This window comes from Streptomyces sp. NPDC058674, from assembly GCF_042716505.1.
Classification (GTDB): Bacteria; Actinomycetota; Actinomycetes; order Streptomycetales; family Streptomycetaceae; genus Streptomyces.
Window position 1 is genome coordinate 1 of sequence record NZ_JBHXSC010000040.1, and the last position, 57,671, is coordinate 57,671.

The window sequence follows — 57,671 nt, forward strand, 5'->3', positions numbered from 1 at the left end:
GCCCCCGACGGGCTCCGCGGCCGGCGCCGCGGCGGCCACCCGGGCGGCCGCCGAGCGGATGGCGGCCGCCGCGCCGCCCAAGCCCGCCGCCCCGGCCCCGACGTCCGCCGCGCACAAGGCCGTTCCCGTGGCGCCCCGGCCCGCCGCCGCGGCGCCGCAGCCCGCGCCGCCCGCCAGGGGGCCCGGTGCCCCGCACACTCCGACCCCCGGCTCGGCCGCGCACAAGGCGGTCCCGGCGGCGCCGGCGCCCCAGCCGGCGCCCGTGGCGAAGAGGCGTACGTACACCGTCAAGCCGGGCGACTCGCTCTCGGAGATCGCCCGCCGGGAACTGGGCAACGAGGGCCGCTGGCGCGAGCTCTACGCCATGAACCAGAGCGTCGTCGGCTCCAACCCCGACCTCATCCGCCCGGGCACGGTCCTCACCCTGCCCGGCTGACCCGGCCGGCGCGCAGACACGGCGCTGGGGCCCGCATCCGACCGGATGCGGGCCCCAGCGCCGTACGGGTGACGGGTGACGGATGTCAGAGCTGCTTGTCCTCCGCAGCCGGATCCGACCCCGACGCGCGCTCCTTCTCCGCCAGCTCGTCGTCGAAGCTCGTCGGCGCGTCCTCCTGCGCCGGCAGCTCCGTGGCCGCCGGCGGCTCGACGAGCCAGTCCGGGTTCGACTGCTGGTCCCACCACTTCCACGCCGCATAGGCGACGCCCGCGAGGACACCGGCCACGGCGACACCGCGCAGCGCCCGGCCGCGGCGGGCCCGGCGCTCGTGGCGCCGCACCAGCCGCTGCACTTCCTTGGCGGAGACCTGGCCGCGCAGCGCGGCCAGCGCCGCGGTCGACCGCGACGCGGCCTCCTCGGCCACCGGAGTGGCGGCCGCGAGCGCGCTCTCGAACTTCGGCTGCGTGTAGTCGGCGGCCTGCCGCGCAGCCCGGCGCGTCTGCTTCACCGCCTGCGTCGCGGCCCGGTCGACGTTCGGCGGCACATGGGTGCGTGCCTGGCGAAGCCGGGGGTGCACGTGGGTGTCGTAGGTCGTACGAGCCTGTCGCGCGGCCTCGTTGGCCGCGTAAGAGACCTTCGGCGCCAGTCGCTCATTCGCCTCATGCGCGTAGTGCACCGCGGCATCCTTGGCGGTTTCTGCGTACGGCGCCACCACTTCCGACGCGTGCCGCACAGTCTCCCTGGCGCTCTCGGCGGCCAGGCGCACGCTGTCCTTGCGGGTCACGGGATTCCTCCTCCTCGGTGGCGGACACGGTTCACCTTTCCACCCTTTGTCGGATCATGCCTGTCCGCTCGCCGCCGGGCATGCGTGACAGGGCATACGGGTGCAGGATTTTCTCTGCGGCAGAGTGCTCCGTGCGACTATCTGGACCGACAGTGATGACTATGGAAGGCAGATCCGTGGCCGAGAAGCTCTACGCCACCCTGAAGACGACCCACGGGGACATCGAGATCGAGCTGCTGGCGAACTTCGCGCCGAAGACCGTGCGGAACTTCGTCGAGCTCGCCACGGGCGGCCGCGAGTGGACCCGTCCCACCGACGGGCAGAAGACCACGGACCCGCTGTACGACGGCACCGTCTTCCACCGCGTCATCAGCGGCTTCATGATCCAGGGCGGGGACCCCCTCGGCAACGGCACCGGCGGGCCGGGCTACCAGTTCGCCGACGAGTTCCACCCCGACCTGGCCTTCACCAAGCCCTACCTGCTCGCCATGGCCAACGCCGGCCCGGCCACCAACGGCTCGCAGTTCTTCGTCACCGTCGCCCCCACGGCCTGGCTGACGCGCAAGCACACCATCTTCGGCGAGGTCACCGACAAGGCCTCCCAGGCGGTCGTGAACGCCATCGCGGCCCTTCCCACCAACCCGCGCACCGAGCGCCCCCTGGAAGACGTGATCATCCAGTCCGTCGTCGTCGAGAAGCGCTGACCGCCGCCGGCCCCGTCCGCCCCCGGGAACCTTTCCGCCCCGCCCGTCCGTCCTGGATACACGTACCGGATACGGCGGGGCGCCCCTCCTTCCCGCCGCCGACCGAGGGGACCGATGGACACCGACCGTCTGCCGGGCTGCTACCGCCACCCGGACCGCGACACCGGGATCAGCTGCACCCGCTGCGAGCGCCCGATCTGCCCGGAGTGCATGATCAGCGCCTCGGTCGGCTTCCAGTGCCCCGACTGCGTGCGCGGGGGCTCCGGCACGGGGCACCGGCCGGGTGCCGACGCGCCGCGCACCCTCGCCGGCGGGGTGGTCGCCGCCGACCCCCGGCTGGTCACGAAGGTCCTCATCGGCGTCAACGCCGCGGTGTTCCTGTTCTGCCTGGCCGTGCCGTCGGCCGTCCTGCCGCTGGAGCTGCTCGGCCGGTACGCGGTGTACCTCGGGGCGCCCGCCGAGGGGATCTCGACGGGCGAGTACCACCGCCTGATGACCTCGGTGTTCCTGCACGTCGAGTGGTGGCACGTGATCGGCAACATGATCGGCCTGTGGGTCGTCGGGGGGCCGCTGGAAGCGGCGCTGGGCCGGGCCCGCTACCTCGCCGTGTACCTGCTGTCCGGTCTGGGCGGCAGCGCGCTCGTCTACCTGCTGACCCCGCCGAACGTCCCGACCATCGGCGCGTCGGGAGCCGTCTTCGGCCTGCTCGGCGCCACGGTCGTGCTGGCGCGCCGGCTGCGGTACGAGATGCGGCCCGTGCTGGTGATGGTCGCGCTGATGGTGGTGCTGAGCTTCGTGTCGTTCGGCTCCGTCAGCGTGTCCTGGCAGGCCCATCTCGGCGGCCTGGTCACGGGGGCGCTGGTGGCCGCGGGCATGCTCGCGCCCGCCTCGGGCAGGAACCGCACACTGGTCCAGTGGGGGACCTGTGTGGCGGTGTTCCTGCTGGCCGCGGCGGTGGTATTGATCCGGACGGCCGAACTCACCTGATCACACCGGCGTCAACTCTCCACAGAGTTATCCACAGATCTTCTGTCTTTTCCTCAGGTGTGGATGACGCTGTGGATAACTCATGGGGAGAGCTTCCCTCAGGGACCGGTTGGTGCTACTTCCACTGCGTGGACACGCCGAATCCCGCCGCGATGAAGCCGAAACCGACCACGATGTTCCAGTTGCCGAGCGACTCGATCGGCAGCTGGGTCTCGGTCACGTAGAAGACGACGATCCACGCGAGTCCGATCACGAAGAGGGCCAGCATGACCGGGGCGACCCAGCTGTGATTGGTCAGCCTGATGGCCTGCGGCTGCCGCGACGGCGGCGGCGTGTAGTCGTCCTTCTTGCGGATACGTGACTTCGGCACGAGGGGCTCTCCTGTCGATGCGCTGGGGACCTTGCCTGCCCCGGGCGTCCGTTAGCGTAGTGGACCTGTGGCGTTGAAGGAGAAGGGTACGTTGAGCAATTCCGACGACTCCTCCGCGGGTCCCCGTCGCCGTGCCAGACCGGTCCGGCTGCTGACGGCCGCCGTCTTCGCCCTGGCGGGCCTGATCTTCGTCACCAGTTTCAACACCTCCAAGGGTACGAACATCCGGACGGACGCCTCGCTCCTGAAGCTGTCGGACCTCATCCGGGAGCGCAGCAGGGGCAATGCGGAGCTGGAGCAGAGCACCGGGGCGGTGCGCCTGCGGGTGGACTCCCTCGCCGAGCGCGACGACGGCAGCACCAGGGCCGAGGACGCCCGGCTGGCCGCCCTGCGCAAGGCCTCCGGCACCGAGGACCTCTCCGGCAGGGGCCTGAGCGTCACCCTCAACGACGCCCCGCCGAACGCCACCGCCCGCATCCCCAACGTGCCCGAGCCCCAGCCCAACGACCTGGTGATCCACCAGCAGGACCTCCAGGCCGTGGTGAACGCCCTCTGGCAGGGCGGTGCCGAGGGCATCCAGGTCATGGACCAGCGGCTCATCTCCACCAGCGCCGTGCGCTGCGTGGGCAACACCCTGATCCTCCAGGGCCGGGTCTACTCGCCCCCGTACAAGATCTCGGCGGTCGGCGACCCGAACGCGCTGCGCAAGGCCCTCGGCGCCTCCCCCGCCGTGCAGAACTACCAGCTGTACGTGAACGCGTACGGGCTGGGCTGGAAAGTGGACGAGCACAAGGCGCTGACACTTCCCGGGTACTCCGGCACAGTGGACCTCCACTATGCGAAGCCGGTGGAACCGACCCCCTGAGCGGGTGCGTCCCGACGCCGTACTGCGGCTGGTGGTACGGACGCTGAGCGAGCTGTGCCTGACGGCGGGCACGCTGATCGTGCTGTTCGTCGCGTACGTCCTGCTGTGGACCGGAGTCAGGGCCGACCGGGCCATGGACGGCGAGGTGGCCCGGCTGCGCGCGCACTGGGCCGCGGCCGGGGCCGCGCCGGCGGCCCGGGCCCCGTCCGCCCCGTCCGCCGCACCCGCGCAACCCGCACCGCCGCCCGCGCCGCCCCCCGCACCGCCCGCCGGGCGCGCCTTCGCCGAGATGTACGTCCCGCGCTTCGGTCCGGACTGGCGGAAGCCGGTCCTGGAGGGCACCGGCACGGAGCTGCTCAAGAGGGGCCTGGGCCACTACCCGGGCACTGCCGGCCCCGGCGGGAGGGGCAACTTCGCGGTCGCGGGCCACCGGCGCACCTACGGGGACCCCTTCAAGGACTTCCCCGCGCTGCGCCCGGGGGACGCCGTGATCCTCAAGGACGCGACCACCTGGTACACCTACACGATCCGCGGCGGCCCCGTGCGCACCCTGCCGACCGACGTCGCCGTCGTCGACCCGGTGCCCCGGAAGTCGCCCTTCACCGTCCCCGGCCGGTACCTGACGCTGACGACCTGCGACCCGGAGTGGGGCCACAGCCACCGGCTGGTCGTATGGGCCGAACTGACCGGCGAGCGGACGGCGGGACCGGCCGGGTCCGGGGGTTTGCCGAGGTGACCCACCCGGCCCGGCCACTGCCTCTAGTCTGGTCGGGTACCGCCCCTGCGGTGCGGGGAACGATCGTGGACGAAAAGGAAACGGACGGCATGTACGGCTGGATCTGGCGGCATCTGCCGGGCAACGCGTGGGTGCGCGCGCTGATCTCGCTCGTACTGGTCCTCGCGGTGGTGTTCGTGCTGTTCCAGTACGTCTTCCCGTGGGCCGAGCCGCTCCTGCCGTTCAACGATGTGACGGTGGACGAGGGATCGGGAGCGACTCCGTGAGCGCGCGCATTCTGGTGGTAGACAACTACGACAGCTTTGTCTTCAACCTGGTCCAGTACCTCTACCAGCTCGGTGCCGAGTGCGAGGTGCTGCGCAACGACGAGGTCGCGCTCTCGCACGCGCAGGACGGCTTCGACGGCGTGCTGCTGTCCCCCGGGCCGGGGACGCCGGAGGAGGCCGGGATCTGCGTCGACATGGTGCGGCACTGCGCCGCGAGCGCCGTCCCGGTCTTCGGCGTCTGCCTGGGCATGCAGTCGATGGCGGTCGCCTACGGGGGTGTCGTGGGCCGGGCCCCGGAGCTGCTCCACGGCAAGACCTCGCCCGTGGTGCACGAGGGCCTGGGGGTGTTCGAGGGGCTGCCGTCGCCCTTCACCGCGACCCGCTACCACTCGCTGGCCGCCGAGCCCCTGACCCTCCCGGACGCGCTGGAGGTCACGGCGCGCACGCAGGACGGGATCATCATGGGCCTGCGCCACCGGGAGCACGACGTCGAGGGAGTGCAGTTCCACCCCGAGTCGGTGCTGACCGAGTGGGGGCACCGGATGCTCGCGAACTGGCTGGTGCGCTGCGGTGACGCGGGAGCCGTGGAGCGTTCGGTGGGGCTGGCCCCGGTGGTGGGCAAGGCCGTCGCGTGACCACGCTCGCGCCGTCCGCGCCCACGGAGGGCCGGGCCGCGCGGCGCAGGGCGGCTCAGGAGGCCGCCAAGCGGTCCGCCCGGCGGACACGGCGGCGCGGCGGCCGGCGGCGCAGGCGGCCCGCGTCCGGCGGACCGCTGGTCGTCGCGAGCCGGCTGGGCGGCGAGCTGTTCATCACGCTGGGCCTGGTGATGCTGCTGTTCGTCGCCTACCAGCTCTGGTACACGAACCTCCTGGCGCAGCGGACGGCCGACGGGGCGGCGGGCTCGCTGCGGCAGACCTGGGAGCGGGCCCCGGCCGGCGGGGCCGCCACCCCGCCAGTGTCGGCGTTCGAGCCGGGGCAGGGCTTCGCGATCCTGCACATCCCGAAGCTGGACGTGAAGGTGCCGGTGGCCGAGGGGATCAGCAAGCCGAGGGTCCTCGACCGCGGGATGGTCGGCCACTACGGCGAGGGCGCCCTCAAGACGGCGATGCCGTCGGACCCGCAGGGGAACTTCGCGGTGGCGGGGCACCGGAACACGCACGGCGAGCCGTTCCGCTACATCAACCGGCTGGTGCCGGGGGACCCGGTCGTGGTCGAGACCCGGGACGCGTACTACACGTACGAGATGACCTCGGCGCTGCCGCAGACGCCGCCGACGAACGTGTCCGTGATCAAGCCGGTGCCCGAGGGCTCGGGCTTCACCTCCCCGGGCCGCTACATCACGCTCACCACCTGCACGCCCGAGTTCACCAGCACCTACCGGATGATCGTATGGGGCAGGATGACCGGTGAACGCCCCCGCAGCGAGGGACCGCCGCCCGCGCTGACCGGCTCGTAGCCGCCCGCCCGTACGTCGAAGGACGAATCCGCAGTGTCTCCTTCCCGCCACCGCCGCCGCGCCGAACCGGCCGCCGCCGCACCGGCTTCGGGCCGCGGCGTGCTCGCCGGGTTCCTGAGCCTGCTGGGCGAGGTCCTGATCACGGTGGGCCTGGTGCTGGCCCTGTTCGTGGCCTACTCCCTGTGGTGGACGAACGTGCTCGCGGACCGGCAGGCCTCGGCCCGGGGCGACGAGGTCCGCCGGCAGTGGCTGGCGCCCCCCTCCCCCTCGGAACCCTCGCGACCGGCGGAGCCCGGCGCGCTCGACACCCAGGGGGGCGTCGGCTTCCTGCACGTCCCGGCGATGGGGAACGGCGAGGTGCTGGTCAAGCGCGGCACGTCGCCGGAGGTCCTGAACGACGGAGTGGCGGGCTACTACACCGAGCCGCTGAAGTCGGCGCTGCCGTCGGACCCCGCCGGGAACTTCTCGCTGGCCGCGCACCGGGACGGGCACGGGGCGAAGTTCCACCACATCGACAAGGTGCGGAAGGGCGACGCGATCGTCTTCGAGACGCGCGACACCTGGTACGTCTACAAGGTCTTCGCGGAGCTGCGCCAGACCTCGAAGTACAACGTGGACGTGATCAGCCCGGTGCCGAGGGAGTCGGGCAGGACGGCCCCCGGCCGGTACATCACGCTGACGACCTGCACGCCCGTCTACACGTCGAAGTACCGCTACGTGGTGTGGGGCGAGCTGGTCCGCACGGAGAAGGCGGACGCCGACCGCACCCCCCCGGCCGAGCTGCGCTGAGGACCCGCAGGCCCCCCGCGGGCCCCGCCCGGAGCCCCCGTACGCCTCGGGGAGCCCCGGAGGCGCCCGAGGCGCCGTAGGGAGCCCAGGAGAGCCCCGACGAGCCGCTGGGGGCCTCCGGAGACCGCGGGGCGGACGCGTCGGCACGGCCGGTGCGGACGGCCGGTACGACGGGTGCGGACGGCCGGTACGACGGGTGCGGACGGCCGGTACGACGGGTGCGGACGGCCGGTACGACGGAGGTCCGGCGCCTCCGCGGGGAGGGGCCGGACCTCTGCCGTACCGGCCGGGGCCGGGGGTCGGCGCTAGCGCCGGCCGCCGCCGCCCGTGAGGCCGCCGAAGAGGCCGTTCCCGCCGTTGTCGTTCCCGCCGTTGTTGCCGCCGTCCTGCTGTCCCGGCAGGGTGCGGACGTTGACCGCCGTGCCGGCGGGGAGCGCGGTGCCCGCCACCGGCTCCGAGAAGATCACCACCGCCTTGTCGTCCGGCGGGCCGGACAGGACCGCGCCGAAGGCCAGGCCGACCCGCTTCAGCTCGTCCTTCGCCTGCCCGACGGTCCGGTTCGCCAGGCTGGGCACCGGCACGGTCTGCGGCGCCGCCTTCGAGACGGTGATGTTGACCGTCCTGCCGACCTCGACCTGCTCACCGGCGAGCGGCGACTGCGAGATGACCGTCTTGGGGGTCGCCCCGGGCAGGTCGCTCTCGGTCGTGCTGCCGAGCTTGAGGTTGGCGTCCTGGAGCGCCTTGACGGCCTGCTCCCTCGTCTTGCCCGTGAGGTCCGGGACCGCGGCCTTGGAGATCTCCTTGGCCACGGTCAGCGTGATCACGTCGTTCTTCTTGGCCTGGGCGCCGGCCTTCGGGTTCTGTTCGAGGACGACACCGGGCGTGCTGTCCGCCTCCTTGAGCTTGCGCTCGACCTGGAAGCCCTTGGCCTTGAGGACCTTCTCGGCCTCGTCGTACTGCGACCTGAGCACGTCGGGCACCGACACCGGGGGGGCGCCCGAGGAGACCTTCACCTTGACCGGGGAGTCCTTGGCGACCTTGGTGCCGGCCTCGGGGTTCTGCGAGCAGATGTTGCCCGCGGGCTGCGTCTCGCAGGGCACGTCGGCCCCGTCCTTCTCCACCCTGACGCCGACGTTGGAACCGCCCTGCTGCGCCTTCTCCAGGGTCTGGCCGACGAACTCGGGCACGACGGGCCGGTTGTCGGCGCCCCCGCCGACGAGGGCCTGGCCGATGAGGATCGCGCCGACGAGGACGAGGATGCCGGCCGCCACGAGCAGGATCGTGGAGGCCTGGCTCTTCTTCTGGCGGCGGTGCGGGCCCTGGTCGTAGCCGTGGCCCTGGTCGCCGTACCCGTACCCGCCGTCGCCGCCGCCCGGGGGCATGGGCGCCATCATCGAGGTCTGGCCGGAGTCGGCGGAGCGCAGCGCGGTGGTGGGCTGGTCGTAGCCCTGTCCGTAGCCGTGGCCCTGGTCGGGGTAGCCGTAGCCGGCCGCTCCCATGGACGCGGTGGCGGCGACGGGCTGGCCGTCGAGGCAGGCCTCGATGTCGGCGCGCATCTCGTCGGCGGACTGGTAGCGGTAGTCGGGGTCCTTGACCAGTGCCTTCAACACGATCGCGTCCATCTCGGGCGTGATCTCGGAGTCGAAGTTCGACGGCGGCTGGGGCTCTTCCCGTACGTGCTGGTAGGCGACGGCGACGGGGGAGTCGCCGATGAACGGGGGCCGGACGCTGAGCAGTTCGTAGAGCAGGCAGCCGGCGGAGTACAGGTCGGAACGCGCGTCGACCTGCTCGCCCTTGGCCTGCTCCGGCGAGAGGTACTGGGCCGTGCCGATGACCGCGGCGGTCTGGGTCATGGTCATGCCGGAGTCGCCCATGGCGCGGGCGATGCCGAAGTCCATGACCTTGACCTGGCCGGTGCGGGTCAGCATCACGTTCGCGGGCTTGATGTCGCGGTGGACGATGCCGGCCCGGTGGGAGTACTCCAGGGCCTGGAGGATGCCGATGCACATCTCGAGCGTGCGCTCGGGCAGCAGCTTGCGCCCGGAGTGGAGGAGCTCGCGCAGGGTGGACCCGTCGACGTACTCCATCACGATGTACGGGATGGAGATGTTGTCGACGTAGTCTTCGCCGGTGTCGTAGACGGCGACGATCGCCGGGTGGTTCAGCGACGCGGCCGACTGGGCCTCGCGCCGGAACCGGGCCTGGAACGAGGGGTCCCGGGCGAGGTCGGCACGCAGGGTCTTGACGGCGACGGTACGGCCGAGCCGGGTGTCGTGGGCGAGGTAGACCTCGGCCATGCCACCACGGCCGAGCACGTGGCTCAGCTCGTACCGGCCGCCGAGGCGCCGCGGCTCTTCCATAACGTTCCAGCCCTCTCCGTCAGTCCCGACCGCACCTGTGTGTGGTCCGGCGGTGTGCTGTTCGCGCAAAGGCTACCGGCCGATCGCCGGTGATCGGTTCGTGGCCACAGGCTGATACAGGACCGGTACCGTACGCTCCGATCCCGCCCCGATCAGTGACGCGGATCACTGCGCGGTGGTGCGCCATCCCCGGCCCGCAGCCGTCTCATCCCTGGTTCTTCAGCACGGCGTCCATGACGGCCTTGGCCACCGGGGCGGCGAGGCCGCCGCCGCTGATGTCCTCGCGGTCCGCTCCGCTGTCCTCGATGACGACGGCCACGGCGACGGGCGAGGAGCCGTCCGGGTTCTCGGCGTAGGAGATGAACCAGGCGTAGGGGCGCTTCTTGTTGCCCTCGCCGTGCTGGGCGGTGCCGGTCTTGCCGCCGACGACGGTGCCCTTGATCCGCGCCGGGGTGCCGGTGCCGGACTCGACGACGTTGACCATCATCTGCTGGACCTTCTGCGCGTTGGCGGCGGAGAGGGGCCGGCTCATCTCCTGCGGCTCGTGCTTCTCGATCAGGTCGAGGTTGGGGGCGGTGAGCTGGTCCACCATGTACGGCTTCATCAGCTTGCCGTCGTTGGCGATGGCAGCGGTCACCATGGCCATCTGCAGCGGGGTGGCGGCGGTGTTGAACTGCCCGATGGAGCTCTGGGCGTTGCCGTCCTTGCCCATCTTCTTGTCGTAGACGCTGGCGAAGGCGCGGACCGGGATGTCGATCTTGTCGTTGTTGAAGCCGAACTTCTCCGCCGTGTCCACCATCTTGTCGCGGGTGACCTTGTCGCCCAGGTTCGCGAAGACGGAGTTGCAGGAGACGCGCATCGCCTCGTTGAGGCTCGCCTTCTCGCAGCCGGACGCGTGGTTGACCATCGGCGTCCTGGTGCCGGGCAGGAAGTACGGCTCCGGGGTGTCCGTCGGCGCGTTGATGTCGGTGACGACGCCGTTCTCCAGGGCCGCCGCGGCGGTGACCACCTTGAAGGTGGAGCCCGGCGGGTAGGTCTCGCGCAGGGCGCGGTTGACGAGGTTCTTGTTCTCGTTGTCCTTGAGGGCGACCCAGGCCTTCTCGTCGTCCTTGGAGTTCCCGGCGAAGCTGGACGGGTCGTAGGACGGGGTGGAGACCAGCGCCAGGATGGCGCCGGTGCGCGGGTCGATCGCGGCGACCGCGCCCTTGTTGCCGCCGAGCTTGTCGAACGCGGCCTTCTGCGCTGCGGGGTTCAGCGTCGTGATGACGTTGCCGCCCTGCTTCTTCTCCCCCGTGAACATGCCGACGGTGCGGTCGAAGAAGAGCCGGTCGTCGTTGCCGGTGAGGATGCCGTCCTCGAGGGATTCGAGCTGGGTGGCGCCGAAGGCCTGCGAGGCGTAGCCCGTGACGGGGGCCCACAGGGGTCCGTCGAGGTAGGTCCGCTTGTACTTGAAGTCGCTGCCGTTGGTGGTCACCGAACCGGTGATGGGCTGGCCCTTGACGATGATGTTGCCGCGCTCGGTGGCGTACTGGGCGATCTGGACCCGGCGGTTCTCCTTGCGCGTGCTGAGCTCCTCGGCCTGCACGTACTGAAGCCAGTTGGTCCGGATCAGCAGCGCGAGGACGAGCAGCCCGCAGAACAGCGAGATGCGGCGCAGGGGCTTGTTCATGACGGGCGGACCACCTGGGTCATCTCGGAGTCGGGGGACGGAGCGGGGGCCGGGGCGGGGCGGCGTGCGGTGTCGCTGATCCGGATGAGGATTCCGATGAGGGCCCAGTTCGCGAGGACGGAGGAACCGCCGGACGCGAGGAAGGGCATGGTCATGCCGGTCAGGGGGATGAGGCCCATGACTCCGCCGGCGACGACGAAGATCTGGATGGCGAAGGCGCCGGACAGGCCGATCGCGAAGAGCTTGCCGAAGGGGTCGCGCGCGGCGAGGGCGGTGCGCACGCCCCGCTCGATGATGAGCCCGTAGATCAGGAGGAAGGCCATCACGCCGGCCAGGCCGAGCTCTTCCCCGACGGTGGAGAAGATGAAGTCGGAGTTGGCGGCGAAGAGGATCAGGTCGGAGTGGCCCTGGCCGAGGCCGGTGCCGAGGACCCCGCCGGAGCCGAAGCTCATCAGCGACTGGCCGACCTGCTCGCAGGCGCCCGAGGTGGCGTAGCAGGCGAAGGGGTCCAGCCAGGCGGTGACGCGGACCTTGACGTGGCTGGCGAAGGAGGCGACGACGACGGCGCCGCCGACCGACATGAGCAGGCCGATGACGATCCAGCTGGTCCGTTCGGTGGCCACGTAGAGCATGATCACGAACATGCCGAAGAAGAGCAGCGAGGTGCCGAGGTCGTTCTCGAAGATGAGGACGAGGAGGCTGACCGCCCAGATCATCAGGATCGGGCCGAGGTCGCGGCCGCGCGGCAGGTAGAGGCCCATGAAGCGCCGGCTGGCCAGGGCGAGCGCGTCGCGCTTCACCATCAGGTAGCCGGCGAAGAAGATCGCGATGACGATCTTCGCGAACTCGCCGGGCTGGATGGAGAACCCGCCGACGCTGATCCAGATCTTCGCGCCGAAGACGTCGGCGCCCAGGCCCGGGATGACGGGCAGGATCAGCAGGACCAGGGCGCCGGCCATGGAGATGTACGTGAACCGCTGCAGGACGCGGTGGTCCTTGAGCAGCAGCAGGACGGCGGCGAACAGCGCGATGCCGACGGCGGTGTACAGCAGCTGGTTGGGCGCCGAGGCCGAGAAGCCGCCGTACTGCACCTTGGCGAGGTTCTGGAGCCGCGCGGACTGGTCCAGGCGCCAGATGAAGACGAGACCGAGCCCGTTGAGCAGGGTCGCGAGCGGCAGCAGCAGCGGGTCGGAGTACTTGGCGTAGCGGCGCACGACGAAGTGCGCCACCCCGGCGAGCGCGCCGAGCCCCAGACCGTAGGCCAGCATGCCGGGCGGCAGCTCGCCGTGGATCGCGAGGCCCACGTTGGCGTAGGCGAAGATCGGGATGACCACGGCGAAGCCGAGCAGCATCAGCTCGGTGTTCCGCCGGCTCGGCAGCTCGATGGCGCCGATGGTGGTCGTGTTGGTGACAACGCTCATGGTGTGGCAGGCCCCCTGCGCCCGCTGGTTCCTACTGCTTTCCGCACAGGCTGGCCAGCTGCTGCTCCGCGGGAGTCAGGCTGGAGGCGGGTGTCTGGTTCTGCGCCTCGGCGTTGCGGCGCTCTTCGTCCTTCTTGCAGGCGGACACCTGGAGACCGAGGTCGTCGATCTTCTCGCGCGCGCCGTCCAGGCTGCTCTCGCTGATGGTGGCCTGAACCAGCTTGAGCTTGTAGGGCGGCAGGTACTTCAGTTCGATGTCGGGCCGGTCGATCTCCACTTCGGAGAGCTCCACCGGTCCCAGCTTCTGGCTGATGCCCTTGAAGAGCGCGACGTGGCCGCCCTTGACGCCGATGTAGTACTGGGTCTGGGTCCAGCGCCACCCGGCGTAGAGGCCGCCGCCGACGACTCCGGCGACGAGCAGCAGGGTCAGCGTACGGGTGGTCCACTTGCGCCCTTTGCTGCGGCGCCTGCGGGGCTTGTCGTACGTGTCCTCGTACCCGGCGTCGGAGTCGTAGCCGTCGGCCTCGCCGAAGCTGCCGTATCCGCCGCCCGGGGCCTGGCCCTGGTCCGCGTACCCGTAGCCGGGGGCCTCGCCGCTGCCGGGGGGCCCGAAGGCGCCCGGCGGCGGCGGGGCCTGGCGGCCGAGCCCGGAGGCGCGGCCGGCCGGGGTCTGCATGGCGTTGCCGCCGTCGAAGTGGTGCTGGTTCTCGGCGACCGCGCCGACGACGACCGGGGTGTCGCTCACCTGGGCGGCGAGGGTGTCCCCGCTGTCGGTGTCCAGGACGTCGGCGACGATGCAGGTGATGTTGTCCGGTCCGCCGCCCCGGAGGGCGAGCTGGATCAGCGACTGCACCGTCTCGCGGGGGCCGTGGTAGTCGGCGAGGGTCTCCTCCAGGGTCTGGTGGGAGACCACGCCGGAGAGCCCGTCGGAGCAGATCAGGTAGCGGTCGCCGGCCCGGACCTCGCGGATGGACAGGTCGGGTTCGACGATGTCGCCGCTGCCGAGCGCCCGCATCAGGAGGGAGCGCTGGGGGTGGGTGGTGGCCTCCTCCTCGGTGATCCGGCCCTCGTCGACGAGACGCTGCACCCAGGTGTGGTCCTGGGTGATCTGCGTGAGGACCCCGTCGCGCAGCAGGTAGGCGCGGGAGTCGCCGACGTGGACCAGGCCGAGGCGCTGACCCGTCCACAGGAGGGCGGTCAGGGTGGTGCCCATGCCCTCCAGCTGCGGGTCCTCCTCGACCATGGCGCGCAGCTGGTCGTTGGCCCGCTGCACGGCGGACGCGAGGGAGGTGATGATGTCGGAGCCCGGGACGTCGTCGTCGAGCTGCACGAGGGTGGAGATCACCTCGGAGCTCGCGACCTCGCCGGCGGCCTGGCCTCCCATGCCGTCGGCGATCGCGAGGAGCCGGGGCCCGGCGTAGCCGGAGTCCTCGTTCCCCTCCCGGATCATGCCCTTGTGCGATCCGGCGGCGAACCGCAGGGACAGACTCATGCGCACCTGCCCTGTCGGCTCCGGGTACAACCGGTCTCGAGCCACACTGCCCACCCTCCGGTCGGGAACGCGCTCGCGTCCGTGTCCACGCTGGGACGGATCGCCGCGGCGCGCTCGCTCCGCTCGCTCATTCTCGTACTACTTCCGCAGCTCGATGACGGTCTTGCCGATGCGGATCGGGGCGCCCGGCGGAATGGGCGTCGGGGTGGTCAGCCGGGTCCGGTCGAGATACGTGCCGTTGGTGGACCCGAGATCCTCGACGATCCACTGGCCGTCACGGTCGGGGTAGATCCTGGCATGGCGGCTGGACGCGTAGTCGTCGTCCAGCACGATGGTGGAGTCGTGCGCCCGGCCCAGCGTGATCGTCTGGCCCGCGAGGGCCACCGTGGTCCCCGTGAGGGTGCCCTCGGACACGACGAGCTTGGTCGGCGCACCGCGGCGCTGGCGCTGCTGCGGTGGTGCGGCCTGCCGGCCGCCGGCCTGCTGCGGCGCTCCGGCAGCGGCGCCGCCGCGGCGGGAGCCGCGCTGGGTCACCCGCGTGCCGAAGAGATCGCTGCGGATGACCTGAACGGCCACGATGACGAACAGCCACAGAACGGCTAGGAAACCCAGCCGCATGACCGTCAGGGTCAGCTCTGACATTGCCCCCGCTTCACCCTTCGGCTTGCCGGTAAATGATGGTCGTGCTGCCCACGACGATCCGCGAGCCGTCGCGGAGCGTAGCGCGGGTGGTGTGCTGCCCGTCCACCACGATGCCGTTGGTGGACCCCAGATCCTGGATCGTCGAGGGCGTTCCGGTCCGGATCTCACAGTGCCGGCGCGATACGCCGGGGTCGTCGATCCGCACGTCGGCCTCGGTGCTCCGGCCGAGTACGAGGGTGGGGCGCGAGATCTGGTGGCGGGTGCCGTTGATCTCGATCCAGTGGCGCCGCTGGGCACCGGCAGGGGGCGCGGGCGCCGCTCCGCCGGCTGCGGGCCGTCGTCCCGCGGCTCCGCCGGGAGGCGGGCCCGCGGGCATGGGCGGGGCGGCGACCGGGGGGTACCCGTAGCCGCCCTGCTGCTGGTTCTGGGGCGCTGCCTGGCCGTTCTGGGGGGCCTGCGGCTGCGAGGTGCTGGAGGCCAGGGTGCGACTGCGGACCCGGTACAGACCGGTGTCGAGGTCGTCGGCCTTCTCCAGCTGGACCTTGATGGGGCCCATGAAGCTGTAGCGCTGCTGCTTGGCGTAGTCGCGGACCAGGCCCGCGAGCTCGTCGCCGAGCTGGCCGGAGTAGGGGCTCAGGCGGTCGTAGTCCCCGGCGCTGAGCTCCACGATGAAGTCGTTGGGGACGACGGTCCGCTCGCGGTTCCAGATGGTGGCGTTGTTGTCGCACTCCCGCTGGAGGGCGCCGGCGATCTCCACCGGCTGGACCTCGGACTTGAAGACTTTGGCGAAGGTGCCGTTCACCAGACCTTCGAGTCGCTGCTCGAACCGCTTCAGGACTCCCATGGGGCACCTCCTCCGTCGTTGTCGCCCTGTACTGCTTACTGATCGTATCCACGCGTGGCGGATTCGGGTGGTTCCCCATCGGTCCTGCGTGGACGAGTGTTGGTCCTCACAAGCGATCGTAGGGGCGCGCCAGGGACAGTGTCCCGCACCCGGGGCGGAGAGCGGGAGGGGCCGTCTCCGCCGGGGCCCCGGGGGCGGGGGAAAGCGATGTGAACCCACCCCGTTCCCCGTGCTAATCTTTCGACGTCGCCAGGGGAACGGCCCGAAAGGGAAGATCCACTGGAGTGCTGCTCGGGCGAGTGGCGGAACGGCAGACGCGCTGGCTTCAGGTGCCAGTGTCCTTCGGGACGTGGGGGTTCAAATCCCCCCTCGCCCACATCGACGAAACGGTCGTCATCGCGCAAGCGGTGGCGGCCGTTTCGGCATGTCGGCGTCGGCGGCATGTCGGCGTCATGCCGGCGTCGGCGTCCTCCCCCCGCTCCCCGCCCGCGGCGCGCACGGGCCGGGTGTGACGCGTATCCCTTCGGCCGACGGGCCGCCCGGTTCGTGGACGGGTCCGGGTCGGGCAGCCGGGAGGGGGCGGCGGAGGTCAGTCGCGCTCCGGGCGGACCAGCAGGCCCCGTTCCATCGCGGTCACCACGGCGTGGGTGCGGTCGCTCACGTCCAGTTTCGCGAAGACCCGCAGCAGGTGGGTCTTGACGGTGGCCTCGGCGATCACGAGCCGCCTGCCGATGTCCGCGTTGGACAGACCGTCCGCCACGGCGCTCAGCACGTCGAGCTCGCGGGTGGTCAGCGCCACCGGGGCGGGCCGGCGCATCTTGGCCACGAGCCGCTCCGCGACCCGCGGGGCCAGCACCGTCTCGCCGCGCGCCGCCGCGCGGACGGCGGCCACGAGCTGCTCGCGGGTGGTGTCCTTGAGCAGGTAGCCGACGGCGCCCGCCTCGACGGCCCGCTCGATCTCCACGTCGGTGTCGTACGTGGTGAGGATGAGCACCCGGGTGGGGGCCGGCCCGGCGGCGATCTCGGCGGTGGCCGCGACCCCGTCCATGACCGGCATCCGCAGGTCGACGAGGGCCACGTCGGGGCGCAGGGAGTCGACGAGCGCGACGGCCTCCCGTCCGTTGTCGGCCTCGCCGACGATGGCGATGGACGGTTCCGGGGCGAGGAGGGCGACGACGCCGGCCCGCATCACCGTGTGGTCGTCCACCACGATGATGCGGATCGGGCCGTCGCTCCCGGCGGGGCCTCCCGCGCCGGACCCGGTGCCGTCCGCGGCCCCGTCGGGTGTCGTCTTCATCTCAGGGCTGTCCGTTCGTGTGGATCGTGGCGAGGATGCGGGTGCCGTCCCCGGGCGAGCTGGTCACCGTGAGGTCGCCGTCGAGCTCGGCCAGCCGCTTGCGCATGCCGTCGAGGCCGAAGCCGCGGGAGTCCGCGACGACGAAGCCGTTGCCGTCGTCGGTGATCTCCAGCTCGATGGCGTGCGGGTGCTGGGTGAGGACCACGCCGACCGTGGTGGCGGCGGCGTGCTTGCGGACGTTGGCCAGCGACTCCTGGGTGCAGCGCAGCAGGGCGATGCGGGTCTGCTGGTCGCACGCGACGTCCGCCGGCAGGTCGGCCTCGACGGTCAGGCCGGTGTCCTGCGTGAACCGGTCCAGGGTCCGCCGCAGGGTCACCGCGACCGAGCCGGGGGCCAGGCCGCTCTGCGGGGCGGAGCCCACCAGTACCCGGGCCTCGGCGAAGTTCTCGCGGGCGGTCTGCTCGATGGAGAAGAGCTGCCGGCCGGTGCGGTCGGGGTCCGAGGCGACGGTCGAGCGGGCCGCCTCGGCCAGCACGATGATGGAGGCGAAGCCCTGGGCGAGGGTGTCGTGGATCTCCCGGGCCATCCGCTCCCGCTCGTCCGCGGCGCCCTGCCGGCGGTGCGCCTCGGCGAGCCGGGCCTGGGCGCTCTCCAGTTCGGCGCCCAGCATCCCGGCGCGGGCGTCGCCGTCGGCCACGAGCCGCAGGATCAGCAGGCCGGTCAGGACGGACGCGGCGTATCCGATGAAGATGAAGACGACGTTCCCGGTCAGGGACTCGTCGCCGCGCAGGGTGCTGCCGACCACGGTGGCCGCGGCGGCCGCGCCGCTGAGGACGATGGAGGCGCGGGGGCTGGTGGCGAAGAGCCAGAACTGCGGGAGGGCGACGATGAACAGGGCGGCGCCGCCTCCCGGGAGGCCTCCCATGGCCCCCAGGCCGAGGGCGAGCAGGGCCAGGTACGCCTGGGGCCGCAGGACGGGATTGTCCGGGAACCGCCGTACGGCCGCGTAGCAGGAGGCGAGGACCGCCAGGAGGGCCAGGGCGGCCCACTTGGGTGCTCCGGAGTCGTTCTCCACCCCGATGACGGAGGGGATCAGGCCGAGGAGCACCCAGGCCGCGGTGTACCAGCCGTGGAACTTCTGGACGGTCAACCGGTCGGTGGTCTGCGGCCGTTCGCTCATGTCCGTCAGCCTACGTTCGCCGGCTGACGTTCCGTTGAAGCCGCGGTCCGCACCTGGCGCATTCCGCGCGACGGCCACCAGTTCCACTCGCCGAGCAGCAGCATCAGGGAGGGGAGGATCAGGATGCGGATCACGAAGGCGTCGAGCAGGACGGCCGCGGCGAGGGCGAAGCCGATCTGCTTCATCTCGATCAGGTGCAGTGCGGCGAAGCTGGCGAAGACGGTGACCATGACGACGGCGGCGCTGGTGACGACGCCGGCGGAGCTGCCGATGCCGTCCAGGACGGCCTGCCGGGTCGGGGTGCCGTTCATGGCGGCCTCGCGGATCCGGCTGATCACGAAGACCTGGTAGTCCATCGAGAGCCCGAAGAGGATCACGAAGAGGAAGAGCGGGACGCGGGCTCCGATGGAGCCGGTGGAGTCGAAGGCGAGGAGCCCCTCGGCCCATTCGTTCTGGAAGACGAGCACCAGCAGGCCCAGCGAGGCGAAGGCCGAGAGCAGGTTGAGGACGATCCCGATCAGGCCGAGGACGAGGGAGCGGAAGGCCCAGACGGTCATGGCGAAGGTGACGAACAGCAGCGCGCCGATGATCAGCGGGAGCTTCTGCTTCTGGTGGGCGGGGTAGTCGGCGTTGCGGGCGACGTCGCCGGTCACGGCGCTCTCGGTGCCGGTGAGTCCGCCGAGGGCGGCGGGGATGAGCTCCGTGCGCAGGTTCCGCAGGGAGGTGTGGGCCTCGGCGCTGCCGACGGGGTGGGCGACCGCCATGTCGAGCATGGTGATCCGGCCGTCGGGGGAGGTGCGCAGGACGGGCTTGCCGCTGATCGCGGGGTCCTCGGCGGTGGCGCGGTCGGAGAGCCGGGTGAGTGCGGCGGCCACTTCGTCGCGGCGGTCGGCGTCCGCCTTCACGAGGACCTGGTGCATGGAGTGGAGCTGGGGGTAGGCGGCCATCGCCCGGTCGTAGGTCTGCATGGCGGCGATGGAGCGGGAGTGGGTGTCGCGGCCCATCTCGGTGAGGTTCAGGTTCAGGACCGGCAGGGCGAGGGCGACCATCGCGAGGGTGGCGACGGCCAGGGTGGCGACGGGGTGCCTGGTGGTGGGGCGCAGCACGGCGGCGGTGATCCGGCCGGTGCCGGTCTTGTGCTCCTTGACGCGCAGGGTGCGGCCCTTGGCGGCGGCGCGGGCCTCCTTGCGGGCACGGCGGCGGTCGGCGCGCTCGCCGAGCTTGGCCAGCAGGGCGGGGAGCACGGTGAGCGAGCTGAGGACGGCGACCAGGGTGACGACGATGGCGCCGGTGGCGATGGAGGAGAAGATCACGTCGTCGGCGAGGAACAGGGTGGCGCTGGAGACGGCGACGGCCAGTCCGGAGACGACGACCGCGCGTCCGGAGGTGGCGGCGGCCAGCTCGACGACGGCCTGCGGGGTGAGGCGGCCGCCGGCCCGGGCCCGCTCCTCGCGTTCCCGCTTGAGGTAGAAGAGCGTGTAGTCCACGCCCACGGCCAGGCCGATCAGCAGGATGACGTTGGTGCCGACGCCGGCGTCGGGGAAGACGTGCGAGGCGAGCATCGACAGGCCGACGGCGGCGATGATCGAGGAGAGCGCCAGCAGCAGCGGGACGAGCGCCATGGCGATGGAGCTGAAGACGACCAGCAGGGTCAGGAGGGTGACGGGCAGGGCGATGACCTCGGTGCGCGCCAGGTCGTCGTCGCGGAGCCCGTCGACGCCCTTGCTGATCGAGGGGGAGCCGACCTCCTCCACCCACAGCCCCGGGTAGGCCTCTTGGACGGCCGCGGTCTGTGCCAGGAGCGCGTCCACGTGCTTCTTGGCGTCGAACTCGGCGCCCTTCATGGTGACGTCCACGCGGAGCGCGGAGCCGTCGGCGGCGGGCACCGGGTCCCCCACCGCGGCGACTTCGGGGAGCGCGGCCATCCGGGCGCCGACGTCGCGGGCGGCGGCCTCGGCCAGGGGCCGGTCGAACGCGGCGGCGCCGGGCCTGGCGTGGATGAGCACCCGCTCCGTGGGCTTCTGCTGGAGGCCGCCCTCGGCGGCGAGGGCCTCGGCCCGGCCGGCCTCGCCGATCCGGAAGTCTTCGCTGGCGGCGGGGTTGGAACCGATCGCGATCCCCGCACCGAGGCAGAGGACGACGAAGAGGAGCCAGCCGGTGATGGCCCGCCAGGGGTTGCGGGCGCTCCATCGAGCCATGCGTACAGTGGGGTTCGTCATGACGTACATGCTGGTCGGAGCAGGTGTGCCGGCGACAGGCTCGACCGGTTGAACTCTGCGTCCACCGACTGGTGGACGCCGGGCACGGCCCGAAGCGGAAGTGGGGCGCCGGCCTCGGCGCACGTGCAGCGGCCCCCGGGACGAGCGTAACCGCTCGCGCCGGGGGCCGGAAGGCGCCGGGGCAGGGGGGTGCCCGGGCGCCGCTCGCAGGGGGCTGCCGCGGCGGGTGGCCGCCCGCGCGGATCAGGGGAAGTCGAGGGTCTGCGGATCAGGGGAAGCTGAGGGTCCGGTAGACCGTCACATTGCCGACGAGCTCCTGGCAGAGCTGGGCCGCGACGGCCAGCCGGGCGGGGCAGTCGGGCGCGTCGGTGTCCATCAGGATGCCCAGCGCGGTGCCGCTGTGCCCGACCACGACGCCCAGTCCGCCGACCTCCTCGCAGATGCCGGTCATCGGCTCCAGCGACCACTTGTGGCGCAGCACCTGGTTCATCCGGGCGCTCGCCGTGGCGACCCTGCCCACCTCCGGCAGGTCGCAGGAGGCCACCGCGTCGGTGACCCGGTCCAGGAGCCGTGCGTACTCGCGCTTGTCGGCGCCGGTGAACGGCTTGGGGATGTCGTTGAAGGCGACGGTGTCCACGGCGCCGCCCTCGTCCACGCCGACCACGGCCATGGACGGCAGGGAGCCGAGCCGGGCGCGCAGGCGGACGCTGCGGTGGTGGAAGGCCACCACCGACGGGTAGAGCACCCCGTCGGTCGGCTCGATCCTTGCCAGGTAGCGCTCGATGCGGCGGGGCGGCATCGGGATGCCCAGCGCGTTGGCGACGGCCCGCGCGGTCGCCACGAGGTCGGCCGACGAGCTGGCCAGGCCCTTGCCCTCGGGCAGGGTGCTGTCGATCCGCAGCAGGCCGGCGGCGGGCAGCCCCTCGTCCTGCAGGATCATGCCGGTCAGCCGCAGCGCCTTCTTCTTGTGCGGCGGCCACACCGTCAGCTCCGGTTCCTCCGGGCGGATCTCGAAGCGGACCATGGACCAGCGGGCCACCGGCAGCGTCACGAGGAAGTTGCCGTCCTCCTCGGGGAGGACGCCCTGGAGCAGTTCGCCGAAGGTGCCGAAGGCCGTGCTGACGCCGCTGGCGGCGACCTTGCGGTATCCGGTGGCGGGGGGCGCCGCCGGGCTGACCGGCGCGGCCGTCTGGATCGTGGTCATCCGGTGGTCCTCCTCACCACGTCGGCGGTCTCCGCGGCCCGGGTGCCGGGGAAGTAGTGCCCGCCCTCTTCGAGTTGGTGCAGCGTGACGCGGTCGGAGACCGAGCGCCAGGCCCCGTACGCCTCGTGGGCGGCGGGCGTCCAGGCGTCGTCGCGGGCCACCACCACCTCCACGGGGGCGCCGATCCGGTGCGCCGCGGGGGCGTCGAGGATCCGCAGCAGGTGCCGGGCGGCGGTGGCCGCGTCGTGCCGGTAGGCGCGGTCGACGGCCGCGGCCCGCTCGGGCGCGAAGGCGTCCAGCTCGACGTACGCGTGGTCGGCGCGCAGCCGGTCCAGGATCTCCTCCCGGGGGGCCCGGGCCACCTCGGCGAGCTCCGCGCGCAGCGCGTCGGCGCCGGGCAGCAGCTGCCCGCCCAGGAAGACCCGCTCCGCGGGCCGGCCGGCCTCCTGGAGCAGTCGGGCGGTCTCCAGGGCCGCGGCCGCTCCGGAGCAGTGGCCCCAGAGCAGTACGGGGGTGTCGACGCGGGCGAGGATCTCGTCGCGGGCCCGTGCGGCGAGGACCGCCACGTCCTGGAGCGGCTCGTCCTCGGCCGCGAAGTCGTGGCCGGGCAGTTCGGCGCCGAGGACCGCGATGCCCTCGCCCTCCAGGGCGGTCGCCAGGGCGCGGAAGTTCAGGGCGCTGCCGCCCGCGTACGGCAGGCACACCAGGGTGTGGTGCGGGTTGCGGACCGCGAGCAGCGGGTGCAGCAGCGGGGGCGCGGCGTCCCGGGGCTCGCCGCGCCGGCGGCCGTCGAGGAGGGCCGCCAGGTCGCTCAGCACGGGGTGGGCGACCAGTTCCCCCAGGGACAGCGCCCGGTCGAGCCGGACGGCGACCCGGACCGCGGCGAGCGAACTGGCGCCCAGCGCGAAGAAGTCGTCGTGGCGGCCGATGCGCTCCAGCGGGACCCCGAGGACCTCGGCCCACAGCATGGCCAGCCGGCGCTCGGTGGCGGTGGCCGGGCCGGTGTGGCCGTCGCCGCCGTGGCCGAGGGTGCTCGCCAGCTCGGCCAGCGCCTTCTTGTCGGCCTTGCCGTTGGCCGTGCGGGGGAGGCGGCGCAGCGGGTGCAGGTAGCTGGGCACCATGTAGTCGGGGAGCACGGCGGCCAGGTGGCCGCGGACCCGCTCGACGCGGGGGCCGTCGGCGCCGGCGGTGAAGAAGGCCACGAGGTGCCGGTGGGCGCCGGCGTCGCCGACGATGACGACGGCCGCCTCGCGGACTCCGGCCACGGCGAGCAGCTGGTGCTCGATCTCGCCGAGCTCGATGCGGAAGCCGCGGATCTTGACCTGTTCGTCGTGCCGGCCCAGGTACTCCATCCGGCCGTCCGGCAGCCAGCGGCCGAAGTCGCCGGTGCGGTACATCCGGGTGCCGGAGCGGAACGGGTCGGACACGAAGACCTGCTGGGTGCGCTCCTCGTCGTTGACGTAGCCCCGGCCGACGCAGACGCCGGAGAAGGCGATCTCGCCCGCCGAGCCGAGCGGCACCAGGGCGAGGTTCTCGTCGAGGACGTAGGTGTTGACGTTGGGCAGCGAGCGGCCCAGGGGCACGGGACGGCCCGGCTCGGGGGCCCGGTCGAGGACCTCGTGCATCGTGTCGTCGCAGACTTCCGTCGCGCCGTAGGCGTTGACCAGGGTGATGTCCGGGCACAGCGCGAACCAGCGGCGGACCAGGGCGGGGGCGAGGACCTCGCCGGTCACCGACAGGGTGCGCAGGGCGCCCAGGCCGCGGGGGCGGTGCTCCAGGTGCCGGACGAGGACGTCCAGGTAGGCCGGGACGGTCTGGGCGACGGTGACGCGTCCCTCGACGATCTCGTCGAGGAAGCCGTCCACGTCCAGCAGGACGTCGGTCGACACGATGCGGGTGGATCCGCCGGTCAGCAGCGGCGCGGCGAACTGCCAGAGGGAGATGTCGAAGCTCTGCGGGGCGCTCTGGGCGACGACCTCGGCGCTGCCGGTGTCCCCGCCGTCGGCCAGCCCCATGTCGGCGGTCTTCGCCAGGAGGTGGTTGAGCAGGCCCGCGTGCTCGCACAGGGCGCCCTTGGGGTCGCCGGTGGAACCGGAGGTGAAGTAGACGTACGCGGCGTCGCCGGGGCGCACGCGGACGCCGGCCGGCCCGTCCGGCAGTCCCGCCGCGAGGACCTCCGGTACGCAGAGCACGGTGGGGGGCGCCGGCGTGCTGTCGGCGGCCTTGTCCGCGAGGGGGAGGGCGGCGGGGTCGGCGAGGACGAAGCCGGCTCCGGCGGCCGCCAGTTGGGCCGTGATCCGGTCCACGGGGAGGTCGGGGCCCATGGGGAGGTAGACCGCGCCCGCCTTGAGGACGCCGAGCGCGGCGGCGATCCAGTCGAGCGAGCGGTCCATGACGACGGCGACGACGTCCCCCGGCCCGGACCCGGCGGCGAGCAGCGCGTGCGCCACGCGGTTGGCGTGGCCGTCGAGCCGGCCGTAGGTCCACGCGCGGGCGCCGTGCCGGGCGGCGACGGCGCCGGGGTGGCGGCGGGCGCGCGCCTCGAAGAGGTCGGTGAGGACGGCGTCGGGCAGCTCGGCGCGGGGGCCGGCGAGACCGTACAGCTGGGTCTCTATCTCGCGGGGGGAGAGGAGGACCTGCCGGTCGTGGCGGGCGTGCGGGTCCTCGGTGAGCAGGCGCAGGGCGGTGAGGTGGTAGCCGGCGAGGCGCTCCGCGTAGGCGGTGTCGAGGGCGCGGGGGTCGTGGCGCAGGCGCAGCCGCGGCCGGGGGCCGGCCAGGTCCCAGGAGACGCGGAGCACCTCGCCGGGGCCGAGCGGGGCGGGGTCGGCCCCGGCCGGGTCGAGGACCGCCTCGGGCCGGAAGCCGGGGGTGGCGGCGGCGGCGTCGAGGGCGGCGTCGGCGGCGCCGGCGAGCTCCGTCCAGCTCGACGGAGCCACGGCGAGGCGCAGCTCGCGGACGCCGGGGCCGCCGGGGCCGCCGGTGGCGGCGGCGAGGCCGGTGCGCAGCTCCCGCTGGGCGGCGACCGTGGCGAGCACTCGGGCGTGGGCGGCGGCGAGCAGCGAGGCCGGGCGGAGGCCGAGCGCGGCGGCGGTCCGCGCGGCGGCCGCCGCCAGGCCGGCCGGGACGGGCAGCTCGTACGCACCGTCCCCCGCGGCACCGGCCGGACCGCCTGCGGGGGCCGCGGCGGCCCAGCGGGGAATCCGGGTGGGCCCGGGGTCACCGGCCGCGGCATCGCCCGGCGCGGTGGGGGCGGCGGGGGTCGGGCCGGGGTCGGTGGCCGCCGCGCCGTCCGGGGCGGCCGGGCGGCCGGTGACCGGTGCGGGGGCCGTGGGGAGGCCGTTCGTGTGGGCGCCCGCCGGTGGGGCGCAGGGGCCCTGGGCGGTTGTGGTGGCGGGGTGTGCGGGGGTCGGTGTGCCTGCCGGCGGGGCGGTGGGCGCCGCTGTACGGCCGGGGGGCGCCGGGACGGTTGCCGTGGCCGGGCGTGACGGCGGGTGGGGGGTGTGCAGGCGGGAGGGGGGCGGGGACGGGGGGGCGCCTTTCATCGGGGGGTCTCCTCCACGGTGATGTCGATCAGGGCGGTGGCCGCCGAGGCCCGGCGGGCAGCGGTCGCGGGGTCGGGGCCGGCGGCGACCACGCAGGCCAGGCGGTCCTGGAAGGAGTGCGTCACCCGCACCTCGCGGCCGACCGCGGTGGTCGCGGCCGCGGCCGCCACCCCCGGCGAGGCGGCCGCGTCGGCCAGGCCGGCGACGGCCGTGACCCGGCCCTCGGCGCCGACCCGGACGAAGCGGACGGCGGCGTGTCCGGCGGCCGGTCCCGGCTCGGCGGCCGGCTGTCCGGCGGCGCGCGCGATGACGGCGTCAACCAGGTCCACCCCGGTCGCGGCGCGGACCGCGACCGGGATCATGCCGCCGGCCAGGCGCGGGTTGACCTCGATGACCACCGGGCCGCCGGGTCCCATCCGCAGCTCGGTGTGGGCGGCCCCGTACCCGAGGCCCAGGGAGGACACCGCCTCCACGGCGGTGGCGCCGAGTGCGGCGGCGGTGGCGGCGGGGACGGGGGCGGGGACGTCGTGGCCGGTCTCGACGAAGTACGGCTCCGGTCCGACGTGCTTGGCCACCACCGCGACCACGGCGCCGTCGAAGGTCTCCACCGAGTACTCGGGGCCGCGTACGGCCTCCTCCACCAGGACGGTGGCCGAGCCGTCGGCCAGCAGGCGGGCGGCCCACGCGGAGGCCTCCCCCCGGTCCGCGCACAGCCGGACCCCGGCCGAGCCGGAGCCGCTGACGGGCTTGAGGACGACGGGGAACCCGATCCGGGCGGCGGCCTCGGCGGCCTCCCGGGCCCCGGTGACCGCCGCGAACCGCGGCACCGGTACCCCGGCGGCGGCGTGCACGGCCCGCTGGGTGTCCTTGGACCGGCAGCGCGCGACCGCGTCGCCGTCGGGCCCCGGCAGCCCCAGCTTGGCCGCCATCCGGGCCGCCAGGGCGACGAAGTACTCGGAGCTGGACGCGATGGCCGCCGGAGCGAGCCGGGTGCAGGCCTCCAGGACGGCCTGCGGGTCGGAGGTGTCCAGCACCACCGTGTCGACGCCGTCCGCGGCGGCGTACGGGTACCGGGCGGGGTCCCGGCTCAGCAGGACGGGCCGCATCCCCCGGGCGCGGGCGGCGCTGCAGAAGTCCCGCCCGGTGCCGGTGGTGTTGCTCTCCAGGAAGGCGAACGGGGCGCCGTACTCGGTCATCGTGTCCCTCCCGTTCCGTAGCGTGCCACGGTGGACTCCACCGCGGTGTCCAGGAGCCGCGCTGCGTCGCGCAGGCCTGCCCGGTGGCCCGTCAGCCAGTCGGCGTGTGCCGCGAGCCGGACCCTCAGGGTGCTGGTGACGGCGGCGCTCTGGCCGGGTCCGCCGCCCCGGTTCAGGCCGGCGACGACCTCGGCGGGCGAGGGCAGCGCGCCGCCGAGGTCGGCCACCCCCTCCGGGGTCTCGATCTTGGTGAGTTCGTGCTCGCCGGAGGCGATGGCGTCCCGTACGGCCCGGCCCACCACGTGGTGCGCGGTGCGGAACGGCACTCCCTCGCCCACCAGTCGGTTGGCGATGACGGTGGCGGTGGTGAAGCCCTCACGGGCCCGCTGCTCCATCCGGTCCGTGACCGGGCGCGCCCCGGAGACCAGGACCTGGCCCAGCAGCACGGACTCCCGGACGGCGGTCAGCGCCGGCCAGGCCACGGCGACGGCCTCGGTGCCGACCTCGATGGAGTTGGTGAACGGCGTGGACTTGGCCGCGGACGCCGAGGCGGTCCAGGCGCCGATCGCCCAGGCGGCCTTGGCCTTGACGTGCTCCAGCAGGAACGCGTTGCGCTTCTGCGGCATCGCGGAGCTGCCCCCGACGAGCCGCTCCGGGAACTCCACGAATCCGAACTCCTGCGTGCTCCACAGCTGGAGGTCGGTGGCCAGCCGGCTCAGTGTGACGGCCGCCGACGCCACCACGGCCAGGGCGCGCAGCAGGGTGTCGCGGGCCGCCACCGCGTCGACGGCGTGCAGGGTGGGGCCGCGGAAGCCCAGCAGGCCGGCGGTGCGGGCCGGGTCGATGGGCAGGTCGGTGCCGGCGACGGCTCCGGCGCCCAGCGGGCAGCGGTCGAGGTCGTCGAGGGTGCCGCGGAGGGCGGCGATGTCGCGGTCCAGGGCGGTGGCGATCCCGGCCAGGTAGTAGCCGTAGCTGATCGGCATCGCCGGCTGGAAGTGCGTGTAGACCGGCATCACGGCGTCGGCGTGCCGGCGGGCCCGGGAGAGCAGCCCGGCCTGCAGGCGCAGCACCTCGCCGAGCAGGTCGGCGAGTTCGGTGCGCAGCCGCATCGCGGTGACGGTGGCCTTGATGTCGTTGCGGGACCGGGCGGTGTGCACCTTGCCGCCGACGTCGGAGCCGAGCTGCTCCACGAGGTAGCCCTCGTACATGAGGTACAGGCCGCGCGGGGCCGGGCGGTCGGCCAGCCCGGCGAAGCCGTCGGCGCGCAGCCGCCGGATGCGGTCCAGGAGGGCCGCCGCGGCGGGCCCCGGCAGCAGGCCGCTCTCGCGGAGCATGACGACGTGCGCGAGGTCGACGGTGCTGGTGGCCTCCAGCTCCTGGCGGACGGCCTCGGGGCCGGGCTCGCCGTACACGACGCGCCGGGTGCGGGCGCCCAGCCCCCGTTCGAGGCGGCCCGTGCCGGTGCTGCCGGTGCCGCTCACGCACCCACCCCCGCCGGCTGCGCGGCGGCGGTGGCGGCTTCCGGGGCGGGCCGGGCGACGGCGCCCGGGACCTCCTCGTAGGCCCGGCGGTCCCAGGCGAAGCGGGTCCAGCGGTCGCCCGTCGTGTCGGGGCCGGTCGCCGGGGCGGGAGTGGCGGGCCGCTCGGCCAGCGGATGGCCCTGGGCGGCCAGCCAGGTGTCGTCGTAGACGGTCGCCTGGTAGCGGTAGCCCTCGTCCGGGAGCATCACGACGCCGGTGCGGTCGGGGTTCCGGTCGGCCCACCAGCGGGCGACGAGGTAGGCGGCGCCGCTGGTCGGCCCCTGGAAGAGGGCGTGGCGGGCGTGCAGGGCGCGGGTGGAGGCGTAGGCCTCGCCGGCGGTGAGCCAGTGCACCTCGTCGAAGACCTCGTGGTCCAGGTTGGCGGGCCACAGGCTGTTGCCCAGGCCGCGCAGTTCGCGCGGGCCGTCGGGCTGTCCGAACAGGACGCTGTGGTGGCTGTCGACCCCGATGGCCTCGGTGTGCGGGGTGCTCTCGCGCAGGGCGCGCACGGTGCCGCACATGGAGCCGCCGGAGCCGACCGGGCCGATCAGGGCGTCGACGGTCCCCAGGGTCCGGGAGAGCTGCTCGGCGACCAGCCGGTACGCGCCCGGGTTGCCGGGGTTGCCGTACTGCTCCGGGCAGAAGGAGTCGGGCAGTTCGGCGCGGATCTCGGCGAGCCGGCGCAGCCGCGCCTCCTGGAAGCCGCCGACCTCCGCCGGCTCGTGGCAGATCTCCAGGCGGGCCCCGAGGTCCGTCAGCCGGCGGTACAGGTTGGCATCGATCGCGGGGTCGCTGACGAGGATCAGCTTGCGGCGCATCAGGGCGGCCTGCATGGCGAGGGCGAGGCCGAAGGTGCCGGAGGTGGTCTCGACGATCACGGTGTCGGGGCCCAGATCGCCCCGCTCCTCGGCCTGCTTGAGGATGTGGTGGGCCGGGAGCAGTTTCATCAGGGTGAAGGCCGCGCCGTAGAGGTTCGGGCCGAGCCGGATGACGCGCGGCATCATCGTCGCTTCGGCTATCGAGGGGAAGGCGGAGGTCACCGTCATGGAATCTCCCGGGGCAGAGGTCGGCGTCGCGGATGGCTGCCACTGTGCTGAAGCGCTCTGACGGAGCACTGACAGCGGGTCCCGCGGTACGTCAGCGCGCCGTCAGCGCGAGGCACGACCATCGCGCCGTCGAAGACGTGCGGACGCCGTGGCGGAGCCGCGGGGACAGGGGTGGCGGAGATGGTGTGGACACAGGTGGTCGAGGCGAGGCCGTTCGCGGCGCAGCGGGTGGTGTGCTTCCCGCACGCGGGCGGGTCGCCGTACTTCTTCCGCACCTGGGCCCGGGGGCTCGGCGCGTACGAGGTCCACGCCGTCTGCTACCCGGGGCGCGCGGAGCGCTTCTCGGAGGACTGCGCGGAGCACCTGGTGCCGATGGCGCGGGAGATCGCCGCCGCTCTGCTGGCGTCGGGCGACGAGCGGCCGACCGCGTTCTTCGGGCACAGCATGGGCGCGATCGTCGCGTACGAGGTGGTCCGGGCGCTGGAGGAGGCCGGCTCGGGGGTGGGGCACCTGTTCGCGTCGGGGGCCCGGGCGCCGCACCTGATGGCGGGGGACCCGGTGGCCGCGGCCGCGTGGGACGCGGAGTCGATCGGCCGGACCCTGGTCGAGCTGGGCGGCACCGATCCGGAACTGCTGGAGAACCGGGCCTTCGTGGACCTGGTGATGCCCTACATCGGGGCGGACTTCCGGATGCTGGCCGCCTACGAGGGGCAGCCGCGGCCCCCGCTGGGCTGCCCGGTCACCGCGGTCGTCGGGGAGTCGGACCCCCGGGTGACCGTCGCACAGAGCGCCGCCTGGCGGGAGTCGACCCGGGGCCCGGCGCGGGCGCTGACCGTGCCCGGCGAGCACTTCTACCTCGCCGGGCAGCCGCCGTTCGGGATCATCGAAGAGGCGCTCCGGGCCCGCCAGGGGTGACCGGTCCGTGCGCGCGGTACATCTCCGCGAGCCGGAAGGCCAGGTCGAGGGACTGGGTGTGGTTGAGGCGGGGGTCGCAGGCCGTCTCGTAGCGGTGCGGCAGGTCCTCGGGCCGGACGGTGTTGCCGCCTCCCGTGCACTCGGTGACGTCGTCGCCGGTCAGCTCGACGTGGATGCCGCCGGGATGGGTGCCCAGCGAGCGGTGGACCTCGACGAAGCCCCGCACCTCGTCGAGCACGGTGTCGAAGGAGCGGGTCTTGTGGCCGCTGGGCGCGGTGACGGTGTTGCCGTGCATGGGGTCGCTGACCCAGCAGGGCAGCGCTCCCTCGGCGGCGACCTTCTCCACCAGGGTGGGCAGCACGTCGCGTATCCGGTCGGCGCCGGCCCGGACGACAAAGGTCAGGCGGCCGGGCTCGCGGTCCGGGTCGAGCCGGTCGAGGAGGGTCAGGACGGCATCGGCCGTGGTGGCGGGCCCGAGCTTCACGGCGATCGGGTTGTCGATCCGTGAGAAGAACTCCACGTGGGCGCCGTCCGGATCGCGGGTCCGCTCGCCGATCCACAGCAGGTGCCCGCCGGCGGCGTAGGTGCGGCCGGTGTCCGGTTCGGTGCGGGTCAGGGCTGCCTCGTAGTCGAGGAGCAGCCCCTCGTGGCCGACGAAGAACTCGGCGGTGCCCAGTTCGCGGGTGTCCACGCCGCACGCGTGCATGAAGGCCAGCGTGCGGTCGATCTCGTCGGCCAGGGCCTCGTAGCGCTCGCCGGTGCCGGAGCCGGCGACGAAGCCCCGGTTCCAGGCGTGCACCTGGTGCAGGTCGGCGAAGCCGCCGGTGGTCAGGGCGCGGACCAGGTTCAGGGTGCGGGCCGACGCCTCGTACATGTCGCGCAGCCGCCGCGGGTCGGGGGTGCGGGAGGCGGCGGTGAACTCCAGGCCGTTGACGGCGTCGCCGCGGTAGGAGGGCAGGGTCACGCCCGAGCGCTCCTCGTACGGGCTGGAGCGGGGTTTGGCGTACTGGCCGGCCATCCGCCCCACCTTGACCACCGGCAGCGCGGTGGCGTGGGAGAGCACGACGGCCATCTGGAGGAGCGTCTTCAGCGTGCCGCGGATGGAGTCGGCGGTGACCTGGGCGAACGTCTCCGCGCAGTCGCCGCCCTGGAGCAGGATGGCCTCGCCGCGGGCGACCGCGGCCATCCGCAGGCGCAGCTGGTCGCACTCGGATCCGAGGACCAGCGCAGGCGCGGCGGCCAGCTGCCCGGTGACGGTGCGCAGGGCGCCGGGGTCGGGCCAGTCGGGTTGCTGTGCGGCCGGGAGATTCCGCCAGGACGCACTGTTCTCGTTTTCTCTCATGGCTTCAGTTACCCATTGCCTCCGAGCAATGGTCAAGCATTTTGGAAATGGACCGCATCGGGGCTCCGGAATTGGTCTGGCGGTGGTTCGGGAAAAGTTGCTTCACTTATTCCAGACGGAAAACCGAATGGGTGGGGGAGTTCACTTTGTTGGATATGGGAGTTTCATTCGACGGGGGCGCTGCGGCCGTCCCGGTGCGGGTCGTCGCGCAGGAGCTGGCGCCGCACGCCCCGCTGGACCTGTACGGGGCGCTGCGCGCCGTGCTCCCGGCCGAGGACGTGTTCCTCCTCGAGAGCCTGGAGGGGGCGCCGGCGGACCGCCGCTCCGCGGTCGTCGGCTTCGGCCGGCTCGCCGAGGTCCGGGTCCACGCGGACCGGGTCGAGGTGGACGGCGGCACGCCGGAGCTCAAGCGGGCGCTGGCCGGCGCGGTCGAGGCGGCCGGACTGGTCACGGACGGGCCGGCCGCCGGCTGCCCGGTGGCCCACCACCCGCTCCCCGACGGGCCGTACGTCCTGCGCTTCACCCGGTCCGAGCAGGTCTGGGACGCGCTCGCCCGGGCCCAGGGGCTCTTCTCGGTGACCACCGAACTGCCCGGGGACGGGTACGCCTTCGGGTTCCTGACCTCGCTGGCGTACGAGTCGTCCTGGCACATGGAGGAGCTGCCGGAGCGGGCCGGCGGGGACGGCGGGCGCCCGGACATCGCGCTCACCCTCTTCCGGGACACCGTCTGGTACGACGTCGCGGACGGCCGGGTGCGCCGGCTGCGCGCCGACAGCCCGGCCTTCGACGGTCTGCCCGGCCTGCCCGAACCGGACGGTCTGCCGGGCTTCCCGGGCGGACCCGGCGTCCCGGGCGGCCCGGGGCCGGCGGTGTCCGCGGCCGCCGCCGGCGTCCCGCGGGCGCCCGTCCCGCGCTCGGTGCGCGACAGCGTCGACCGGGAGACGTTCCTGGGCTGGGCGGAGCGCTGCCTGGAGCACATCGGCGTCGGCGACGCCTACCAGATCCAGATCGGCCACCGCGTCGACGTCGAGACCGACCTGACGCCGGTCGACGTCTACCGCCGGCTGCGCGCGCGCAACCCGTCGCCGTACATGTACCTGGTGCCGCAGGCGGGCCGGACCCTGATCGGGGCCAGCCCGGAGCTGTTCTTCCGCATCGAGGACGGCGGGATCGTGATGCGGCCGATCGCCGGGACGGCCCGCCGGGGCCCCGACGAGGAGGTGAACCAGCGCCGCGTCAAGGAGATGCGCGAGAGCGTGAAGGAGCAGGCCGAGCACATCATGCTGGTCGACCTGTGCCGCAACGACATCGGCCGGGTCTCGGTGCCCAGCACCCAGCCGGTGGAGCGGCTGATGGAGGTGGAGACGTACTCCCACGTGTTCCACCTGGTGTCGAGCGTCTCCGGGCGGCTGGCCCCGGGGGTCGGCGTCTGGGACGCGGTCCGGGCCACCTTCCCGGCCGGGACCATGGCGGGGGCGCCCAAGGTCCGCGCGATGGAGATCATCGACGGCCTGGAGCGGGAGCGCCGCGGCGCCTACGCCGGCGCGGTCGGCCTGGTCGACGTCCGCGGGTGGAGCGAACTGGCGCTGTGCATCCGCACGGTCGAGTACGACGGCCGCACGTACTCGACGCAGAGCTCGGCGGGCATGGTGGCCCAGTCCGAGCCGGAGTCCGAGTGGCAGGAGACGCTGGCGAAGATGGGGGCCGCCTACTGGGCGCTCACCGGTGAGGAGCTGCTGTCGTGAAGGTGCTGCTGATCGACGCGTACGACAGTTTCGTCCACATCATCGACCAGTACCTGCGGGTGCTGGGGGCCGACACCCAGGTCGTCCGGTCGCGGACCCGGTCCCCGGAGGAGCTGGCGGCGCTGCAGCCCGACGCGGTGGTGCTCGGGCCCGGGCCCGGACATCCGGCGCAGTCCGGGCACGTGGAGCTGGTGCACGCGTTCGCGGGCCGGGTCCCGCTGCTGGGGGTGTGCCTGGGCCACCAGGCCATCGGGCTGGCCTACGGCGGCCGGATCGAGGTCGCGGGACAGGTGATGCACGGGCGGACCAGCACCGTCCGGCACGACGGCGAGGGCCTCTTCGCGGGGCTGGGGAACAGCCTGGAGGCCACCCGCTACCACTCGCTGCTGGTGGCCGACCCGCTGCCGGAGCCGCTGGTGACCACGGCGGTGGCCGCCGACCACGGCTACGTGATGGGGCTGCGCCACCGCACCCTGCCGGTGGAGGGGGTGCAGTTCCACCCGGAGTCCATCATGACCACCGGGGGGCTGGCCATGATGGAGAACTTCCTGGCGATGCGGGCCGGGGCGCTCACGTCCCCCTGAGCACCGCGGCCAGCTCCCGCACGGCCTGCTGCGCACCGGACCTCGGCAGGTGGGCGTGGCCGACCACCAGGGCGGGCGCCCCCTCGCCGGGGCGCGCGTGGTGGGCGGCCGCCCCGCTGAGCAGCACGGAGCGGCGCAGCGCCCCGGCCACCAGCGCCGCCTCGTCGGTGTGCCGGGGCAGGGTCACGTACGCGTGCAGCCCCGCGGCCCGACCCGTCACGGCGGCCCCCGGCAGGTGCCGGTGCACGGCTTCCCGCAGCGCGTCGTGGCGGGCGCGGCACAGGGCGCCCAGCCGGCGCAGGTGCCGGTCGTAGGCGCCGCCGCGCAGGAACTCGGCGAACGCCAGCTGGGTCAGCACGTCGGTGCCGAGGTCCTGGCGGGCCCGGACCCGCTGGAGCCGGTCCAGCAGCGCGACGGGAGCCGCCAGCCAGCCCAGGCGCAGCCCGGGGGCCATCGACTTGCTGGCGGTGCCCGCGTAGACGACGTGGTCGGGGGCGAGCCGCTGGAGCGCCAGCGGCCGGCCGGTCCCCCGCTCGTACCACAGGCCGCGGTCGTAGTCGTCCTCGATGATCAGGCCGTCCGCCTCGTGGGCCCACCGCACCAGGGCCTCGCGGCGCCGTGCGGAGAGCGTGGCGCCGGTGGGGAACTGGTGCGCCGGGGTGACCAGGACGGCCCGGGCGCCGGAGGCGGCGAGCGCGCCCACGTCGAGGCCCTCCCCGTCCACCGGCAGCGGTACGGGCCGCAGGCCGCTCTCGTGGACGAAGCGGCGCTGGCCCGGGTGGCCGGGGTTCTCGATGGCGAGGGCGGTGATGCCCAGCTGCGGCAGCACGGCGGTCAGCAGGCCCAGGGCCTGGGCGAACCCCGCGGTCACCATCACCTGGCCGGGCGTGCTGCGCACCCCGCACATCCGCCCCAGGTAGCGGGCGAGTTCGAGGCGCAGCCGGGGGTCGCCCGCGAGCGGCGGGTAGTCGAGTGCGGACGGATCGGCGGTGTTCAGGGCCCGCTGGTAGGCGGCCAGCCATTCGCGGCGCGGGAAGGCGGGGACGTTGCCCCCGCCGGGGCGCAGGTCCCAGCGGACGGCGGGGTCCCGGCCGTCCCGGCCGCCGGCGTGCCCGTCGTCCAGCAGGGAGGCGACGGGGGGCGCCGCCGCGGGGTCGAGGTGGCGCACGACCTGGGTGCCGGCGCCCTGCACCGCTTCCAGGTAGCCCTCGGCGACCAGCTGTCCGTACGCCTCCACCACGACGCTGCGGGAGACGCCGAGGTCGTCGGCGAGCCGGCGGCTGGAGGGCAGCCGGGTGCCGGGGTGGAGTATTCCCTCGGTCACCTCCTTCTTGATGAATCGCTGGATCTGCGAGGTCAGCGGAATTTCGGATTCCCTGACGAGCGTGACCGCGGCGTGCAGAGCCACTGGCTTTCTCCTTCGGTGTCTTCCGAATTGGACTGTGCGCGGCTCGCGGCAGTGGTCTGGAAAGCGGTCCCGGTATTTCCCACACTGGGTGGCGGACTGATTCCCGTTGCTTTTCATCCTGCTCGAGGAGATTTTCGTGACTGCCTGGCCGGAATTGCTGGAAGCGTTGCTGGACCGCCGGGACCTCTCCGCGCGGGAGACCGAGTGGGCGATGGACCGGGTGATGTCCGGCGAGGCCGGACCGGTCCGGCTGGCCGGGCTGATGACGGCCCTCCGGGCCAAGGGGGAGACGGCGCAGGAGGTGGAGGGGCTGGTGCGCGGGATGCGCCGCCACGCGGTGCCGCTGTCGGTGCCCGGCCCCGCGCTCGACATCGTCGGTACGGGCGGCGACGGCTCGCACAGTGTGAACGTCTCCACCATGTCGGCGGTGGTCGCGGCGGGGGCCGGAGCCCTGGTCGTCAAGCACGGCAACCGCTCCGCCTCGTCCGCCTGCGGTTCGGCCGACGTGCTGGAGGAGCTCGGGGTGGCGCTGGACCTGCCGGCGGCCGAGGTCGCGGACGTCGCGGTCGAGACCGGCATCACCTTCGCCTTCGCCCAGCTGTTCCACCCGGCCATGCGGTACGCCGCCGGGCCCCGCCGCGAACTGGGCGTCCGCACCGTCTTCAACGCCCTGGGCCCGCTGACCAATCCGGCCGATCCGTCCGCGCAGGCGGTCGGGGTCGCCGACGCGCGGCTGGCGCCGCTGATCGCGGAGGTGCTGGACCGGCGCGGGGTGTCCGCGCTGGTCTTCCGCGGCGACGACGGGATGGACGAGCTGACGGTCACCACCACCTCCACGGTGTGGTCGACCACCGGGTCCGGCGTGCGCGCGGAGACCTTCGACCCGCGGGACATCGGAATCCCCTACGCGCCGGCCGGCGCGCTGCGCGGCGGCGACCGGGTGCACAACGCGCGGGTGGCCCGCGAGGTGCTGGCCGGGGCCCGCGGGCCGGTGCGCGACGCGGTCCTGCTGTCGGCGGCCGCCGGGCTCGCGGCCCTGTCCCCCGACGGGCGGCCGGTCGCGGCCCGGCTGGCCGACGGCGTGGCGCGGGCCGCGGAGGCCGTGGACTGCGGCGCGGCGGCCGCCGTGCTGGAGCGCTGGGCGGCCGTCACGGGAAGGCGCTGCCGGGAGAGCCGGGCAGCCGCGGGAACCGGACGTCTCGCGGCCGCGGCGCGTTGATCCTGCGGCCCGCCGCCACCAGTGCGGCCACCGCCTCCCGGTGGTGGCCGCTGGTGACGAGGGACTCGCCCACGAGGATCGCGTCGGCGCCGAGCTCCGCGTACTCGACCGCGCAGCGCGGGCCGCGGACCCCGGACGCGGCGATCCGCACGATGTTCTCCGGGATGTCCGGCGCGATCCGGGCGAAGGCCCCCTTGTCCATCTCCAGGGTCTTCAGGTTGCGCGCGTTGACCCCGATCACCCAGGCCCCGGCGTCCAGCGCGCGGCGGGCCTCGGCCGGGTCGTGCACCTCCACCAGCGGGGTCAGGCCGATCTCCGCGGCCTGCGCCACCAGGTCGGCCAGCAGGGGCTGTTCGAGTGCCGCGACGATCAGCAGCACCAGGCTCGCGCCGTGCACCCGTGCCTCCCACACCTGGTAGGGGTCGACGACGAAGTCCTTGCGCAGCAGGGGCACCGCCACCCGGGCCCGTACGGAGTCCAGGTCGGCGAGCGAACCGTCGAAGCGGAGCTCTTCCGTCAGCACGCTGACCGCCGCCGCGCCGCCGGCCTCGTAGGCGGCCGCCAGCGCTGCCGGATCCTCGATCTCCGAGAGCCGGCCGCGGGCCGGGCTGGCCCGCTTGACCTCCGCGATCACCTTCAGGCCGTCCGTGCCGCGCAGCAGCTCGGCGCAGTCCGGCACCGGTGTGACCTCCGACGCGAGGTCGCGCAGCTCGCACTCCGGGAGCCGGCGCCGCCGCTCGGCCAGGCCGCCCCGCACGCCGTCGATGATGTCCTCGAGCGCGTTCATGCTTTCCGTCCATTTCCCGCCCGGGCACCGCCGGGCACGGCGGGGCACCACGTGCGCCATCGGATCAGACCCTAGGGAGGGGGCCGGTGGACGGCCACGTCCTTAAGGGTGCGGTGAATGTCGCCGGGGGACGCGAAGGGGCCCGGCGCACCGCGTGCCGAGCCCCTTCCCGCCGAACCGGCCCGGCGTCACGTCATGGAGACGACGATCTTCCGGTCCCCGGTGTACGCCTCGCGCCCGTGCAGCACGGACATGTTGTCCACGATCATGATGTCGCCGACCTGCCACGGCTCCACGAGCCTGTTCTCGCGCTGCGCCTTGCGCACGTGGGCCAGGTCGTCGTCGGACAGCGGGGTGCCGTCGCCGTAGGTGATCCAGTGGGGCAGCTCGTCCACGTCGTCGATGAGGGACAGCAGGGTCTCGGCCTCGTCGTCCGGCAGGTTGGACGGGTGCCACTGGTCGGCCTGGTTGAACCAGGTGTCGGCGCCCGTGCGCGGGTTGTGCCGCACGCCCGGGCGGTGCTGGGCCACCCGCAGGCCGCCGTCGGCGGTCCAGGCGTAATCGGCCCCCGAGTCCTCCAGGAACCGCTCGACCACCGCCTTGTCGTCCGTCTCGAAGGTGGCCTGCCAGGACTTGCCGAGCCCGAAGCCCCCGTGCAGGTGCTGCCGGTAGACGACCCCGGAGGCGAACCGGTCCCGGACGTCGTCCGGCAGCGACGCCAGCAGCGCGCCGCCGTCGCAGACCGGGGTGGCGCCGCCGGTCTCGGGCGCGGTCAGGCAGCCGAAGAACAGCCGGGCGGGCCAGGACCGGGCGTACGACATCTCGTTGTGGAGGGAGATGTCGAACCGGGCGGGGTACTCGGTCGAGGTGAACACCCCGTCGGATACGGCCGCCCTCGGGGTGTTGCCGCCGCGGTAGCTGTCGATGAGCGAGTCGCCGAAGCGGGTCACGGCGGTGTGGAAGGCGTCCGCGTCGGTGAGTCCGAGGCCCCGTACGAGGACGGCGCCGTGCTCCGCCAGGAGCTCCTCGGCCCGCGCGCGGACCTCTTCGGAGGGGGTGTCGGCGTACAGGACGGCCAGGGTGGTGCCGCCGGCCGTGCGTGTCTCGTGTCGCATGTCAGGGGGTCTCCTTGCCGGTCGGGCGCGGTGTCGGGGGCTCCGGCGCCGGCTGCGCCGCCGCCCGCGCGGTGAACGCCACGGGCAGCGAGCTGTACGCGCGGACGAAGTTGGAGTAGAGGCGCTGGGGCGGGCCGAGCAGGGTGATGTCGTCGACCATGTCGCGCACCGCTTCGACCATGGCCTTCACGTGCACCCGGCCCAGGAACGCGCCGAGGCAGAAGTGCGGGCCGTGCCCGAAGACGACGTGCTTGTTGGGGGTGCGGCCGGCGTCGAAGAGCTGCGGGTCGGCGAAGGCCCGCTCGTCGAAGTTGGCCGAGGTGTTCCAGAGGGTGACGACGTCTCCCGCCCTGATGACCTTGTCGCGCAGCGGTACGTCGACCAGGGCGCGGCGCCCGAAGTGCATCGCGGGCGTCGTCCAGCGCAGGATCTCCTCGGTCGCCGTGTCCGCGGAGACCTCGCCGGACGTGAGGCGGCGCCACTGCGCGGGGTTCTCGGCGAGGGCGATCAGCCCGCCGATGAGCGAGGTCCGGGTGGACTCGTCGCCGCCGAGGATCAGGCTGTAGGCGTTGAGGACGATCTCGTCCTCGGTGAGCGGCTTGCCGTCGACGGTCGCCGCGGCGAGGGTGCTCAGGACGTCCTCGCCCGGGTTGCGGCGCCGTTCGGCGGCCAGCTCGCCCATGTACATGATGATCTCGTTGCGGGCCATGAGGGACTCGAACTCGTCGTCCCCGGAGCCGTGCCGGGCCAGGGTCTGCGTGTTCCACTCCACCAGCCGCGGGCGGTCGGCGTGCGGGATGTCGAGCAGGTCGCCCATGGTCTGGATCGGGATGTGGTCGACGACGTCGGCGACGAAGTCCACCCGGCCCGCGGCGATCGCCCGGCCGAGCAGCTCCCGGGTGTGGGTGTGGACCCCGGCGACGACCGGCTCCAGGACGCGCGGCGCGAAGGACTTGAGCATCACGTTGCGGATCTCGCGGTGCCGTACGCCGTCGGTGACGGCGAGCATCTTGCGGGAGGCGGAGTCCTCGCCCTGGAGCAGGGTCGCCAGGACGTTGCCCTTCTCGGAGGTGAAGCGCTTGTTGTCCCGGTAGACGGCCACCGCGTCGGCGTACGTGGACACCACCCAGAAGCCGGGGGTGCGGGGCCCGGCGGGGTGCCAGTGCACCGGGCTCTCGGCGCGGAACCGGCGCCACATGGCGTGCGGGTCGACGTCGAGGAAGGTCTGCGGGTCGGTGAGGTCGAGGTCGGTGAGGTCGAGGCCGGCGAGGCCGGGGGCGGTGGCCGGGGCGGCCACCTCCTGGGTCACGGTCATGGTGTGGGTCCTCGGGTCTTCAGCTGGACGTCGTACGGAAGCGGCGCAGGCTCACGACGGTGCAGGTCACGAAGGTCACCGTCAGGGTGACCGTGACGACCAGGAGCGGATGGGTGCCCGCGAAGCCGGTGCTGGGGGTGTCCGGGTTGCCCCACAGGTCGCGGCAGGACGCGATGACGGCGGTGACCGGATTCCACTCGGCGAGCGGCCGCAGGGCGGCGGGCATGGTCTGCGGGGAGAGGAACGCGCTGGACAGGAAGGGCAGGACGACCACGATGAACGGCGCCACCACGCTGATCGTCTCGACGCTGCGCAGGGTCAGCGCCAGCAGCACGCCGAGCCACAGCATCGCGTAGATGAAGACCGCGATCAGGGCGAAGCCCGCGAGGGTGGGCACGATCCCGGTGTGCGAGCGCCAGCCCAGCGCGAGTCCGATCACGACGGTGGTGCCGAGCCCGCCCATCCCCACGAGCCAGTCCGCGGCGGTGTGCCCGAGCGGTATCGAGGCCCGGCTGATGGGCAGGGAGCGGAACCGGTCGACCAGCCCGCCCTGGAGGTCCAGGGCGAGCGAGACGGCGGTGGGTCCGACGCAGGCCAGTCCGACCTGGACGGCTCCGCCGGCGAAGACGTACTCGACGTAGTCCCCGCCCTGGGGCAGGTGGATCGAGTCGCGGAACAGGTAGCCGAGCATGATCAGCGAGAGCATCGGGTTGAGGACGATGCCGATCGAGCGGCCGGGGGCGCGCCGCATCCGGCGCAGTCGGCGGCCGATGATGGCACCGGTCTCGGTGAGCAGGGTCCGCAGGCCCGCCGGCCGGGACGCCGCGTGCTGCGACGTCCCGGCCGCGGCGGTCACGGCGGGCTTGTCCGGGTCGGCCGCGGGGCGCGGCAGGGTCGTCGTCATGACCGGCTACCGGCCTTCCAGGTGTCGAGGGCGGTCCGCAGGGCCGGGCCGATGGCGGTCAGCGGCTGCGGGTCGAGCATGTCGTCGTGCGCGCAGTCGATGCGGTGGACCCGCACGGAGCCGGTCATGAACTCCTTCCACAGGACGTCCTTGTCGGTCACCTCGCCCCAGGGCGACCGCTCGGCCAGGAAGAGTTCGACCGCTCCGCCGTACTCCCCCGGTTCGTAGCGGGTGTTGAGGGTCTGGTGGCGGCCCATCAGGTCCACCACGCGGGCCAGGCGCTCCCGGCCCATCCGGGCCAGCGGGCTGCCGTCCCGGCGCAGGGTCTCGTACAGGTCGTCCGGTACGAGGCGGCGGCCGGCGAACTCGTCGGGGTGGTGGCCGATGCCCTCCAGCAGCCAGCCGAGGCGGACCTGGTCGTCCCGCTCGTCGACCGCGTCGGTGCGGGGGAAGGAGTCCATGACGGTCAGGACGCCGACCTCGTCGCCGGCGGCCCGGAGCTGGACGGCCATCTCGTAGGCGAGCAGTCCGCCGAACGACCAGCCCAGCAGGTGGTACGGGCCCTGCGGCCGGACCTCCTTGATCAGGCGGACGTACGTCGCGGCGTTCTCCTCCATGCTCTCCGGGAGCGGGGCGCCGTCCACCACGGTGGGCGACTGGAGGGCGTAGACGGGCTGGTCGGGGTGGAGGTACGGCACCAGGGTCAGGTAGGACAGGGACAGTCCCACGCCGCTGTGCACGCAGAACAGCGGGGGGCGGTCCCCGTCGGGCTGGATGGTCAGCAGGGGGGTGAAGTGGTCGACGTGGTCGATCCCGTCGGCCTCCGCGATGGCCTCGGCCATGCCGCGGGCGCTGCTGCGCATCGACTCGGGCGCCGGTGCGCCGGCGGCGGGCTCCGGGGCCGGCGAGGGCTCCGGTTCCGGTTCCGGGCGCAGGCTCGCGGCCAGCGCGGCGACGCTCTGGTGGACGAAGACGTCCGCGATGCTCAGACCCAGCCCGGCCTTGCGGGCGAGGCTGACCAGCCGCAGGGACTTCATGCTGTCCATCCCGGCGTCGAAGAAGTTCTCCGCGGCGGTGACCGCGCCACTGCCGAGCACGTCGTGGACGATCCCCAGGAGCCGGTCCGTGACGGGGTCGGCGGCGCGGCCGTCCGCCGCGGGCTCCGGGGCCGCCGGTACGGGCCCCCGGGCCGCCGCCGGGGTCGGCGACGGGGTCGGTGACGGGTCCGGGGCGGACCAGTCGCGGCCCGGCCGGTCCGGGGCCTGCGCGCCGCTGCCGGAGAGCAGGGCGGGCCACAGCCCGGCCGCCCCCGGACGGTCGGCCAGGGCGGCCGCTTCGGCGTGGCTGACGGGGGTGGCGGCGGCCGCTGCGTCGGCCGCGCGCACCAGGTACGCGGTCCGGTCCGGGTCCGGCAGGAGCGCCGGTGCGGGGTTCGCCGGGACGGCCCGTACCTCGGGCGAGTCCAGGACCACCACCGGCACCCCGGTGCTGCGCAGCCGCCCGGCCAGGCCCTCGGTGGTCAGGACGGCCACCGCGTCGGTCGCCTCCACCAGCTCCCGGACCCGCTCGCTGGGCTCCTCGGCCCCGGCGGGGACGTACGCCGCTCCGGTGCCGAGCACCGCGAGCGCGGCGACCGCCTGGTCGGCGGCGCGCGGCACCGCGAGGACGACGACCCGGCCGGGGCCCGCGCCCTGCCGTGCGAGGTGGTGTGCCAGCTGTCCGGCGCGCTCGTCGAGCGCCCCGTACGTCAGGGCGCGGGCGCCGGCGCCGACCGCGATGTCCTGCGGGGCGGCCGCGATCCGCTCGGCGATCCGTGCGGCCAGCGTGGCGGCCGGTACCGCCGGTACCGCCGGAGCGGCCTGCGGGGAGGCGACCGGTCCGCGGTTCGCGTCGAGGTCGCTCACGCGCACCCCGGGGTCGGCGGCGGCGGCCCGCAGCACCTGCTGGAACTGCGCGACGAGCCGCTCCGCGGTGTCCCGGGTGAACAGCGCGGTGCTGAAGGTCAGCAGGCCGCGCATGCCGTCCCGGCCGGGCCAGTTGAACAGCTCCAGCACCAGGTCGAGCTTGGCCTGGTCGGACCCGACGTACTCGGGCTCCGCGGTCAGCCCCACCAGGTCCGGTACCCGAACCCCGTCGTGCTGCACGGTGAGCGAGACCTGGAACAGCGGGTGCCGGCCGAGGGCGCGGGCGGGCCGGATCGCCTCCACGACCTGGTCGAACGGCACGTCCTGGTGGGAGTAGGCGGCGAGGTCGGTCTCCCGCAGCCGCTCCAGCAGCTCGCGGAAGGTGGGGTCGCCGCTGGTGTCGCCGCGCAGCACCAGGGTGTTGAGGAACATCCCGACGATGCCGGCGAGGGCGTCGTCGGTGCGTCCGGCGACGGACACCCCGAGCGGGATGTCGGTCCCGGCGCCCCACCGGGTCAGCAGGGCCGAGAGCGCCGCCTGGAAGACGATGAACTCGGTCGTGCCGGTGGTCCGGGCGATCTCCGCGAGCGCGCCGTGCAGCTCCGCGTCCAGCTCGAACATCACCGTGTCACCGGCGGTCCCGCCGCCCTCGGGGCGGGGGAAGTCGGTCGCCAGCGGGAGTTCCTCCGGCAGCCCGGCCAGCGCGTCGCGCCAGAAGTCCAGCTGCCGTGCGCCCAGGCCGTCCGGGTCGGCCGGATCGCCGAGCAGCTCGCGCTGCCAGACGGCGAAGTCGGAGTACTGCACGGGCAGCGGCTCCCAGTCGGGGGCCCGCCCGGCGGTCCGGGCCCGGTAGGCCGCGGCGAGGTCGTCGAGCAGCGGTTCCATCGACCAGCCGTCGAAGGCGATGTGGTGCACCACGATCAGCAGGACGAACGCGTCCCCGCCGGCCGGGAAGAGCCGGACCCGCAGCGGGGGTTCGCCGGTGAGGTCGAAGCCCCGGTCGGCCTCGGCGGCCAGCGCGGTGTCGAGCTGGTCGGTGAAGACGGACACGGTCCCGAGGACGGGCGTCCCCGCCTCCGGGTCGAGGACGTGCAGCGAGGGCACCCCCTCCTGCTCGGGTATCACGGTCCGCAGCACCTCGTGCCGGGCCGCCAGGTCGCCCAGGGCCGCCTGGAGGGCGTCCGCGTCGAGCTTCCCGGTGAAGCGGAAGGCCATGGCGCTGTTGTACGAGCCGTCCGCGCGGCCCTGGCGCCGGTTGAGGAACCACTGGCGCTGCTGGCTGAAGGAGAGCGGGCGCTGCGCGCCCGGCGCGGCCGGTGCCAGGGCGGGCCGGGCCTGGGCGGCGTGGGCGACCTGTCCGGCCAGGGCCACCACGGACCGCGCCTCGAACAGGGCGCGGATGGGGAGTTCGACGCCGAGGGTGCTGCGGACCCGGCTGACCAGGCGCGTGGCGAGCAGCGAGTGCCCGCCGATCTCGAAGAAGTCGTCGTCGATGGAGACCTGCTCCAGGCCGAGGACGTCCGCGAACAGCCCGCACAGGATGCCCTCGACGGGCGTGCGGGGGGCGCGGCCCCGGGAGGCGGCGCCCAGGTCCGGGTCGGGCAGGGCCTTGCGGTCCAGCTTGCCGTGGGTGGTGAGCGGCAGCTCCTCCAGGGTGACCACGGCCGAGGGGACCATGTAGTCGGGGAGTTCGGCGGCGAGCCTCTCGCGCAGCACGGCGCCGTCGCCCGGGGCCGCCGCGGAGCCGGCGACGACGTACGCGACCAGGCGCCGCTCGCCCGCCTCGTCCTCGCGCATGACCACGACGGCCTGTTCGACGCCGGGCAGTGCCAGCAGGGCGGAGGAGATCTCGCCGAGCTCGATGCGGATGCCGCGGAGCTGGACCTGGTCGTCGACGCGGTCCAGGTAGTCGAGGTCGCCGTCGGGCAGCCAGGCCACGAGGTCGCCGGTGCGGTACATCCGGGAGCCGGCCGGGCCGAACGGGTCGGCCACGAACCGGGACGCGGTCAGTCCCGGCCGGTCCAGGTAGCCGCGGGCCAGGCCCCCGGCGACGTACAGCTCGCCGGTGACGCCCGGTGCCACGGGCCGCAGGTTCCGGTCGAGCACGTACACCCGGTGGGCGTTGGTGGGCTTGCCGATCGGGGGGCGCCCGCCGCGCGGGGGCAGCGGGCCGGCGACGGTGCAGCCGACGACCGCCTCGGTGGGGCCGTAGCCGTTGAACAGCCGCACCGAGCCGCCCCAGCGCTCGACGACGCCGGCCGGGACGGCTTCGCCGGTGACCACCAGCCGCAGGTCCGCGGGGAGGACGGCGTCGGCGGGCAGCCCGCCGACCACGACGGGCGGCAGGGCGACCAGGTTGATGCGGGCCTCGTTGATCAGGTCGACGAGCGGCCGGCCCGGGGTGCGGGCCTCCTCGTCGGCGATGACCAGGGTGCCGCCGTTCAGGAGCGCCAGCATGATGCCGAAGACGGAGGCGTCGAAGCTGAACGAGGCGAACTGGAGGACCCGTACGTCGTGGTCGAGCCAGAACCGGTCGGAGAGGCTGGCGACCATCGACATCAGCCCGGTGTGGGCCACGGTGACGCCCTTGGGGCGGCCGGTGGAGCCGGACGTGTAGATGATGTAGGCCGTGTTCTCCGGGTGCAGCGGGGCCGTCCGGTCGGCGTCGGTGAGGTCGTGCCCGTCGAGCGAGGCGAGGTGTGCGGCCGTCTCCGGTGCGTCCAGCAGGACCGCGGTGGTCCCCAGGGCGTCCAGGTCGGGCAGGCCCGCCGGGCGCGCCGCGGTCGCGGTGTCGGTCAGCAGGACCGGCGGCCGGGCGTCCTGGAACATGTAGCCGATCCGGTCGGCCGGGTAGTCGGCGTCCACGGGGAGGAACACCGCGCCGGCCTTGAGGGCGGCGAGCGCGGCGACGACCAGACCGGGCGAGCGGGGCAGCATCACGGCGACCGGCTGCTCGGGGCCGACGCCGCGCTCGGCCAGCAGCCTGGCCAGCCGGTTGGCGCGGGCGTTGAGCTCGGCGTAGTCGAGCGCGTCGGCACCGAGCGAGACGGCGGGCTTGGCGGGCGAGACCCGGGCCCACCGCTCGAACGTCGCGGTGGCGAGCGCGGCGGCGGCCGGGCGGGCCGCGGCGGCGCCTGACCAGGTGTCGAGCACCTGCTCCCGTTCGCGGCCGGTGAGCGTGCCGATCCGGCCGAGCGGGGTGTCCGGGGCGTCGGCGAGCTGCTCCAGGACGCGGGCGAAGCGGTCGACGAAGACCTCGGCGCGGGCGCGGTCGAAGACGTCGGGCCGGTACTGGGCCTCCACGCGGAGCCCCTGGCCGCCGGTGGGGAACACGCCGACCGCGAGCGGGTACTCGGCGATGACGCGGGCCTTCCAGTCGAGCATCGTCAGGCCGGGCACGTAGGAGCCGATCGCGTCCAGGGCGCCCGCCGGGTAGTTGTGGAAGCTGACCACGGTGTCGAAGAGCTCGCCGATGCCGACGCCCTGCTGCACCTCGGCGAGGCCCAGGTGCTGGTGCTCCTCCAGGCCGAGCTGGCGGTCCTGGAGGGCGGCCAGCATCTCCTCGAAGGGCTCGGCCGGGTCCAGGGCGGCCCGTACGGGCAGGGTGTGCAGGAACGCGCCGACCATCTGCTCGACGCCGGGGAGGTCCGCGGGCCGTCCGGAGACGACCGCGCCGAAGGTGACGTCGCCGCGGCCGGTGAGGCTGCCGAGGACGACGGCCCAGGCGCCCTGGACGACGGTGTTCATCGTCAGGCCGCGCCGGTGGGCCCAGGGGGTGAGCGCGGCGGTGAGCCGCTCGGGCAGCTCCACCGTGCAGGTCTCGGGCAGGACGGAGACCCGCGGCCGGTCGGCGGGACCGAGCCGGGTGGCCTCGTCGATGCCGTCGAGCTCCCGCTGCCAGGCCGCGCGGGCGGCCGGCTTGTCCTGGGCGGCGGACCACTCCAGGTAGGCGCGGCCGGGGGCCACCGGGCGCAGGGCGCCGAGGTCGGCGCCGTTGCCCCACAGGGTGACGAGCTCCTCGGCGAGCACGGCGGACAGCGACCAGCCGTCCACCAGCATGTGGTGGGTGGTCCACACGACGCGGTGGTGTGCGGCGCCCAGCCGGTAGACGGTGAAGCGGGTCAGCGGGCCGCGGGTCACGTCGAAGCGGTCCAGCCACTCCTCCTCGGTGCGGCGGCCGGCCTCGGCGCCGGGGTCGGCGGAGCCGGTCAGGTCGTGCTCCACCCACGGCAGTGCGACGGACGCGGGGATCAGCTGCACCGGGTCGCCGTGGTCCCGGTCCCGGAACCGGGCGCGCAGCGCCGGGTTGCGGTCCAGCAGTGCGGTGGCCGCGGCGCGCAGGGCGGCCGCGTCCAGGGGGCCGCCGATGTCCATGACGACCTGGAGGGTGTAGGCGTCCATGCCCTGGCGGTCGAACTCGGCCTGGAAGAACAGGCCGCGCTGCAGCGGCGAGAGCGGCAGCACGTCGGTGAGCCCGTCCAGCTCGCGCTCCCAGGCGTCGACCTCCCGCTGCTCGACCTCGACCAGCGGGAACTCGGCGGCGATCCGGCCGCCGGAGCCGGGCCGTCCGGCGTGGGCCGCGAGGGAGCCCAGCGCGGCGAACCACTCCTCGGCGATCTCCCGTACGGCGCTCTCGTCGAGGGCGCCGGACGGCCAGGTCCACTCGGCGACCAGGACCGGTCCCTCGGGGCGGTCCTCGGTCAGCGCGACCAGGTCCAGGGGCTGGCGCAGCGGGGTCGCGGGGGAGGCGGTGAGGCCGGCGCCGCCGGCCTCGACGGCCCAGGCTCCGTCGCCCGCGGCGAAGCGGCCCAGGTAGTTGAAGCCGATCTGGGGCACGGCGGCCCGGGCGAGCACGGGCGTGGTCTGCGGGTTGACGTGGCGCAGCAGGCCGTAGCCGATGCCGTGGTCCGGCAGGGCGCGCAGGGCCGCCTTGACCCGCTTGAGGGCGGTGCCGGCGGCCGGGCCGCCGGCCCGGACCTCGGCCCGGTCCAGTGCGCCGACGTCCAGACCGACGGGGAAGGCGCTGGTGAACCAGCCGACCGTACGGGAGACGTCGAGGCCGTCGCCGACCTGCTCCCGGCCGTGGCCCTCCAGCTCGACGACGGTACGGGTGCCCGTGGCTCCGGTGCGGCCGGTGACGGCGAGCGCGAGGCCGGTGAGCAGCACCTCGTTGATCTCGGCGTGCAGGGCGGCGGGCACCCGGGTGAGGATGTCGGCGGTGAGCGCCGCGGGCAGCTCCAGGCGCAGCCGTCCCGCGGCGGCCCAGGTGTCGGCGGCCGGGTCCAGCGGACGGTCGGCGAGGACCTCCGCCGCGCCGGTGGACTGGGCGCTCCACAGGGGGAGTTCGGAGATCCGGCGGGAGGTGCGGGCCTCCGCGGACAGGGCCTTGGCCCAGGTCCGGAAGGAGGTCGGGACGGGGTCGAGGCGGGGGGCGCGGCACGCGGTGACGGCCTGCCAGGCGGCCTCCAGGTCGGGCAGCAGGATGCGCCAGGACACCCCGTCCACCGCGAGGTGGTGGACGACCAGCAGCAGGCGGCCGCCCGCGCCGGGGGCCTCCTCCAGCAGGACGGCCTGGACGACGAGGCCGGCCTCGGGGCGCAGCCGGGCCCGGGCGGCGGCGGTCTGCTCGGCGAGCACGGCGGCGCGGTCGGCTCCGGCGGGCACGGTGACCCGGGTGACGACGTCGGCGGCGCGGACCGAGCCGGCCGGCAGGACCTCCTGCGCCCAGAGGCCGGGTACCGGGGAGGTGAGCTTCAGGCGCAGTACGTCGTGCCGGTCCAAGACGGCCTGGAGGGCGGGTTCCAGGACGGCGTCGGTCAGTCCGGCGGGGGCGTTGACGGCCACGTACTGGGCGAACTCGCGGGTGGCGTCGGGGAGGTCGGACAGCTGCTCGCGCAGCCGGTCGGAGATGGGCGTCGGTTCGATCTCGCCGGTGCCGTCGTCCGCGACGGGCGCCGCGGCGGTCTCGACGGGCCGGGAGGCGGCGGCGATGGCGGCGGGGGTGCGGTGCTTGAAGACGTCGCGCGCGGTGACCACCAGTCCGGCCCGGCGGGCCCGGCTGACGACCTGGATGGAGCTGATGCTGTCGCCGCCGAGGGCGAAGAAGCTGTCGTCGAGGCCGACTTCGGGCAGGCCCAGCACCTCGGCCAGGACCGCGCAGACGATGCCCTCCGCGGGGGTCCGGGGAGCCCGGACCGCGGTGGCGGCGCGGGCCGGGTCGGGGACGGGCAGCGCCTTGCGGTCGACCTTGCCGTGGGCGGTCAGCGGCAGCGCGTCCAGGGTGAGGAGCGCGGTGGGGACGAGGGCCTCGGGCAGCCGGCCGGCGAGCAGGGTGCGCAGCGCGGGGGTGTCGAGGCGGGCGCCGGCCTCCGGTTCCAGGTAGCCGACCAGCCGCTTGTGCCCGGCCGGGTCGGCGACGGCGGCGGCGACGGCGTCGGCGACGCCGGGGAGCGCGCGCAGCGCCGACTCGACCTCGCCGAGCTCGATGCGCTGGCCGCGGATCTTGACCTGGTGGTCGCGGCGTCCGACGAAGGCGAGTTGGCCGTCGGGACGCAGCTCGACGAGGTCGCCGGTGCGGTACATCCGGGAGCCGTCGCCGGCGAAGGGGTCGGGCAGGAAGGTGACGGCCGTGCGGCGGGTGTCGCCGAGGTAGCCGCGCCCCACGCCCGCGCCGGCGATGTACAGCTCGCCGCGCACGCCGCGCGGGACGGGCAGCAGGTCGTCGCCGAGGACGTGCAGGCGGGTGTTGCGCAGCGGCCGGCCGATGGGGACGATCGGCGCGGCCGTCGCGTCGAGGTCGTCCCGGGTCAGGGCATAGGCGTGGGTGACGTCGTCCGAGCACTCGGTCGGGCCGTAGAGGTTGGCCAGGGCTATGCCCGGGTAGCGGGCGAACCAGCGGGTGCAGAGCTCGGTCGGGAGCGCCTCGCCGTTGGAGATCATCCAGCGCAGGGCGGGGAGTTCGGGGGCGGAGCCGGCCGCGTCCCACACGTCGAGGGTGGCGCGCAGCAGGGAGGGGACGACCTCCAGCACGGTCAGTCCCTCGGCGCCGATCGTGGTGAACAGCGCGTCGGGGTCGGAGGCCTCGGCGCGGCCGAAGGCGCGGACCCGGCCGCCGACGAGCAGGGTGGTCAGGGTCTGCCAGACGGTGACGTCGAAGGTCACCGGGGCGTTGTGGACGAGCGCGTCGGAGCTGTCCAGGGACAGCTCCTCGATCTTGGCGAGCAGGTGGTTGACCATGCCGCCGCGCTGCACCATGGCGCCCTTGGGCTTGCCGGTGGACCCGGAGGTGTAGATGACGTACGCGAGGTCCTGCGGCCCGCCCAGCACGGGGGGCAGCGCGTCGGGCGCGTCCTGTTCGGTGCCGATCTCGCGCACGGGCAGCGGGGCGCCGTCGCCGGCGGCCGCGGCGGCCTGCTCGGCGAGGTCCCGGTGCGCGGCGTCGGTGAGCACGAAGCCGGCCCCGCTGTCGCGCAGCAGCGCGGTCAGGCGGGGGAGCGGGGCGCCCGGGTCGAGCGGGACGAAGGCGCGTCCGGCGCCGAGGACGGCCACCTCGGCGGTGACGAAGTCGCGGCCGGGTTCGGTGAGGAGGGCGACCGGGCCGGTGCCGGACAGGTGGCGGGAGAGCGCACCCGCGCGGCCGGCGAGCCGGGCGTAGGTGAGGGTGCCGGTGTCGTCGGTGACGGCCGGTGCGTCGGGCGTCCGCGCGGCGTGCTCGCGGATCCGCTCGACGACGCCCAGGTACGGGGTGGGGCGGACGGGGCCGGTGAGCGCGGCCACCAGCTCGCCGGCCTCCCCGGGGGAGAGCAGCTCCAGTGCGGCCAGCGGCTCGTCGGGGCCGGCGCCGAGGAACCGGTCGAGGTAGCAGGTGAAGCGTTCCAGGTGGGCGCGCACCTCGGACCGCGTGTAGCGGGCCTCGTTGCCGCTGAGGTCGATGCCGATGCCGGCGTCGCCCTTGTCGGCGACGGTGAACTCCAGGTCGTCGACCAGCCCGGTGGACGGGCTGTGGATGGTGGCGGCGCACGGGCCGATGGCCAGCTTCTCCACCTGCGGCATCATGTTGAGGAACGGGCCGAAGGGGCGGCGGTCGTCGCTGGACAGGCCCATCGCGCGGCGGATCCGGCTGACGCGGTGGCGCTGGTGGCGCAGGGCCTGCGAGAAGGACCGGTAGGCGCCGGCGAGCAGGTCGGTGCGGGTGGTGGCGCGGTCCACGGCGAGCCGCAGCGGCAGGTAGTTGACCACCATGCCGGGCACCTTCTGGGTGTCGCCGCCGACCCGGGCGGTGACGGGGAGGGACAGCAGGACGTCCCCGGTGCCGGCCATCCGGCCGGTGTACGCGCCGAGCGCGGCGACCAGCACGGTCTGCCAGGTGACGCGGGACTCCCAGGCCACGGCGCGCAGCCGCTCGGCGACGGCGTCGGGCAGGACGCCCTGCTCCTGGAGGAAGGTCTGCGCGGGCTCGGCGTCGCCGGTGGAGAGGCTGATCAGCTCGGGCCGGTCGGTGAAACGTTCCTCCCAGTAGGCCCGGTCCCGCTCGGCGCGGGCCGAGCCGGTGTAGGCGTCCTCGGCGTCGAGCAGCGTCGTCAGGGCCGGGAAGCGGCCCTCGTCGAGGTCGGCGCCGGCGGCCAGCGCCTCGTAGATCGCCCCGAGCCGCTCCCAGTAGATGACGTAGCTGAAGCCGTCGGAGACCAGGTGGTGGTTGAGCAGGCAGAAGAAGGTGCGGTCGGGGCCGAGCGTGAACACGCTGAGGCGGAACAGCGGCTCGTACGCCCCGCCGTCCGCGGCGTCCACGGCCCCGCCCGCCCCCTCCCGGCGGTCCTCCGCGGTCAGGGCGAACGGCACCCGCAGGTCGGCGCGGATCGCCTCGTGCGCGGCCGCGGCCGGATCGGCGGCGCCGGCGACATCGGTGACGGTCAGCGGCAGGGCCGGCGCCGGCTCGACGAACTGGCGCGGCTCGCCGTCCACTTCGGTGAATCTGGTGCGCAGGCACTCGGCTTCCTCGACCAGCCGCTCCAGCGCGGCGCGGAAGAGGCCGTGGTCCAGCGGGCCCCTGATGTCCCAGTAGATGGCGGTGTTGTAGGTGGCTCCCCCGCCAGAGAGTTTCGCGTCGAACCAGATGTCCTTCTGGCCGGCGGTGAGCGGAAGGCCGCCGACCGTCTGAACATGCGTCATGGCTATCCCCTAGCGAAGGTGTGCGATGTCGGCCCTGTCACGGGCACGATCCTGGCCGCGGGCGCTGACGGCGGCCTGAGCGCGAACTGATGCCGCCCTGACGGGCGGCGGGGGCCGGGTCCGGCCCTGCGGACACGACCCGGACGGGGCGGTCCGGTCACAGCACTAGCCGCAGCCGCCCGCGTGGGCGTCGTCGGTGGCCCTGCCCATCCCCACCGCCGCCAGCGGCTCCGGCACGAACCCGGCCGGGACCTCCTGGTCGCGCAGGTGGGCGACGAACGCGTCGAGCCGGTCGATGCCCCAGAAGCGGCTGAAGCCGTGGACGAAGAAGGGCACCCCGAACACCCCGTCCCGGCAGACGTCGAGCAGAATCCTGATGCCCTCGGCGCGGACCTCCGGCACGTCGCTGGCGCGGGCCAGCGCGCGCGGGTCGAGCCCGATCTCGAAGGCGATGTCCTCGATGGTGGCCGGGTCGCAGATGTCCCGGCCGCGGCCGAACCGCGCGCGGTACACGGCGTCGATGAAGGCGTGGCCGCGGCCGTGCCGCTCCGCGACCAGGTACGCCAGGTGCGGGACCTCCCACACCGGGTCGCGGTCCACGGGCCAGGTCACGGTGAGGCCCCGGGCCTTGGTGAGCCGGCCCACGTCCTGGAGCACGTACCGGTTCTTCTCGCGGGACATCTCCGAGTACGGGAAGCGGCCGCCCTGTTCGGCCAGCAGCCGGGCGCTCAGCGCGTCCGGCTCGAAGAAGGGCACCCACTCCAGGCGCTCGGCGAGGTCGGGGTGGAAGGCCATGATCTCGCGGTAGGCCAGCCAGGAGTACGGGCTGCGCAGCGAGAAGTAGAAGCGTGGCGTCTTGTTCTTGGGCACGGTGAACCCTTCGGTCGGCCTGGCTGCGTGGGGTGGGGGCGGGCGGGCGGGCCGGTCGCGCGGCGGCCCGGGGCGCGTCAGACGACGAGGCCGCCGTCGATCCCGAAGACCTGCCCGGTGATGTAGGAGGCGCGGTCGGAGGCGAGGAAGGAGACCAGGTCGGCGACCTCCTCGGGGCGGCCGAACCGGCCGAGCGGGACCCGCTCGGTCATCTTCTTCACGTGGTCCGCGGACAGCCCGGCGAGCATGTCGGTCTCGATGAAGCCGGGGGCCACGGCGTTGGCGCGGATGCCGTACCGGCCGCTCTCCTTGGCCAGGGCCTTGGTGAAGCCGATGATCCCCGCCTTGGTCGCGGAGTAGTTGGTCTGGGTGGCGTTGCCGTAGACGCCCGCCACCGAGGACAGGGTGATCACGGAGCCGGCGCGGCGCTTCATCATGGCGAAGACGGCGGCCTTGCAGAGGTTGTAGGTGCCGTCCAGGTTGACGCGCAGCACCGCGTCCCAGTCGTCGGGGGAGAGCATCACGAGCGGGTTGTCGCGGACGATGCCCGCGCAGGAGACGACCGTGTGCAGCGGCCCGAGCTCCTTCTCGGCGCCGCGGACGAAGTCCCGTACGGCGTCGTGGTCGCGGACGTCGGTGCGCGCGGTGTGGACGCGCGCGCCGGCCGCCGCGGCTTCGGCGGCCACCGCGTCGGCGGCCTCCTTGTCGGACTGGTAGCAGAAGGCGACGTCGTGGCCGTCCCGCGCGAGGCGGGTCACGACGTGCCGGCCGATGCCCCGGGAGCCCCCGGTCACCAGCGCGACGCGGCGTTCAGTTGCGGACATGTGCTTGCTTCTCCTCGGTGGTGGCGTGGCCCGGTGCCGGGGCGGGTGCGGGCGGAACCGGCGGCCGGCCGGGTCGGGGGTCGGTTCTCCCGGCCGGCCGCCGGAGTGCGGGGGGTCAGCCGCCGGTGAGGACCGCGCAGCCGACCAGGCCGTCCCGTTCGACGCCGGTGACCAGCGCGGCCTCGCCGGGCGCCAGGCCCTGCTCGCCGGCCGCGGCGAGCACCGCGGCCAGCTGGAGCGCGGCGGACGCCGCGGAGGTGTCGCCGACGAGCGGCCGTATCCGCACCCAGTGCGGGTCGGCGTCCGCGCCGAGCACGTCGGCGACGGCGGCCTCCTCCTGTGCGACGAGCGGGCCGCCGGCGCCCAGCGGCGCCACCAGCCGTACGTCGGACGCGGCGACCCCGGCCTTCTCCAGGGCGCCGCGCACGCAGGTGGCGAGTGCCTCGCGGGCCCCGTCCGGCTCGTGGAAGGCGCGGAAGCCGGTGGCGCCGACCCGGGCGAGCGCACCGCGCCCGGCGGCCGCGGCGTCGTCGGCGGTCTCCAGGAGGAAGACGGCGCTGCCCTCGCCGAGCGGGGTGTCCCGCTCGGTGTCGACGCGCCCGTGCCACTCCAGCCAGGACCGCTGCGTGGAGTACTCCTCGGCGGCTCCCACCAGGACGCGGGAGCAGTGGCCGCCGCGGTGCAGCCGCAGGGCGTACCCGAGGGCGAGCAGGCCGGTCAGGGAGCCGCCCGCGACGGTGGTGTTGGGGCCCTTGATGCCGTGCCAGATGGCGCTCTGACCGGCGGCGCGGTTCATGACGGTGTTCGGGAAGCGGGCCGGGTCCACGTGGTAGGGCCGCTCGCCGGCCAGCGCGTCGCGGGTGAAGTCCATGATGCTCTGCACGCTGCCGGAGCCGGTGCCGAGGACCAGGGCCGTCTGCTCGGGGCGGGCGGCCAGGTCCTCCTTGAAGCCCTCGATGAGGCCGCCGACCGCGGTGACCGCGATGGCGGTGACCCGGTCCATGGTCCGGGTCCCCTTCTTCCCTACGTACTTGGCGGCGGTGAAGTCGGGGACGACCGCGCCCTCGGAGAACGGGCCGGGGAAGGCCTCGGGGTCGACGGTCCGGACCGAGGTGCGGCCGGCGGACATCCCGCTGCGGAAGGCGTCGCTGCCGACTCCGAACGGTGAGACCGCCGACCAGCCGGAGATGACCAGGGGGGTCGGGGACATCAGACGGCCTCCTCGTACCGGCCGAGGATCAGCACGGCGTTGTTGCCCGCGAAGGCCAGGGCGTTGTTCTGCACGACGTTCAGCCGGGCGGGCCGGGCCTCGTTGGGCACGCAGTCCAGCCCGCACTCCGGGTCGGTCTCGCGGTGGTTGATGGTGGGCGGGATGAAGTCCTCGGTGATGGCCAGCGCACAGGCCGCCGAGGCGAGGGCGCTCGCCGCGCCCATCGAGTGGCCGATCATGGACTTGATGGAGATGGTGGGCGGCGGGGCGGCGAAGACCTGGCGGATCGCGCCGGCCTCCGTCACGTCGTTGGCGTGGGTCCCGGTGCCGTGCGCGGAGATGAAGTCGATGTCCTCGGCCTTCACCCCGGCGTTGCGGTGGGCGACCTCGATGCACCGGGCCAGGCCGTCCTGGTCGGGTGCGACGGGGTGGTGGGCGTCGCAGCTGAGTCCGTAGCCGAGCACCTCGGCGTAGATCCGGGCGCCGCGCGCCAGGGCGGAGTCCAGGCTCTCCATCATGAGGATCCCGGCGCCCTCGCCGGTGAGGATGCCCTTGCGGTCCTTGTCGAACGGCTGGCAGACCTCCGGGGCGATGGTGCCGAGCCGGTAGAAGCCGGTGAAGGTCTTGCGGCAGACGGCGTCGGCGCCGCCGCACAGCGCGGCTTCGACGTCGCCGTCGCGGATGGCGTCGAAGCCGCTGCCGATGGCGTAGTTGCCGGCCGCGCAGGCCGTCGGGATGGTGAGCGCCTCCACGTCGACGAGGCCCAGCTCGCGGACGATGCCGCTGGAGAGCCGGCCGGCCTGGGCCCGGCGCACCACACGGTGGTCCAGCCCCCGCGGCCCGTGCTCCAGCTGCTGTCCGACGAGCAGGTCGAGGTCGCGCGACTCGGCGTCGGTGGTGCCGACCGACACCAGGACCTTGCGCTCCCGGAGGTCCTCCGGGGTCAGGCCGGCGTCCTCGACGGCCATCCGTGCGGCGGCGATCGAGAACTGGGTGGCCCGGCCCAGTTCCGCCGGTTCGGTCCGGTGGATCCAATCGGCGGGGTCGAAGTCGTCCACTTCGCACCCGTTGGCGTGGGCGAAGCCCGTCGTGTCGAAGGCCGTGATCGGCTTGACCCCGCTGCGGCCGGACCGGAGTCCGTCCAGGAAGGCCGTGACCCCGAGGCCGATGCTGGTGACCGTGCCGAGGCCGGTGATCACCACCCGGCGCGGCGCCCGCTCGTCGTCGTACACCCTGCGCTCCCGTCGTCGTCTGCGCGGTGGCCTAGTTGGCCGGGTCGGACTGGGCGGCCATGGATTCCTCGACGACCGTCACGACGGCGCTGAGGTTGACCATCCGGGAGAGCTCGGCCTGGTCGATGTCGGTTCCGAAGACCCGCTCCAGCTGGGAGAGGATCTCGATGGCGCCCATGGAGTCCGCCTCGTGGTCCTCCTTGAAGCGGCTGGTGTCGGTCATCTCCTCGGGCTCGATCTCCAGGATGTCGCAGATGATCTCCTTGATCCGGTCGCGGGCTTCGAGGTCGAGGTGGTTCGCTGCGGTTGTCATGCCGCCGATGCTGGCGGACCGTCCTGACGCCGCCCTGACGGCGTTCTGACCCGCCGCTGAGACCCGGCTGAGACCCCGCTGAGCCGTCGCTGACTCCCTGCTGAAGCCGCCCCGGGGCCCGTCAGGCGCCGACCGGCTGCGGCAGGTGCCGGCGGAGCTCGCGGAAGTCGCCCGGGTGGCGCTGCATCCAGGCCCAGTAGCCCGGCCGGGAGCGGGCGTAGTCGCAGTAGTACGCGCGCAGGGTGTCGACGAGGGTCCGCACGGTGTCGCGGGAGACCGCGCTGCTGCGCCACCGGAGCACCAGCTCGACCCGCTCGCCCCCGGTGACCGGCACCAGGGCCACGCCCGGCAGGGCGCCGGAGGGGACGGTCAGCGCCGCCACCCCCATGTCGCGCACCCAGTGCATGGCCTCCTGGTGGCTGTTGACGTGGTGCAGGACGCGGCCCGGGGCGGAGCCGCCGAGGACCCGCCGCTCGACGGCGTGGAACCAGTGGTCGGGGGAGGAGCGCACCCAGGCCAGGCCGGCGCGGTCGGCGAGCTCCGCGAGCCCGTCCGCGGCGGCCGGCCCGTGTGCGGTGAGCGGATGGCCGTGCGGGACGGCGAGCCACACCGGCTCCCGCACGATCAGCACCCGGCCCAGCGCGGGGTCGCCCTCCGCGTCGTCGCCCCCGTCGCCGTCCGCGGCGCCGTCCGGCCCCGGGAGCCGGGGCACCAGGGCCGCGGCCAGCGCACCGCGCCGTACGGCCTCCAGCGCGGCGGCGGGCGTCAGCGTCCGGGTCTGCACGGTGGTGTCCGCCAGCGCGGCCTGGAGGGCGGCGCGCAGCGTCGGCGGCGTCCACTCGCTGCTCCCCAGGCGCAGCGGGCCGCCGGAGGCCGCCTGGGCCACGGCCATCACCTCGTCCGCGCGCCGGACCAGGTCGGCCAGGCGCGGTACGAGGCGGGCGCCCAGCTCGGTCGGGGTCACCCCGGACCGGGAGCGGACGAAGAGGTTGCCGCCGACCGCCCGCTCGATACGGCGCAGTTGGGCGGTGAGGCTCGGCTGCGGAAGGCCCAGTTCCTGGGCTCCGGCGGAAATGCTGCCGGTGGTGCTGATCGTGACGACAATGCGGGCGTGCCGCAATTCGAGTTCCATGTCCTGCCCCCGTCGGCGGTTCCCGGAAAAGGGAATTCCGCCCGCTGGTCCGCGTCGCCCCGAAGGCCGGCCCCCCGATATCCGGGAGCGGCGTTCGGGGCGGCGCGGAGGATGCGGACGGAACCCGTGCTTTCACGGTATCGGCGTTCCGCTTGCGGGCAAGGGGCGCCTGCGGGACGTCAGCGGGACGACAGCGGCGGGTCAGCGGTGCGACAGGGCGCCGGCCGGCGGCTCAGCCCCGCCGGCCGGCGTAGACGAGCGCCTGGCGCGGTTCCCCGAGCACGTCGTCCTGTTCGAGGATCGCCTGGTACGCCCGGTTCAGGGCCCGGCCGGGCTCCAGGCCCAGGTCGCCGGCGAGCCGGCGCCGGGCGCCGTGGAACACGTCCAGCGCCTCGGCCTGCCGGCCCTCCCGGTACAGGGCCAGCATCAGCAGTTCGCTCAGCCGCTCCCGCTCCGGGTGCTCGACGGCCAGCTGCCGCAGCTCCGGCACGGAGATGCGGTGCGCCGCGACGGTGAGCATGGCCGTGATCAGGTCCTCGTAGGCGGTGATGCGGCGCTCCTCCAGGTGGGAGGCGGCCAGCCGGATGCGGATGCCGTCCACCGAGTCCATCAGGGCCGGCCCGCGCCACAGCGCGAGCGCCTGCTCCAGCTCGGCGATG

42 protein-coding genes, 1 tRNA gene and 1 pseudogene (1 of these 44 running past the window's edge) are annotated in these 57,671 nt (G+C 74.0%); 14 read left to right on the forward strand and 30 right to left on the reverse strand.

The features are described 5' to 3' along the window. A partial coding sequence (locus tag ACFWU6_RS20820; RefSeq protein ID WP_383982382.1) for a LysM peptidoglycan-binding domain-containing protein occupies positions 1-436 on the forward strand: 436 nt, incomplete at its 5' end. An 85-nt stretch (positions 437-521) separates the two neighbouring features. Here ACFWU6_RS20820 and ACFWU6_RS20825 read toward each other — a convergent pair. Beyond that, complete coding sequence (locus tag ACFWU6_RS20825; RefSeq protein WP_383803079.1) at positions 522-1,220, reverse strand: DUF5324 family protein; 699 nt, start codon at positions 1,218-1,220, stop codon at positions 522-524. 176 nt (positions 1,221-1,396) lie between these two features. Between ACFWU6_RS20825 and ACFWU6_RS20830 the strand changes: the two genes are divergently transcribed. Both ACFWU6_RS20830 and ACFWU6_RS20835 read left to right on the forward strand, forming a co-directional pair. Beyond that, a complete protein-coding gene (locus ACFWU6_RS20830; protein WP_383803085.1) occupies positions 1,397-1,924 on the forward strand; it encodes a peptidylprolyl isomerase in 528 nt (175 codons plus the stop codon). Between the two features lie 114 nt (positions 1,925-2,038). Further along, entirely contained in the window at positions 2,039-2,911 is an 873-nt protein-coding gene (locus ACFWU6_RS20835) for a rhomboid family intramembrane serine protease (RefSeq protein ID WP_383803077.1), read from the forward strand. 115 nt (positions 2,912-3,026) lie between these two features. Here ACFWU6_RS20835 and crgA read toward each other — a convergent pair whose 3' ends face one another. Then, the gene (gene crgA, locus ACFWU6_RS20840; protein WP_383982384.1) at positions 3,027-3,281 is read right to left on the reverse strand and encodes a cell division protein CrgA; all 255 of its coding nucleotides are present in this window, start codon (positions 3,279-3,281) and stop codon (positions 3,027-3,029) included. Between the two features lie 91 nt (positions 3,282-3,372). Here crgA and ACFWU6_RS20845 point away from each other — a divergent pair, with 91 nt between their 5' ends. From ACFWU6_RS20845 to ACFWU6_RS20870, 6 genes and pseudogenes are all read left to right on the forward strand, one after another. After that, complete coding sequence (locus ACFWU6_RS20845; RefSeq protein ID WP_383803073.1) at positions 3,373-4,146, forward strand: DUF881 domain-containing protein; 774 nt, start codon at positions 3,373-3,375, stop codon at positions 4,144-4,146. Next, entirely contained in the window at positions 4,118-4,882 is a 765-nt protein-coding gene (locus ACFWU6_RS20850; RefSeq protein WP_383803072.1) for a class E sortase, read from the forward strand. Before ACFWU6_RS20845 ends, ACFWU6_RS20850 begins: the two co-directional genes overlap by 29 nt. 65 nt (positions 4,883-4,947) lie before the next feature. After that, positions 4,948-5,148, forward strand: coding sequence for a hypothetical protein (locus ACFWU6_RS20855; protein ID WP_383803086.1), 201 nt, complete (start codon positions 4,948-4,950; stop codon positions 5,146-5,148). Further along, the gene (locus ACFWU6_RS20860) at positions 5,145-5,783 is read left to right on the forward strand and encodes an aminodeoxychorismate/anthranilate synthase component II (RefSeq protein WP_383803070.1); all 639 of its coding nucleotides are present in this window, start codon (positions 5,145-5,147) and stop codon (positions 5,781-5,783) included. Before ACFWU6_RS20855 ends, ACFWU6_RS20860 begins: the two co-directional genes overlap by 4 nt. Beyond that, a pseudogene (locus ACFWU6_RS20865) lies at positions 5,747-6,604 on the forward strand (class E sortase); the annotation flags it as partial. The gene ACFWU6_RS20860 and the pseudogene ACFWU6_RS20865, both read left to right, overlap by 37 nt. A gap of 33 nt (positions 6,605-6,637) precedes the next feature. Then, positions 6,638-7,393 (forward strand): class E sortase, encoded by a 756-nt coding sequence (locus ACFWU6_RS20870; protein WP_383803068.1) that lies wholly within the window; start codon positions 6,638-6,640, stop codon positions 7,391-7,393. A 305-nt stretch (positions 7,394-7,698) separates the two neighbouring features. Here the strand turns inward: ACFWU6_RS20870 and pknB are convergent, their stop codons facing one another. The 6 genes from pknB to ACFWU6_RS20900 all read right to left on the reverse strand — a co-directional run bounded on the left by pknB (position 7,699) and on the right by ACFWU6_RS20900 (position 15,821). After that, positions 7,699-9,753: a Stk1 family PASTA domain-containing Ser/Thr kinase gene (gene pknB / locus ACFWU6_RS20875; RefSeq protein ID WP_383803067.1), complete on the reverse strand. Its 2,055-nt coding sequence runs from the start codon at positions 9,751-9,753 to the stop codon at positions 7,699-7,701. Between the two features lie 205 nt (positions 9,754-9,958). Beyond that, complete coding sequence (locus tag ACFWU6_RS20880; protein WP_383803065.1) at positions 9,959-11,422, reverse strand: peptidoglycan D,D-transpeptidase FtsI family protein; 1,464 nt, start codon at positions 11,420-11,422, stop codon at positions 9,959-9,961. Next, positions 11,419-12,843, reverse strand: a complete 1,425-nt coding sequence (locus ACFWU6_RS20885) for an FtsW/RodA/SpoVE family cell cycle protein (protein ID WP_383803063.1) — start codon at positions 12,841-12,843, stop codon at positions 11,419-11,421. The genes ACFWU6_RS20880 and ACFWU6_RS20885 overlap by 4 nt, the downstream gene beginning before the upstream one ends. 31 nt (positions 12,844-12,874) lie before the next feature. Further along, the gene (locus ACFWU6_RS20890; protein ID WP_383803061.1) at positions 12,875-14,335 is read right to left on the reverse strand and encodes a Stp1/IreP family PP2C-type Ser/Thr phosphatase; all 1,461 of its coding nucleotides are present in this window, start codon (positions 14,333-14,335) and stop codon (positions 12,875-12,877) included. A 138-nt stretch (positions 14,336-14,473) separates the two neighbouring features. Then, positions 14,474-14,977 (reverse strand): FHA domain-containing protein, encoded by a 504-nt coding sequence (locus ACFWU6_RS20895; RefSeq protein ID WP_383803059.1) that lies wholly within the window; start codon positions 14,975-14,977, stop codon positions 14,474-14,476. A 10-nt stretch (positions 14,978-14,987) separates the two neighbouring features. Then, the gene (locus ACFWU6_RS20900; RefSeq protein WP_383803058.1) at positions 14,988-15,821 is read right to left on the reverse strand and encodes an FhaA domain-containing protein; all 834 of its coding nucleotides are present in this window, start codon (positions 15,819-15,821) and stop codon (positions 14,988-14,990) included. Between the two features lie 293 nt (positions 15,822-16,114). Between ACFWU6_RS20900 and ACFWU6_RS20905 the strand changes: the two genes are divergently transcribed. Continuing rightward, positions 16,115-16,197: transfer RNA gene (locus tag ACFWU6_RS20905), tRNA-Leu, on the forward strand. A 213-nt stretch (positions 16,198-16,410) separates the two neighbouring features. Here ACFWU6_RS20905 and ACFWU6_RS20910 read toward each other — a convergent pair. From ACFWU6_RS20910 to ACFWU6_RS20945, 8 genes are all read right to left on the reverse strand, one after another. After that, positions 16,411-17,118, reverse strand: coding sequence for a response regulator (locus tag ACFWU6_RS20910; protein WP_383982386.1), 708 nt, complete (start codon positions 17,116-17,118; stop codon positions 16,411-16,413). A gap of 1 nt (position 17,119) precedes the next feature. After that, the gene (locus ACFWU6_RS20915; protein WP_383803056.1) at positions 17,120-18,298 is read right to left on the reverse strand and encodes a sensor histidine kinase; all 1,179 of its coding nucleotides are present in this window, start codon (positions 18,296-18,298) and stop codon (positions 17,120-17,122) included. A 5-nt stretch (positions 18,299-18,303) separates the two neighbouring features. Beyond that, complete coding sequence (locus ACFWU6_RS20920; RefSeq protein WP_383803054.1) at positions 18,304-20,517, reverse strand: MMPL family transporter; 2,214 nt, start codon at positions 20,515-20,517, stop codon at positions 18,304-18,306. A gap of 268 nt (positions 20,518-20,785) precedes the next feature. Beyond that, on the reverse strand, positions 20,786-21,721 hold the full coding sequence (locus ACFWU6_RS20925) for a kinase (RefSeq protein ID WP_383803052.1): 936 nt from the start codon (positions 21,719-21,721) through the stop codon (positions 20,786-20,788). After that, positions 21,718-25,263 (reverse strand): amino acid adenylation domain-containing protein, encoded by a 3,546-nt coding sequence (locus ACFWU6_RS20930; RefSeq protein ID WP_383803050.1) that lies wholly within the window; start codon positions 25,261-25,263, stop codon positions 21,718-21,720. The genes ACFWU6_RS20925 and ACFWU6_RS20930 overlap by 4 nt, the downstream gene beginning before the upstream one ends. Then, positions 25,260-26,459: an ATP-grasp domain-containing protein gene (locus ACFWU6_RS20935; protein WP_383803048.1), complete on the reverse strand. Its 1,200-nt coding sequence runs from the start codon at positions 26,457-26,459 to the stop codon at positions 25,260-25,262. Before ACFWU6_RS20935 ends, ACFWU6_RS20930 begins: the two co-directional genes overlap by 4 nt. Beyond that, positions 26,456-27,940, reverse strand: coding sequence for an argininosuccinate lyase (gene argH, locus ACFWU6_RS20940; protein ID WP_383803046.1), 1,485 nt, complete (start codon positions 27,938-27,940; stop codon positions 26,456-26,458). The genes ACFWU6_RS20935 and argH overlap by 4 nt, the downstream gene beginning before the upstream one ends. Next, positions 27,937-29,025, reverse strand: coding sequence for a cysteine synthase family protein (locus tag ACFWU6_RS20945; protein ID WP_383803044.1), 1,089 nt, complete (start codon positions 29,023-29,025; stop codon positions 27,937-27,939). Before ACFWU6_RS20945 ends, argH begins: the two co-directional genes overlap by 4 nt. A 180-nt stretch (positions 29,026-29,205) precedes the next feature. On the opposite strand from ACFWU6_RS20945, the gene ACFWU6_RS20950 reads away from it, so the two are divergent. Beyond that, on the forward strand, positions 29,206-29,940 hold the full coding sequence (locus tag ACFWU6_RS20950) for a thioesterase II family protein (protein WP_383803042.1): 735 nt from the start codon (positions 29,206-29,208) through the stop codon (positions 29,938-29,940). On the opposite strand, the gene ACFWU6_RS20955 is transcribed toward ACFWU6_RS20950, so the two are convergent. Continuing rightward, positions 29,906-31,282 (reverse strand): class II 3-deoxy-7-phosphoheptulonate synthase, encoded by a 1,377-nt coding sequence (locus ACFWU6_RS20955; RefSeq protein WP_383982388.1) that lies wholly within the window; start codon positions 31,280-31,282, stop codon positions 29,906-29,908. The two genes, ACFWU6_RS20950 and ACFWU6_RS20955, sit on opposite strands and share 35 nt — an antisense overlap. A 155-nt stretch (positions 31,283-31,437) precedes the next feature. Here ACFWU6_RS20955 and ACFWU6_RS20960 point away from each other — a divergent pair, with 155 nt between their 5' ends. Further along, positions 31,438-33,027: an anthranilate synthase component I family protein gene (locus ACFWU6_RS20960; protein WP_383982389.1), complete on the forward strand. Its 1,590-nt coding sequence runs from the start codon at positions 31,438-31,440 to the stop codon at positions 33,025-33,027. Next, a complete protein-coding gene (locus ACFWU6_RS20965) occupies positions 33,024-33,611 on the forward strand; it encodes an anthranilate synthase component II (protein WP_383982391.1) in 588 nt (195 codons plus the stop codon). The genes ACFWU6_RS20960 and ACFWU6_RS20965 overlap by 4 nt, the downstream gene beginning before the upstream one ends. Here the strand turns inward: ACFWU6_RS20965 and ACFWU6_RS20970 are convergent. After that, positions 33,598-35,019: a PLP-dependent aminotransferase family protein gene (locus ACFWU6_RS20970; protein ID WP_383982393.1), complete on the reverse strand. Its 1,422-nt coding sequence runs from the start codon at positions 35,017-35,019 to the stop codon at positions 33,598-33,600. The genes ACFWU6_RS20965 and ACFWU6_RS20970 overlap by 14 nt on opposite strands. A 136-nt stretch (positions 35,020-35,155) precedes the next feature. Here ACFWU6_RS20970 and trpD point away from each other — a divergent pair, with 136 nt between their 5' ends. Beyond that, on the forward strand, positions 35,156-36,238 hold the full coding sequence (gene trpD / locus ACFWU6_RS20975; protein WP_383803034.1) for an anthranilate phosphoribosyltransferase: 1,083 nt from the start codon (positions 35,156-35,158) through the stop codon (positions 36,236-36,238). Here trpD and trpC read toward each other — a convergent pair. The 12 genes from trpC to ACFWU6_RS21035 form a co-directional block, all read right to left on the reverse strand. After that, positions 36,168-37,025 carry an indole-3-glycerol phosphate synthase TrpC gene (gene trpC, locus ACFWU6_RS20980; RefSeq protein WP_383982395.1) on the reverse strand — a complete coding sequence of 286 codons (858 nt, stop codon included), beginning with the start codon at positions 37,023-37,025 and terminating at the stop codon, positions 36,168-36,170. The genes trpD and trpC overlap by 71 nt on opposite strands. A gap of 188 nt (positions 37,026-37,213) precedes the next feature. After that, the gene (locus ACFWU6_RS20985; RefSeq protein WP_383803030.1) at positions 37,214-38,140 is read right to left on the reverse strand and encodes a TauD/TfdA family dioxygenase; all 927 of its coding nucleotides are present in this window, start codon (positions 38,138-38,140) and stop codon (positions 37,214-37,216) included. A 1-nt stretch (position 38,141) separates the two neighbouring features. Next, positions 38,142-39,455, reverse strand: a complete 1,314-nt coding sequence (locus ACFWU6_RS20990) for a cytochrome P450 (RefSeq protein WP_383803028.1) — start codon at positions 39,453-39,455, stop codon at positions 38,142-38,144. Positions 39,456-39,474: 19 nt separating this feature from the next. Continuing rightward, a complete protein-coding gene (locus tag ACFWU6_RS20995; RefSeq protein ID WP_383803026.1) occupies positions 39,475-40,359 on the reverse strand; it encodes an ABC transporter permease in 885 nt (294 codons plus the stop codon). Further along, positions 40,356-51,431: an amino acid adenylation domain-containing protein gene (locus tag ACFWU6_RS21000; protein WP_383982397.1), complete on the reverse strand. Its 11,076-nt coding sequence runs from the start codon at positions 51,429-51,431 to the stop codon at positions 40,356-40,358. Before ACFWU6_RS21000 ends, ACFWU6_RS20995 begins: the two co-directional genes overlap by 4 nt. A gap of 165 nt (positions 51,432-51,596) precedes the next feature. Beyond that, positions 51,597-52,301, reverse strand: a complete 705-nt coding sequence (locus tag ACFWU6_RS21005; RefSeq protein WP_383982399.1) for a 2-hydroxychromene-2-carboxylate isomerase — start codon at positions 52,299-52,301, stop codon at positions 51,597-51,599. Positions 52,302-52,378: 77 nt separating this feature from the next. Then, positions 52,379-53,125: a 3-oxoacyl-[acyl-carrier-protein] reductase gene (fabG, locus tag ACFWU6_RS21010; protein WP_383803020.1), complete on the reverse strand. Its 747-nt coding sequence runs from the start codon at positions 53,123-53,125 to the stop codon at positions 52,379-52,381. Positions 53,126-53,240: 115 nt separating this feature from the next. Beyond that, positions 53,241-54,335 carry a beta-ketoacyl synthase N-terminal-like domain-containing protein gene (locus ACFWU6_RS21015; protein WP_383803018.1) on the reverse strand — a complete coding sequence of 365 codons (1,095 nt, stop codon included), beginning with the start codon at positions 54,333-54,335 and terminating at the stop codon, positions 53,241-53,243. Continuing rightward, positions 54,335-55,567, reverse strand: a complete 1,233-nt coding sequence (locus tag ACFWU6_RS21020) for a beta-ketoacyl-[acyl-carrier-protein] synthase family protein (RefSeq protein ID WP_383803016.1) — start codon at positions 55,565-55,567, stop codon at positions 54,335-54,337. Before ACFWU6_RS21020 ends, ACFWU6_RS21015 begins: the two co-directional genes overlap by 1 nt. A gap of 31 nt (positions 55,568-55,598) precedes the next feature. Beyond that, on the reverse strand, positions 55,599-55,880 hold the full coding sequence (locus tag ACFWU6_RS21025) for an acyl carrier protein (protein ID WP_383803014.1): 282 nt from the start codon (positions 55,878-55,880) through the stop codon (positions 55,599-55,601). 121 nt (positions 55,881-56,001) lie between these two features. Then, positions 56,002-57,012, reverse strand: a complete 1,011-nt coding sequence (locus ACFWU6_RS21030) for a LysR family transcriptional regulator (protein WP_383803012.1) — start codon at positions 57,010-57,012, stop codon at positions 56,002-56,004. A gap of 232 nt (positions 57,013-57,244) precedes the next feature. After that, positions 57,245-57,671: the 3' portion of a BTAD domain-containing putative transcriptional regulator gene (locus ACFWU6_RS21035; protein WP_383982401.1), read on the reverse strand. Its footprint extends 371 nt past the window's final position; 427 of the gene's 798 nt are visible here — the last part of the coding sequence; the start codon falls outside the window, past its right edge — the gene reads right to left on this strand; its stop codon occupies positions 57,245-57,247.

What these genes read in the sequence shown, in the direction of transcription:
- pknB (WP_383803067.1), bottom strand. Translation starts at nt 9,753, where the DNA reads ATGGAAGAGCCGCGGCGCCTCGGCGGCCGGTACGAGCTGAGCCACGTG.
- ACFWU6_RS20910 (WP_383982386.1), bottom strand. Translation starts at nt 17,118, where the DNA reads ATGAAGACGACACCCGACGGGGCCGCGGACGGCACCGGGTCCGGCGCG.
- ACFWU6_RS20955 (WP_383982388.1), bottom strand. Translation starts at nt 31,282, where the DNA reads ATGAGAGAAAACGAGAACAGTGCGTCCTGGCGGAATCTCCCGGCCGCA.
- ACFWU6_RS20915 (WP_383803056.1), bottom strand. Translation starts at nt 18,298, where the DNA reads ATGAGCGAACGGCCGCAGACCACCGACCGGTTGACCGTCCAGAAGTTC.
- ACFWU6_RS20850 (WP_383803072.1), top strand. Translation starts at nt 4,118, where the DNA reads ATGCGAAGCCGGTGGAACCGACCCCCTGAGCGGGTGCGTCCCGACGCC.
- ACFWU6_RS20935 (WP_383803048.1), bottom strand. Translation starts at nt 26,459, where the DNA reads ATGACCGAGTACGGCGCCCCGTTCGCCTTCCTGGAGAGCAACACCACC.
- ACFWU6_RS20920 (WP_383803054.1), bottom strand. Translation starts at nt 20,517, where the DNA reads ATGACGAACCCCACTGTACGCATGGCTCGATGGAGCGCCCGCAACCCC.
- fabG (WP_383803020.1), bottom strand. Translation starts at nt 53,125, where the DNA reads ATGTCCGCAACTGAACGCCGCGTCGCGCTGGTGACCGGGGGCTCCCGG.
- ACFWU6_RS21015 (WP_383803018.1), bottom strand. Translation starts at nt 54,335, where the DNA reads ATGTCCCCGACCCCCCTGGTCATCTCCGGCTGGTCGGCGGTCTCACCG.
- ACFWU6_RS20835 (WP_383803077.1), top strand. Translation starts at nt 2,039, where the DNA reads ATGGACACCGACCGTCTGCCGGGCTGCTACCGCCACCCGGACCGCGAC.
- ACFWU6_RS21030 (WP_383803012.1), bottom strand. Translation starts at nt 57,012, where the DNA reads ATGGAACTCGAATTGCGGCACGCCCGCATTGTCGTCACGATCAGCACC.
- ACFWU6_RS20890 (WP_383803061.1), bottom strand. Translation starts at nt 14,335, where the DNA reads ATGAGTCTGTCCCTGCGGTTCGCCGCCGGATCGCACAAGGGCATGATC.
- ACFWU6_RS20925 (WP_383803052.1), bottom strand. Translation starts at nt 21,721, where the DNA reads ATGACCACGATCCAGACGGCCGCGCCGGTCAGCCCGGCGGCGCCCCCC.
- ACFWU6_RS21000 (WP_383982397.1), bottom strand. Translation starts at nt 51,431, where the DNA reads ATGACGCATGTTCAGACGGTCGGCGGCCTTCCGCTCACCGCCGGCCAG.
- trpC (WP_383982395.1), bottom strand. Translation starts at nt 37,025, where the DNA reads ATGAACGCGCTCGAGGACATCATCGACGGCGTGCGGGGCGGCCTGGCC.
- ACFWU6_RS20880 (WP_383803065.1), bottom strand. Translation starts at nt 11,422, where the DNA reads ATGAACAAGCCCCTGCGCCGCATCTCGCTGTTCTGCGGGCTGCTCGTC.
- ACFWU6_RS20960 (WP_383982389.1), top strand. Translation starts at nt 31,438, where the DNA reads ATGGGAGTTTCATTCGACGGGGGCGCTGCGGCCGTCCCGGTGCGGGTC.
- ACFWU6_RS21025 (WP_383803014.1), bottom strand. Translation starts at nt 55,880, where the DNA reads ATGACAACCGCAGCGAACCACCTCGACCTCGAAGCCCGCGACCGGATC.
- ACFWU6_RS20885 (WP_383803063.1), bottom strand. Translation starts at nt 12,843, where the DNA reads ATGAGCGTTGTCACCAACACGACCACCATCGGCGCCATCGAGCTGCCG.
- ACFWU6_RS20895 (WP_383803059.1), bottom strand. Translation starts at nt 14,977, where the DNA reads ATGTCAGAGCTGACCCTGACGGTCATGCGGCTGGGTTTCCTAGCCGTT.
- ACFWU6_RS20900 (WP_383803058.1), bottom strand. Translation starts at nt 15,821, where the DNA reads ATGGGAGTCCTGAAGCGGTTCGAGCAGCGACTCGAAGGTCTGGTGAAC.
- ACFWU6_RS20945 (WP_383803044.1), bottom strand. Translation starts at nt 29,025, where the DNA reads ATGACGGTGACCTCCGCCTTCCCCTCGATAGCCGAAGCGACGATGATG.
- ACFWU6_RS20930 (WP_383803050.1), bottom strand. Translation starts at nt 25,263, where the DNA reads ATGAAAGGCGCCCCCCCGTCCCCGCCCCCCTCCCGCCTGCACACCCCC.
- ACFWU6_RS20985 (WP_383803030.1), bottom strand. Translation starts at nt 38,140, where the DNA reads ATGCGACACGAGACACGCACGGCCGGCGGCACCACCCTGGCCGTCCTG.
- ACFWU6_RS20990 (WP_383803028.1), bottom strand. Translation starts at nt 39,455, where the DNA reads ATGACCGTGACCCAGGAGGTGGCCGCCCCGGCCACCGCCCCCGGCCTC.
- ACFWU6_RS20995 (WP_383803026.1), bottom strand. Translation starts at nt 40,359, where the DNA reads ATGACGACGACCCTGCCGCGCCCCGCGGCCGACCCGGACAAGCCCGCC.
- ACFWU6_RS20950 (WP_383803042.1), top strand. Translation starts at nt 29,206, where the DNA reads ATGGTGTGGACACAGGTGGTCGAGGCGAGGCCGTTCGCGGCGCAGCGG.